General features: G+C 46.9%; 47 protein-coding genes and 4 pseudogenes (1 of these 51 cut by a window edge). 13 read left to right on the top strand and 38 right to left on the bottom strand.

The annotated features are described in order from the left end of the window. From xdhB to Q337_RS0102090, 3 genes and pseudogenes are all read right to left on the bottom strand, one after another. Positions 1-984 carry the 5' end (the start) of a xanthine dehydrogenase molybdopterin binding subunit gene (xdhB, locus tag Q337_RS16440; RefSeq protein ID WP_084494676.1) on the bottom strand. Its footprint begins 1530 nt before the window's first position, so 984 of the gene's 2514 nt are visible here — the first part of the coding sequence; the start codon lies at positions 982-984; the stop codon falls past the left edge of the window. 119 nt (positions 985-1103) lie between these two features. Then, a pseudogene (gene xdhA / locus Q337_RS16435) lies at positions 1104-2639 on the bottom strand (xanthine dehydrogenase small subunit); the annotation flags it as partial. Between the two features lie 156 nt (positions 2640-2795). Continuing rightward, positions 2796-3317 carry a nucleoside deaminase gene (locus Q337_RS0102090; RefSeq protein WP_051526489.1) on the bottom strand — a complete coding sequence of 174 codons (522 nt, stop codon included), beginning with the start codon at positions 3315-3317 and terminating at the stop codon, positions 2796-2798. A 298-nt stretch (positions 3318-3615) separates the two neighbouring features. Between Q337_RS0102090 and Q337_RS0102085 the strand changes: the two genes are divergently transcribed. Both Q337_RS0102085 and Q337_RS0102080 read left to right on the top strand, forming a co-directional pair. Beyond that, positions 3616-4746, top strand: coding sequence for a BMP family ABC transporter substrate-binding protein (locus tag Q337_RS0102085; protein WP_051526698.1), 1131 nt, complete (start codon positions 3616-3618; stop codon positions 4744-4746). Between the two features lie 146 nt (positions 4747-4892). Then, a complete protein-coding gene (locus Q337_RS0102080) occupies positions 4893-6284 on the top strand; it encodes an 8-oxoguanine deaminase (protein ID WP_026470172.1) in 1392 nt (463 codons plus the stop codon). A 162-nt stretch (positions 6285-6446) separates the two neighbouring features. On the opposite strand, the gene Q337_RS0102075 is transcribed toward Q337_RS0102080, so the two are convergent. From Q337_RS0102075 to Q337_RS0102025, 10 genes are all read right to left on the bottom strand, one after another. Then, positions 6447-7331: an outer envelope protein gene (locus tag Q337_RS0102075; RefSeq protein ID WP_026470171.1), complete on the bottom strand. Its 885-nt coding sequence runs from the start codon at positions 7329-7331 to the stop codon at positions 6447-6449. Between the two features lie 379 nt (positions 7332-7710). Then, positions 7711-8634, bottom strand: a complete 924-nt coding sequence (locus tag Q337_RS0102070) for a LysR substrate-binding domain-containing protein (RefSeq protein WP_026470170.1) — start codon at positions 8632-8634, stop codon at positions 7711-7713. A 332-nt stretch (positions 8635-8966) separates the two neighbouring features. Then, positions 8967-9302, bottom strand: coding sequence for a hydroxyisourate hydrolase (gene uraH, locus Q337_RS0102065; protein ID WP_026470169.1), 336 nt, complete (start codon positions 9300-9302; stop codon positions 8967-8969). Continuing rightward, positions 9299-9802, bottom strand: coding sequence for a 2-oxo-4-hydroxy-4-carboxy-5-ureidoimidazoline decarboxylase (gene uraD, locus Q337_RS0102060; protein ID WP_026470168.1), 504 nt, complete (start codon positions 9800-9802; stop codon positions 9299-9301). The genes uraH and uraD overlap by 4 nt, the downstream gene beginning before the upstream one ends. Positions 9803-10065: 263 nt before the next feature. Next, positions 10066-11403, bottom strand: coding sequence for a guanine deaminase (gene guaD / locus Q337_RS0102050; protein ID WP_051526488.1), 1338 nt, complete (start codon positions 11401-11403; stop codon positions 10066-10068). Positions 11404-11646: 243 nt separating this feature from the next. Continuing rightward, entirely contained in the window at positions 11647-12549 is a 903-nt protein-coding gene (gene puuE / locus Q337_RS0102045; protein ID WP_051526696.1) for an allantoinase PuuE, read from the bottom strand. 259 nt (positions 12550-12808) lie between these two features. Next, positions 12809-14239 (bottom strand): amidohydrolase family protein, encoded by a 1431-nt coding sequence (locus Q337_RS0102040; RefSeq protein WP_034279320.1) that lies wholly within the window; start codon positions 14237-14239, stop codon positions 12809-12811. A 21-nt stretch (positions 14240-14260) separates the two neighbouring features. Next, positions 14261-15055, bottom strand: coding sequence for an ABC transporter permease (locus tag Q337_RS0102035; protein WP_026470164.1), 795 nt, complete (start codon positions 15053-15055; stop codon positions 14261-14263). Further along, positions 15048-15869 carry an ABC transporter ATP-binding protein gene (locus Q337_RS0102030; protein WP_026470163.1) on the bottom strand — a complete coding sequence of 274 codons (822 nt, stop codon included), beginning with the start codon at positions 15867-15869 and terminating at the stop codon, positions 15048-15050. The genes Q337_RS0102035 and Q337_RS0102030 overlap by 8 nt, the downstream gene beginning before the upstream one ends. A gap of 54 nt (positions 15870-15923) precedes the next feature. After that, positions 15924-16892, bottom strand: coding sequence for an ABC transporter substrate-binding protein (locus tag Q337_RS0102025; RefSeq protein WP_228133102.1), 969 nt, complete (start codon positions 16890-16892; stop codon positions 15924-15926). Between the two features lie 758 nt (positions 16893-17650). Here Q337_RS0102025 and Q337_RS0102010 point away from each other — a divergent pair. Further along, the gene (locus Q337_RS0102010) at positions 17651-18667 is read left to right on the top strand and encodes an isopenicillin N synthase family dioxygenase (RefSeq protein ID WP_026470161.1); all 1017 of its coding nucleotides are present in this window, start codon (positions 17651-17653) and stop codon (positions 18665-18667) included. 80 nt (positions 18668-18747) lie between these two features. Here the strand turns inward: Q337_RS0102010 and Q337_RS0102005 are convergent, their stop codons facing one another. Together Q337_RS0102005 and alc are read right to left on the bottom strand one after the other, a co-directional pair. Further along, on the bottom strand, positions 18748-19272 hold the full coding sequence (locus tag Q337_RS0102005; RefSeq protein WP_026470160.1) for an ureidoglycolate lyase: 525 nt from the start codon (positions 19270-19272) through the stop codon (positions 18748-18750). Positions 19273-19372: 100 nt separating this feature from the next. After that, entirely contained in the window at positions 19373-20398 is a 1026-nt protein-coding gene (gene alc, locus Q337_RS0102000) for an allantoicase (RefSeq protein WP_026470159.1), read from the bottom strand. Positions 20399-20623: 225 nt separating this feature from the next. Here alc and Q337_RS0101995 point away from each other — a divergent pair, with 225 nt between their 5' ends. Both Q337_RS0101995 and hpxO read left to right on the top strand, forming a co-directional pair. After that, positions 20624-21334: a FadR/GntR family transcriptional regulator gene (locus Q337_RS0101995; protein WP_026470158.1), complete on the top strand. Its 711-nt coding sequence runs from the start codon at positions 20624-20626 to the stop codon at positions 21332-21334. Between the two features lie 347 nt (positions 21335-21681). Continuing rightward, entirely contained in the window at positions 21682-22839 is a 1158-nt protein-coding gene (gene hpxO / locus Q337_RS0101990; protein ID WP_026470157.1) for an FAD-dependent urate hydroxylase HpxO, read from the top strand. Positions 22840-23070: 231 nt separating this feature from the next. On the opposite strand, the gene Q337_RS0101985 is transcribed toward hpxO, so the two are convergent. Together Q337_RS0101985 and Q337_RS0101980 are read right to left on the bottom strand one after the other, a co-directional pair. Further along, entirely contained in the window at positions 23071-24459 is a 1389-nt protein-coding gene (locus Q337_RS0101985; protein ID WP_026470156.1) for a nucleobase:cation symporter-2 family protein, read from the bottom strand. Positions 24460-24925: 466 nt separating this feature from the next. Further along, positions 24926-25156, bottom strand: a complete 231-nt coding sequence (locus Q337_RS0101980) for a hypothetical protein (protein ID WP_026470155.1) — start codon at positions 25154-25156, stop codon at positions 24926-24928. Positions 25157-25600: 444 nt separating this feature from the next. On the opposite strand from Q337_RS0101980, the gene mutS reads away from it, so the two are divergent. The 4 genes and pseudogenes from mutS (at position 25601) to Q337_RS0101955 (ending at position 30497) form a co-directional block, all read left to right on the top strand. Further along, positions 25601-28237 carry a DNA mismatch repair protein MutS gene (mutS, locus tag Q337_RS0101975; protein WP_026470154.1) on the top strand — a complete coding sequence of 879 codons (2637 nt, stop codon included), beginning with the start codon at positions 25601-25603 and terminating at the stop codon, positions 28235-28237. Positions 28238-28405: 168 nt separating this feature from the next. Continuing rightward, positions 28406-28729 carry a ferredoxin FdxA gene (gene fdxA / locus Q337_RS0101970; RefSeq protein ID WP_026470153.1) on the top strand — a complete coding sequence of 108 codons (324 nt, stop codon included), beginning with the start codon at positions 28406-28408 and terminating at the stop codon, positions 28727-28729. Between the two features lie 78 nt (positions 28730-28807). Next, a pseudogene (locus Q337_RS18535) lies at positions 28808-29556 on the top strand (IS5 family transposase). Between the two features lie 185 nt (positions 29557-29741). Beyond that, on the top strand, positions 29742-30497 hold the full coding sequence (locus tag Q337_RS0101955; protein WP_034279155.1) for a D-Ala-D-Ala carboxypeptidase family metallohydrolase: 756 nt from the start codon (positions 29742-29744) through the stop codon (positions 30495-30497). Positions 30498-30645: 148 nt separating this feature from the next. Here the strand turns inward: Q337_RS0101955 and Q337_RS0101950 are convergent, their stop codons facing one another. Beyond that, a complete protein-coding gene (locus tag Q337_RS0101950) occupies positions 30646-31251 on the bottom strand; it encodes an IMPACT family protein (RefSeq protein ID WP_026470149.1) in 606 nt (201 codons plus the stop codon). 441 nt (positions 31252-31692) lie between these two features. Here Q337_RS0101950 and trmB point away from each other — a divergent pair, with 441 nt between their 5' ends. Next, positions 31693-32487, top strand: coding sequence for a tRNA (guanosine(46)-N7)-methyltransferase TrmB (gene trmB, locus Q337_RS16430; RefSeq protein ID WP_084494673.1), 795 nt, complete (start codon positions 31693-31695; stop codon positions 32485-32487). Between the two features lie 60 nt (positions 32488-32547). On the opposite strand, the gene Q337_RS0101935 is transcribed toward trmB, so the two are convergent. Then, positions 32548-33330: a Rossmann-like and DUF2520 domain-containing protein gene (locus tag Q337_RS0101935; protein WP_026470147.1), complete on the bottom strand. Its 783-nt coding sequence runs from the start codon at positions 33328-33330 to the stop codon at positions 32548-32550. Positions 33331-33559: 229 nt separating this feature from the next. After that, a complete protein-coding gene (locus Q337_RS0101930; protein ID WP_026470146.1) occupies positions 33560-34015 on the bottom strand; it encodes a hypothetical protein in 456 nt (151 codons plus the stop codon). An 88-nt stretch (positions 34016-34103) separates the two neighbouring features. Here Q337_RS0101930 and Q337_RS0101925 point away from each other — a divergent pair, with 88 nt between their 5' ends. Further along, on the top strand, positions 34104-34601 hold the full coding sequence (locus Q337_RS0101925; protein WP_051526486.1) for an SRPBCC family protein: 498 nt from the start codon (positions 34104-34106) through the stop codon (positions 34599-34601). A gap of 50 nt (positions 34602-34651) precedes the next feature. On the opposite strand, the gene Q337_RS0101920 is transcribed toward Q337_RS0101925, so the two are convergent. The 3 genes from Q337_RS0101920 to Q337_RS0101910 all read right to left on the bottom strand — a co-directional run bounded on the left by Q337_RS0101920 (position 34652) and on the right by Q337_RS0101910 (position 38112). Then, entirely contained in the window at positions 34652-35845 is a 1194-nt protein-coding gene (locus tag Q337_RS0101920; RefSeq protein ID WP_051526694.1) for a dihydroorotase, read from the bottom strand. Positions 35846-35893: 48 nt separating this feature from the next. After that, positions 35894-36946, bottom strand: a complete 1053-nt coding sequence (locus tag Q337_RS16425; protein WP_051526485.1) for an aspartate carbamoyltransferase catalytic subunit — start codon at positions 36944-36946, stop codon at positions 35894-35896. 155 nt (positions 36947-37101) lie between these two features. Beyond that, positions 37102-38112 (bottom strand): hypothetical protein, encoded by a 1011-nt coding sequence (locus Q337_RS0101910; protein WP_026470143.1) that lies wholly within the window; start codon positions 38110-38112, stop codon positions 37102-37104. Between the two features lie 148 nt (positions 38113-38260). Here Q337_RS0101910 and rlmKL point away from each other — a divergent pair, with 148 nt between their 5' ends. Next, the gene (gene rlmKL / locus Q337_RS0101905; RefSeq protein WP_026470142.1) at positions 38261-40468 is read left to right on the top strand and encodes a bifunctional 23S rRNA (guanine(2069)-N(7))-methyltransferase RlmK/23S rRNA (guanine(2445)-N(2))-methyltransferase RlmL; all 2208 of its coding nucleotides are present in this window, start codon (positions 38261-38263) and stop codon (positions 40466-40468) included. Positions 40469-40589: 121 nt separating this feature from the next. On the opposite strand, the gene Q337_RS0101900 is transcribed toward rlmKL, so the two are convergent. The 13 genes and pseudogenes from Q337_RS0101900 to Q337_RS0101835 all read right to left on the bottom strand — a co-directional run. Continuing rightward, positions 40590-41237 (bottom strand): hypothetical protein, encoded by a 648-nt coding sequence (locus Q337_RS0101900; protein ID WP_026470141.1) that lies wholly within the window; start codon positions 41235-41237, stop codon positions 40590-40592. A 97-nt stretch (positions 41238-41334) separates the two neighbouring features. Continuing rightward, complete coding sequence (locus tag Q337_RS0101895) at positions 41335-42513, bottom strand: hypothetical protein (protein WP_034279154.1); 1179 nt, start codon at positions 42511-42513, stop codon at positions 41335-41337. Positions 42514-42542: 29 nt separating this feature from the next. Further along, entirely contained in the window at positions 42543-44138 is a 1596-nt protein-coding gene (locus tag Q337_RS0101890) for a GH3 family domain-containing protein (RefSeq protein WP_026470139.1), read from the bottom strand. A 3-nt stretch (positions 44139-44141) separates the two neighbouring features. Next, a complete protein-coding gene (locus tag Q337_RS16420; protein WP_051526484.1) occupies positions 44142-44930 on the bottom strand; it encodes a hypothetical protein in 789 nt (262 codons plus the stop codon). Between the two features lie 441 nt (positions 44931-45371). Then, positions 45372-47951, bottom strand: a complete 2580-nt coding sequence (clpB, locus tag Q337_RS0101880; protein WP_026470138.1) for an ATP-dependent chaperone ClpB — start codon at positions 47949-47951, stop codon at positions 45372-45374. Between the two features lie 294 nt (positions 47952-48245). Next, complete coding sequence (locus tag Q337_RS0101875; protein ID WP_026470137.1) at positions 48246-48896, bottom strand: MOSC domain-containing protein; 651 nt, start codon at positions 48894-48896, stop codon at positions 48246-48248. A 127-nt stretch (positions 48897-49023) separates the two neighbouring features. Continuing rightward, positions 49024-50277 (bottom strand): serine hydroxymethyltransferase, encoded by a 1254-nt coding sequence (glyA, locus tag Q337_RS0101870; RefSeq protein WP_026470136.1) that lies wholly within the window; start codon positions 50275-50277, stop codon positions 49024-49026. A 156-nt stretch (positions 50278-50433) separates the two neighbouring features. Beyond that, the gene (locus tag Q337_RS0101865; RefSeq protein WP_026470135.1) at positions 50434-51681 is read right to left on the bottom strand and encodes an alpha/beta hydrolase family protein; all 1248 of its coding nucleotides are present in this window, start codon (positions 51679-51681) and stop codon (positions 50434-50436) included. Positions 51682-51928: 247 nt separating this feature from the next. Continuing rightward, entirely contained in the window at positions 51929-52360 is a 432-nt protein-coding gene (locus Q337_RS0101860) for a hypothetical protein (RefSeq protein WP_026470134.1), read from the bottom strand. A 225-nt stretch (positions 52361-52585) separates the two neighbouring features. Beyond that, the gene (ubiA, locus tag Q337_RS0101855; protein ID WP_051526483.1) at positions 52586-53485 is read right to left on the bottom strand and encodes a 4-hydroxybenzoate octaprenyltransferase; all 900 of its coding nucleotides are present in this window, start codon (positions 53483-53485) and stop codon (positions 52586-52588) included. An 85-nt stretch (positions 53486-53570) separates the two neighbouring features. After that, entirely contained in the window at positions 53571-54107 is a 537-nt protein-coding gene (locus Q337_RS0101850) for a chorismate--pyruvate lyase family protein (protein WP_026470132.1), read from the bottom strand. 81 nt (positions 54108-54188) lie between these two features. Then, a complete protein-coding gene (locus tag Q337_RS0101845) occupies positions 54189-54749 on the bottom strand; it encodes a DUF4124 domain-containing protein (protein ID WP_026470131.1) in 561 nt (186 codons plus the stop codon). A 393-nt stretch (positions 54750-55142) separates the two neighbouring features. Next, positions 55143-55574, bottom strand: a pseudogene (locus Q337_RS0101835) (chromate transporter); the annotation flags it as partial. Between the two features lie 352 nt (positions 55575-55926). Here Q337_RS0101835 and Q337_RS18530 point away from each other — a divergent pair. Then, positions 55927-56192: pseudogene (locus Q337_RS18530) on the top strand (transposase); the annotation flags it as partial. 36 nt (positions 56193-56228) lie between these two features. Here the strand turns inward: Q337_RS18530 and Q337_RS0101830 are convergent. Beyond that, positions 56229-57029 carry a sulfite exporter TauE/SafE family protein gene (locus tag Q337_RS0101830; protein ID WP_026470129.1) on the bottom strand — a complete coding sequence of 267 codons (801 nt, stop codon included), beginning with the start codon at positions 57027-57029 and terminating at the stop codon, positions 56229-56231. 42 nt (positions 57030-57071) lie between these two features. Continuing rightward, positions 57072-57614 carry a flavin reductase family protein gene (locus Q337_RS16415; RefSeq protein ID WP_051526482.1) on the bottom strand — a complete coding sequence of 181 codons (543 nt, stop codon included), beginning with the start codon at positions 57612-57614 and terminating at the stop codon, positions 57072-57074. Between the last annotated feature and the right edge of the window lie 57 nt (positions 57615-57671).

The raw sequence follows: 57671 nt of genomic DNA, 5'->3' as shown, positions 1-57671 counted from the left end.
TGCCGAAAACCCGCAGTTGGAGGCCAACTGGATATACAATCCCACAATACGCCCGTCAGCATCAAAGCCAACGTCCCATTCATAATCAAACCCGTGACGCTTGCCGGTTGCCACCATGTCGTCATCACGATCCAGCCGCAACTTGACCGGCTTGCCGGTTTTTACCGCCAGCAACGCTGCAATACAGGCCCACTGTGCTGACTGGGACTCCTTGCCACCAAAGCCACCACCCATCCGGCGGGTTTCGATGCTGACCTGATGCGCCCGGTAACCCAGCGCGTGACCAATCAGGTACTGCATTTCGGTTGGATGCTGGGTAGAACACAATACATGCAGCGTGTGGTCTTCTCTGGGCCAGGCATAGGAGATCTGACCTTCCAGATAAAAATGCTCCTGTCCGCCCACGCTGGCACTGCCCTGCAAGCGATAGGGTGCCTGTGCCAGTTTGTCCTGTGCCTTATTGTGGGACAGCTCAACCGGAGGCAACACCCATGATTCTGCCTGGATCGCCTGTTGAATGCTCAATAGGGGTTCCAGTACCTCATATTCCACCACAGCCAGCCGTACCGCAGCACGCGCCTGCTGATAGGTATCCGCTGCCACCACAAAAATGACCTGTCCATAAAAGCTGACCAGCTCATCGGCAATAATCGGATCATCGGCAATCATTGGCCCACAGTTATTATGTGGAATATCCTGTGCCAGCAATACATCACGCACACCAGCCGCCGCCCATACCCTGGATAAATCAAGTGACTTGATCCGGCCATGCGCACAGGTGGATAAACCCACAGCAGCATGCAAGGTGCCCGTCAGCTCTACGCTGTCATCAATATAGGTTGCCTTGCCACTGACATGCAGATGCGCGCTTTCATGCGGAATGGACTTGCCGATAAAGGAATGTTTTGCAGGATTATCAGTTAAATGTTCCACGCCTAAGGTATCACGCTGTAGGTTGATACCCTCTGGAATAATTTGATTCATGGTGCCACTCCCGGTTCAGCGCTAATATCAACGGTGGCAATCAGGTTACTCAATCGTCTGGGAGGCCGGGTTGCTGCCACATCCGGATCAGGGTTGTTTACAGGCAGGCTTTGTATATCCAGACTTTGCACATCCAGACTTTCCAGATAAAAACGCTGCAACAGATTGGCAGCAATCCACTGGCGATATTCGCGGCTGGCACGTCCATCACTTAGAGGCGAAAAATCACTGCATAATGCCTGTTGAGCCAATTGAATGACTTGTGTATTCCACAATTGCCCAAGCATGGCCTGCTCGGCCTGTAGTGCCCGCTTTGGAATGGCCGCCATGCCCCCATAGGCCATCCGGATTTGCTGCACCCTGTTTTGTTTATCCAGATAAACTGAAAACGCTGCACATACCGCAGAAATGTCCTGCTCATTGCGTTTGGCAATTTTATAAGTACTAAAATGGTGCGTATCCTGTGAAGTAGACGGATAAGGAATTTTGACCGAACGCACAAACTCGCTACTGGCCAGCGCGGTTTTCTGGTAATCCAGATAGAATTCATCCAGTGGTAATTCCCGCAGCGCCTCATCCTGCTGTAATACCACCCGGGCATTTAAGGCAATCAAGGCAGGCATGGAATCGCCAATGGGTGAACCATTTGCCACATTACCACCCAGGGTACCTGCATTCTGAATCGGCCTGGAGGCAAAACGCCGTGCCAGCTCTGTCCATCCGTAATGCAGGCTGGTGAGTGCAGCAAAGGCATCGGTCAGTGAAGCCATGGCGCCAATTTCCAGATATTCCCCGGTTTGCCGGATGGTTTTTAACTCCGCGACGCCTCCCAGATAAATCATATCGCCTAGCGCCCGCCCCTGTTTGGTCACCCAAAGGCCAATATCAGTACTGCCAGCCAGCAAGCGTGCCTGCGGATACTGCATACGCAACTGCGCCAGTTCTTCAATAGTTTTAGGCGCAAAAAAGTGTTGCCCATGTGCGCTATAGCCAAGGCTGTGCTGCTGTTGCAGGCTATTTAAGGCATCAATAATTTTTCGGGTTTCCAGCGTTTGGCGTGGCAATAAATAAGCCGCTTTGGCTGCATCCAGAATGGGACGATACCCCGTACAGCGGCACAGGTTGCCCGACAAATATTCGGTAATTTGTTCAGTGGATGGACACTCGGTATGCTGTTCATACATCGCCCATAGCGACATCACAAAGCCCGGCGTACAAAACCCGCACTGCGAGGCGTGCTGCTCCACCATGGCCTGCTGCACCGGATGCAATAGCGATACTGTATCTACAGAAAAATGCTGAGGTTGATGCTCCGCTTTAGCTTCATCGGCCTGTACAGCAAGCTGTGCCACGTCTTCCACACTAAACAGCGCCTTGCCATCCAGCGTGGGTAAAAACTGGATACAGGAATTAATGGCACGCAGTTGCAGGTGTTGCTCACCATCCGCAGATGGTTTTAGCTCGCCAACCACCACCGTACAGGCACCACAGTCGCCTTCGGCACAGCCTTCCTTGGTTCCAGTTGCACGGCAGTCCTCACGCAAAAACTGTAATACAGTGCGGGTTGGCTCAGGGTTGTCAACCTGCTGCACCTTACCCTGAAAATAAAATTGTATTGGGCGTTCTGTACCACTGTCCCGTAAAGCTTTAGACATTTTTCTTTCCAGCCATTAAATCAGCACATGGATGACAGTAATCATCCTCATAACCAATAAATGCAACATCCATTCCATAGCGCATCGTCCCTTAACGCTATGTCCACTTTAGTATTAGGTTTATATGCCGTTGCCCATGATGTCAGGTTTAAGCGTTCAGTGTTGCCAGAAGCCGTCATGCACTGCGGCGGCTTCCTGCTCCAGGCAGGGGCCGATCACCTGAATGCTGCGCTGCCCGCTGGCAAACACCTGCCGGCACGGCAGCGACATGGTCGGATTTTCCGGATGATCACCAGTAATTTGCAGCAACTGGGTTTCAGAAATACCGTAAACCACTTTGCCAATGCCGGACCAGTAAATAGCTCCGGCACACATCGCGCACGGTTCTGCGTTGGTATACAGCGTGCATTGTTTCATTTGTGCCAGCGTCAGTATTTTGGCAGCCATCCCTGCGGCTACAATTTCAGCATGGCGGGTTGGATCACCCGCTGGTGGCAGAGAGTTGTTGCCCGCCTGTGCCACTACCTCTCCCTGCTCGTTCACCACAATTGCTGCAAAAGGGTGCATACCCTGCTGGCGTGTCTGTGCAGCCAGCGCAAAGGATTGTCTTAAAAATCCTGCATCCTGCGCTGATAGCATCTGGTCTGATAACACCTGATCACTACTGTGCTGGCTCATTATCCTTTCCCCATACACTCATTATTCATGCCGTGACTGATACACCTCACCAGCCGTTGTTATTTTCAGTGTACAGGGAAAAAACTGCTGCAAAATTCGGTTTTACGCATAGTCATCATGCCTCAAATGCCATGACTAATGGAATATTAATTGCTTTGATAACCCTGACGTATGACACACCGGGCCAGTTCGCTGTAATCCCCAAGATCTGCACTGGCCTGGTGTGTACCTGATAACAAACTGCTTTGACGTTCTTTTCAATTCATCTGAATGGTCAATGCTGCTGGGAGACTCACTCATGTTTCAACACCCTTATAAAACCAAACCTGCCACCGTTTTTGCGTTTAATCAGTTCAAAAAAGGCGCTATTGCACTGTTAACGGGCAGTTTGTTAAGCCTTGGCTTAATGACACCTGCCTCAGCAGCCGACCCGATCAAGGCTGCATTTATTTATATTGGGCCAACAGGCGACCACGGCTGGACATACTCCCATAATCAGGGCCGCCTTGCTGTGGAAAGCAAACTTAAAGGAGCTGTGAAAACAAGCTATATCGAGAATGTACCAGAAACTGCAGATGCCGAACGGGTGATGCGCAACCTGGCACAACAGGGCAATAAAGTCGTGTTTGCCACCTCATTTGGCTATATGAACCAGATGGCCAAGGTGGCCAAGATTTATCCCAATACCATTTTTATGCACGCCACGGGCTATAAGACTGGCAAAAACATGGGAACCTATGATGTACATACCTATGAAGGCGCCTACATGCTGGGCGTAATTGCCGGCAAAACCACCAAAACCAATAAAATCGGTGTGGTTGCTTCCTTCCCGATTCCGGAAGTAGTGCGCAATATCAATGCCTACACACTGGGTGCGCGTAGTGTCAATCCCAAGGTGACTACACAGGTGATCTGGGTCAACTCATGGTTTGATCCGGGCAAGGAACGCGACGCAGCACTGGCGCTGATTTCACAAGGTAGCGATACCCTGATGCAAAATACCGATTCGCCTGCAGTGGTACAAGCCGCTGAACAAAAGGGTGTGCATGCCTTTGGCTGGGATTCCAACATGAATAAATTTGGGCCAAAAGCACAACTGGCGGCCTCGGTGATTCACTGGGAAACCATTTATACTAAAGTGTTGAGTGATGTGCTCAATAAAACCTGGAAGCCCGGTCAAATCTGGTGGGGTGTCAGCCATGGTGCCATTGATATTGAAAACTTTGGCCCGGATATCACCCCAGAGGCTAAAAGTGCCGTGCTGGCAGTGCGTGAAAATATCCGTACCGGCAAATTCCATCCGTTTTCCGGCCCGATTGCTGACCAGAGCGGCAAAGTCATTGTGGCCAAAGGCAAAGTATTTTCTGATGCAGAACTCAGCAAAATGAACTTTTATGTACAGGGCGTTACTGGCTCACTGCCTAAATAAACCTTTTTAATTTTCAGGCCTAAACCAGAGGATTTTTCCTCAACATCCCAAAAATGTCGAAGCGTGGTCATCCGCCCGCTTCGATATTTTTTTGGTGCTTAAACCTTTCACCTTCCCCATTTTGTCACCACACAGCAGGACTCAATGTGAGCACGATTTTTTTACAGCATGCCGATGTACTGGTCACCATGGATAGTAGCCGTCGCGAAATCAGCGATGGCGCCTTATTGATTTGTGATGGTGTGATTGCCGCCGTTGGCACCACGGATGAAGTGCAGCAGTTGGTGAATAGCCAGCAGATTCATCCTGACCAAATCATCAACATGCAGCATCGGGTGTTGCTGCCAGGTCTGGTCAATACCCATCACCATATGTACCAAAGCCTGACCAGGGCCATTCCGGGTGCACAGGATGCCGAACTGTTTGGCTGGCTGCAACGCCTATATCCCATCTGGGCGGGCCTGACCCCTGAAATGATTCAGGTGTCTACCTTAACGGCCATGGCAGAACTGATTTTATCTGGGTGCACCACCTCCAGTGATCACCTTTATATTTATCCCAATGGTTGTCGTCTGGATGATTCCATTGAAGCAGCGCAACAGATTGGCATGCGCTTTCATGCCTGTCGTGGCAGCATGAGCGTGGGGGAAAGTCAGGGTGGTCTGCCACCGGATGCCTTGGTGGAACAGGAACAGGCGATTTTAAACGACAGCATGCGCCTGATTGAGCAATGGCATGATCCACAGCCGCATGCCATGTTGCGCATTGCGGTTGCGCCCTGCTCACCGTTTTCAGTCAGCCGTGATTTAATGCGCGAATCAGCGTTGCTGGCGCGCAGTTATGGGGTTGGCCTGCATACCCATCTGGCCGAGAACGACAATGATATTAGCTATAGCCTGCAAAAATTTGGCATGACCCCCGCGCAATATGCTGAATCGCTAGGCTGGGTCGGTGCTGATGTCTGGCATGCCCATTGTGTCAAGCTGGATCATCAGGGCATTGATTTATTTGCACGTACAGGGACTGGCATTGCCCATTGTCCCTGCTCCAACATGCGGCTGGCTTCCGGTATTGCACCGATTCCAGCCATGCTCAAGGCCGGTATAAATATTGGGCTGGGTGTGGACGGCTCCGCTTCCAACGATGGCGCACACCTGCTGGGTGAAGCCAGGCAAGCCATGTTACTGGCACGGGTGGGACATGGCCCGGCCGCACTGAATGCGCGGCAGGCACTGGAAATGGCAACCTTGGGTGGTGCAAAGGTATTGGGTCGTCACGATATTGGTGCACTGGCGGTTGGCATGAGTGCAGACGTGATTGCTTTTAGAACCGATACCCTGGCTATGGCAGGCGCCGCTATTCATGATCCGGTGGCAGCACTGCTGTTTTGTGCGCCGCAACAGGTGGACTATTCCATTATTAATGGCAACGTAGTTGTACAAGAGGGCCAGCTCAATACCATTGATCTGCCTGTGGTGATAGAACAACATAACCGGTTGGCAAAAATACTGTATTCCAGTGCATCAGCTTTTCATTAATATCAGATTGCCTCTCTAAACAACGAGAAGCAACACCCTATCTATAAAACAAAATCAGATCAGTTGAGCTATAAAAAACCCCTAAACGTATTAGGGGTTTTTTAGCTTTATGCCATCTTGTGGCTCATAGGCAAGCGCAGTGCTGCGCCTTACACACCTGCATTAAAAATGATATTCCGCGCGGATCATGGGTGTGCTGGCTGTCGCGCCCTCATTGCCATTATCGGTATTGCCAAATTTGTTATGCCAGTACTCGTATTCAGCACCTATCTTAAAAGAATTTTTACCCAGGCCAATATTCGTACCAAGGTCATACATCAGTTTGGTATCCAGATGAAACTCTGGCGATGTTTTACCACCAAATTCATTTTTCCCCTTATCGCCAATCCATAGCGCATAGCCCTCAAAAGACAATGGCAGCTTACTGACTGGAATACCCCAGGTAAGCTGGGCCGCAGGATGAAAATCATAGGTGTAACGCTTGTCAATGCTGTTTGGGCTATTGCTTTCATACAGGCCCAATACGCTAAAATTGGCAAAACCCGGCACATCCAGCATCAGGGTTGGGCCAAGCACCAGCATCCGTTTTTTGGAAGCGTAATAATCGTTTTTGGTATTTAAATCAAAACCACCCGTTAGTCCAAAGCTTTTAATAGGCCCCAAAGACAAATCTTTTTTGGACACCAGACCAAAATCAATGGTATTACGGTATACCACATAAACTTCCTGCGCACCGGGTTTACCCGCTGTACCGCCCGCTGGATCATTGGAGTCAGATAGCAGGATATCCGCATTAAAAAAGTTGCTGCCATACTGATAACCACTGGCATGTGTCAGCCCAATGATATTTTTGCTGATATCCTTACGGCTGCCATCTGCATCATTGGCAAAAGGCTCGGCAAAGGTCGTGCCGTAGCGCCAGCTTAATGCCGTGTCGCTCCAGGTTGCTGCACTGGCATACGATGCAGACAGCCCACCCATAATTGCCAGTAAACCACACCATGCTGCTTTATACTTGAATGCTTTTGCCACTCGTAAATTTGCCATCATATTCGCCCTTCAAAACTGTAAAAAACCAAGACTTAAGGTCTATCATTCACCTGTTCAGCAGGATCTAAAACCTGACACAGTACGGCTTTATTGCACTGCTGCTGACCATTAAATAAATGGCAAGTTTCTTACCAACTTTTTAAATATAAGATGTTGTGCATTAATCCTATAAAGAAAAACATATAACTTGCGCATCAGCCTGTTGGCACACCGGTTGACGCTATAATAGAAAATGAGCTATCAAACCTGATGGCGGCCTCTCAACAAAAATCAGAACAAAAACCATTTATATCAATGAGATAATAATTTATCTTTATGGAATTTTAAGACCTGATTCACCCATCCCTCTTATGGCCACCATGAATTAAGCCTGCTCCTAATGATGGCGAAACACCGAAACCAGTAACTCGCGAAACCAGCGATATTCCTCGGAATGGTGCGAGCGCTCATGCCACAGCACATAAAAGGGAATTTTGGGAAAATCAATTGGAATTTCAGAAATGGTTAATGGCATCAGTGAGCAATAATGCTTGGCAAAAGAACGCGGTAGCGAAAACACGGCATTCATTTGCAGCAGCATATACGGCACCATACTAAAATAGGGCACGTATGCCACAATATTGCGCTTTAGGCGTTCCTTAGCCAGATGCAGGTCAATCACGCCACGCTGGCCCACTGTGTAAGGGGTAGGTGCCAGATGCTCGGCAGACAAATAATCATCCAGTGTCAGTGGCTTATTGGCCAGTGGATGACTTTTGCGCATCAGGCAGACCACCTCATCATCAAATAAGGGCGCCAGACGCAAATGCTCTGGTGGCTGTGGCCAGTTGGCAATCACCGCATCCAGCATGCCGCTTTCCAGCGCCTGGGCATAATCAAAATCATGCCCCAGCGAATGAATCATGATGGTGGTATGTGGGGCTTCTACCCGAATACGGCGAATCACCTCGCCCAGATCAATGGCACTTAAATAGTCAGGCGTTGCCAGATTAAACACCTGACGGGACTGTGCAGGATCAAAATGCACCTGTTGCACGCCAATTTTTTCAATCTGGTTTAACACATGGGTCACAGGTTCCAGCAACGCCAGCCCGCGCTCTGTAGGTGTCATGCCATTACGGCTGCGTACCAGCAACTGATCACCGGTAATTTCACGCAATTTACGCAGTGAGGTACTCACCGCAGGTTGTGACTGGTTTAAACGGCGGGCAGCATTGGAAACACTTTTTTCAATGAGCAAGGCATGTAGCACCTGTAATAAAGGAACATCCAAAGATTCCCACTTACTGGATGGACGCATTTTGTGTTCTGACCTTATATGCAAAAACAGATAATCAGGTTCAAGCAAAGCATATGCCAAGCCCGTATATTGCTCTCCTGCTTCAGGCCTAAGTAACATACGGACTTCTATTAATTCATATCTAATTGATTTATATTATTTTTATTAAATTTTAACTAAAGTGGTTTTATTTTCCGGCAATTTCAGTGCAAACAGGAGTATCACAAAATAGATATAACCTATGCCGCTATTGCCCAAAAATGTACACCCCTCAAGACGTTCAAAGCCGGTTAATGCAAGCTGGAATACTCAGGCTAAACCATGCAAAGTCAAACCACATATAACTGGCTATTTTAACTGCCCCGATAGGTCGAATAGGAAAATGGGCTAATCAGTAAAGGGACATGATAGTGCCTGTCCAGCGCTGTGACCATAAACTCAATGCTAACCCGTGGATAAAAGCATTGCTGTTGTTGTGCTGCAAAATACGGCAATGTCTCAAACTGAATTTGATAAGTCCCTGCAATACAGATGGGCAAATCAAAATTTTTCACACGCCCATCCTGGTCAGTTGTTTTTTGATCCAGCAAAATATAGTGTTCATCCTGCAATATGAACAGCCGTACCAGAACATCACTGGCCGGTTTCCCTAAAGTTGCATCCAGAATATGTGTGGTAATGATACTCATGCAATTACTCCCTGCTGTAAACGCAGCACTGCAATCTCTGCCAGCTGTTGTATGACCTCCTGCTGCTCCTGTATGACGGTATTGTTCAGGCGACGCTGCAACTCACTTAAAATATCTTCTCCGGTACGTCCTGCTGCCCGGATCAAAAAGATGTGGCCAAATTGCTGCTCATAGTCCTGGTTAGCCTGTAGTAGTGCCTGCTCCATGTGTTGACTGGTTTGTACATCACGCTGTTCATTGGCAGAAAACTGCTGCTCTTCCTCACTCAGCACTGCAGCGGCCTGTTTCTGGCCAATCCGGGGGTGTTGCGCCAAAGCCTGCTCTACCTCTATCCATTGCCAGTCACCAGCCTGCTGTTTTGCCTGTTCATAAAGTTGTTCAACCGTTGTATACGGTCTTTGCTGAACCAGTGCCCTGATCCATGAGGGCATATGCGCGCAGGACTGCAACACTTTTGTTGCCGCCTCATCAGTACACTGATTAAATTCCATGAGTTTCAAGAAAATTCTCCAATTGATCGCCAAAGTCATCGCCCCAATAATCCAGCCGGGTCAGGCCAAACACACCCATCATTTTTTTAGTGCTCTATCAATGCCCAGCAAAGCCAGTACCAGAAACTATTTTTGTTCCGGATTTTGCATTTTGCAAATAAAGTCTATGTATTAATAGCAATAAACATCAAACCCGTGCCTCACTAAGCAGACAATTTGGGATACGTCACTTAAACCTGGTGTCACCGACCTAAAGACCAACCTTTGTGCGATTACCGGGTATCGCGTTGATGGACCAATACGCCATTGACGTAGGTACAATAAATATTACGGTCATCCCCCAGCATGATCAGGGCAAACAGTTTCTCATCAACAGTTCCCGAATGCTGTTGCCTGAGGCGTTGCAATGGCGTTGCCTCAAGATCCAGCACCACAAAATCAGCCTCTTTACCAATGGCAAAATTCCCCAGTTTATCGTCCAGTTTTAGCGCATGGGCGGCCCCTAAGGTGGCAAGGTATAAAGCTTCACAGGCCGACAGGCTATAACCCTGTAATTGCATCACCTTATAGGCTTCATTTAAGGTTTGCAGTATGTTAAATGACGTGCCACCACCAACATCCGTTCCCATGCCTACGCTGACCTGATGCTTCCATGCCTCAGTCAACTTAAACAGACCACTGCCGATAAACAGGTTGGAGGTTGGACAAAACGCGATGGAGGATTGGGTTTCACTCAAACACTGCCATTCGTCCTCACACAAGTGAATACCATGGGCAAATACACTGCGCTCACCGGTTAAACCATAGTGATGATACACATCCAGATAGTTCTTCCGCTCAGGAAATAATTGTTTTACCCATTCAATTTCTGCCTGATTTTCACTTAAATGGGTTTGTACATACACGTCAGGAAATTCTTCCCGCAAGCGCTGGGCAGCCTGTAATTGCTCAGGCGTAGAGGTTGGGGCAAAGCGCGGTGTAATTGCATACAGCAATCGGCCTTTGCCATGCCATTTTTCAATTAATCGTTTGCTATCGGTATAGGACGATTCCACCGTGTCACATAACTCAGCAGGGGCATGCCGATCCATCATCACCTTGCCGGCAATTAAGCGCATGTTCACTTCTTCAGCCACCTCAAACAGGGCATCGACTGACTGCGGATGTGCTGAACCAAATACCAGGGCCGTGGTGGTGCCATTACTGAAAAGTTGCTGAATAAAGAATCTGGAAATCTCGCTGGCATACTGTTTATCGGCAAACTGCATTTCTACCGGAAACGTGTATTTCTCCAGCCAGCTCAGTAACTGCTCACCGTAAGCTGCAATCATTTCCGTTTGCGGATAATGAATATGGGTATCAATAAAACCCGGCACAATCCATTGATCAGGATAATGGGTAACAGCTAAATCGGGATATAAATGCTGACCTTGCTGCCACTCACCAAACCAGAGAATCCTGCCTTGCTGAATAACCAGCAAGCCATCCTGAATAAAACGGAACTGTGAAACAATATCACTGGCCTGACCGACTACCTGTTTGAAATCCAGAAAGCTGGCGCGTATGGCACAAAGTGACGGCGTATCTATTGTTTCAAACTGGGCAGACATATCAATTCCTGAGCTAACAGCAGACCGGCCTGCATGACTCACTGATGTATCACGCGGGCTTTACTATAAATTCTGGCAGGTGTCATACTGAAATAGACCCCTATCATTCCAAGGAGCAGCAGGGTTTATGCCAGTACCAGCCGAACTGTACCGTTATATGGATTGAGCAATAGTCAGCATGCAGGCATAGTCATACCTGAGCCTGCCAGACTCATTTTTCTGCTGTCCATCGTTTATGATGAATTACTTTTCTTTATAGGGATGCTGGGCATACCAGTGCATGGCTATATCATGCCGGCGGCAAATCCAGACCTGATCGTGGCCCTGTATATAATCCAGAAAACGCTGTAATGCCCGAAAACGTGCAGGGCGCCCCAGAATGCGGCAGTGCATCCCGATGGATAGCATTTTGGGTGAAGTCTCACCTTCAGCATACAGCACATCGAACGCATCTTTTAGATACTGATAAAACGGCTCGGCATGATCAAAGCCTGCTGGTGCAGCAAACTTCATGTCATTGGTGTCCAAGGTATAAGGCACAATGAGATGCGGTCTGGTGTTTCCTTGCGCATTGGTCAGTGTGGTCCAGAATGGCAAATCATCGCCATAATAATCGCTGTCATACTGAATATGATCGAACTCTGCCAGCAGCTGCCGTGTGCGCGGGCTATCACGGCCGGTATACCAGCCAATGGGTGCCTTGCCAAACAGGTGCTGTAATACCGCCAATGCTTGCGCCATATGCAACCGTTCAGTTTCAACCGGCACATTCTGGTAATGTAACCAGCGCATGCCATGCGATACCACATCATACTGCTGCTGCCTGATGGCTTCGACCACATCAGGATTACGTGCCAGTGCCATGGCAACCCCAAATATGGTCAGCGGTAAACCACGGCGGGCAAACTCCTGATGAATGCGCCAGAACCCTGCCCTTGAACCGTATTCATAAATCGAATCCATCGACAAATGCCGATCTGGATAACTGGCAGCGCCACTAATTTCTGACAGGAATTGCTCTGAACCGGCATCACCATGGGCAACATGACTCTCGCCGCCCTCTTCATAATTCAGCACAAACTGCACAGCCACCCTCGCCTGATTAGGCCAGTTTGCCTGTGGTGGATGGGCACCATAACCCACCATATCACGCGGATAAGCGCCAGCCTGGATTTCCTGTACCAGTGCGGCACCATCAACATCAAGTCTATTCACGGCTCTACCTTTGAGTTTTTACAAATGCTTTAACAATCCGGTCTAAAGCTTAATCGGTTCCAAACAGGCCTTGCATTACTTACAGGACGTTGCGGATCATGGTGATCCGTAGTATCCCTAAATGTGCATTGAAACTGATGCACAATACAAGTCAGGCTCCTCACTATAGGGATACTGTAAACCGGATCAATTAGGCAACAGCAATCCGGCTAGCGCGCTGTTGTAACTGTCTGACCGCCTGCTGGGCCTGAAAAGCCAGTTCCGGCATACTGATACCGGGTATCTGGTCATGCTCCATCACGACTTTCCCATTAATCAGCATGATTTTAATGTGCGCCCGCCCACCACTCGCCACGGGTCCAATTGCCATGTCATGCAGGCCGAAATAGCGCGGATCATCAAGCTGGTACACCACCAGATCAGCTGCCTTGCCAATCTCAAGCGTGCCGATATTATCCAGGCCCAATACCTGTGCGCCGCCAGCAGTGCCCCAGCGAATCACATCTTCAATACTCGCCGCATCCGCACCGCCTTCAAACAGGCCACCCTCATAGCGGGGCTGTGCCAGCATGCCTTTACGGGCCCGTTGCAAGAGCCATGCAGCATGGGTTTCTGACAGCATATCCGCCGCCTCGTTGGATGCTGCCCCATCAACCCCGATAGACACCTTTACACCAGCATGTTCAAGCGCAACCAGATCAGCAATACCACTGCCCAAACGTGCATTGCTTTGCGGACAATGGGCAATTCCGGTTCTGGTCTGGCCCAGCAGTGCAATTTCTTCCGGCAATAATTTGACCAGATGGGCAAACCAGACATCTTCACCAATCCAGTCATGTTCGGCACAAAACTGGATGGGGGTCATGCCAAACTTGGCTTTGGCGGCATCCAGATAATCTACGGTTTCGGATAAATGGCTATGCATCCGAATATTAAGTTGCCGGGCCAATCGGGCTGTTTCACGCAGCTCAGGTGCCGTGGTGGAGTGCAGCGTGGTGGTAGGTGCCATGACAACCCGGCGCATGGCATTGGCGGATGGGTCATGATATGTGGCCACCAGCCGCTCGACATCCTGCATGAATGCATCAAATTTTTCCGGTCGCATGGCCTGTGGCAGGTCGGCTTCCAGCCCGCGGGTTTGCGTCGCACCGCCACGGCACAACACAAAGCGCATGCCCAGTTGCGTGGCTTCTTCAAACAAAATAGCCGCGCCATCAAATGGCATGCCCGGCCAGTATAAATAATGATGATCAGCCACGGTCGCGCAGCCGGAACGTAACAGTTCAATCAGGCCGATGCGTGCCGCCAGCCTGAAGGTTTCTTCATCAAATGATCCCCGGAAGCGATAAGGTGTTGCGGCCAGCCACGGTGTTAAACTCTGGTTTAAGCCCTGTGGTTCGCCTTTAAGTAAAGACTGGAACAGGTGATGATGGGTGTTGACCCAGGCCGGATAAATCACACAGTCCCGGGCATCAATCACCTGTTCATCAGGCTGTGCGGTAAGACTGCCCATATCCTGAATGATGCCATTAACAATGCGGATATCTGTTGCGGTATGTCTGGCCTGATGCCCTGCCTGTCCAGTAAGGATGGCATAGGCGTTTTTAATCAAGATATTCATTTGACTCATTCTCAAAATGCCCTAGCCCAATTCACTGTCATGCCATTTGCGTAAAAAGAACTGGCTTATCATGGACATGATGATAAACAGGGTTAAGCCGGTACAGGTAATCAACACTAAGGCAGCAAACATGAGTGGCAAATCCAGCTGAAAGCCTGCCTGCAAAATCTGGTAGGCCAGGCCAGCACTGGTTCCGCCAGTACCAGCCACAAACTCGGCAACCACAGCACCAATCAGGGCCAGACCGCAGGAAATACGCAAACCACTAAAAAAATACGGCAAGGCATTGGGGACACGCAAACGCATCAGTACCTGCCAGCGACTGGCTTTATTGATGCGAAACAGATTGAGCAGCCCGGCATTGACACTGCGCAGACCCAGTGTGGTGTTGGTGAGTACCGGAAATACGGCAACCAGCATCGCACATACGACCAGTGCCATTGTGGTGTTTTGAATCCAGATAATGACTAATGGTGCAATGGCAACCACCGGCGTGACCTGAAACAAAATGGCATAGGGCATCACGCAGGCTTCAATCACCCGGCTTTGCACAAAAATAAAGGCAACCACTACCCCAATGACTACCGCCAGTAAAAATGCCAGCAGGGTAATCTTAAGCGTAACCAGTAAGCTGCCAAATAATAACGGCGCCTGTATGACCATGGTATGCGCGATATCACTGGGCTTGGGCACGATATAAACAGGAACATTCATCTGCTGAAAGCTGATTTGCCAGCTCAGGATCAGCACAATCCCCACAATGAGCGGCGCTACAATCCGCTGGATCGCGGGATAACTCATTAGCGGTTTAGCCATGATGCGTCCCTCCACTGGCTTGCTCAAGAATTGAGGACAATTGCGCACACTGCTTGATAAATGATTCCGAGGTGCGGAATTGGTCATCACGAATGGCAGCGCCTTCAATCGCCACATCAGCCACCACGCGGCCCGGCCGTGCGCCCATGACAATCACGCGCGATGATAAATACACCGCCTCATAAATACTGTGGGTGACAAACACCACGGTTAGATCCTGTTCCGCCCATAATGACCGGATGTCACTGTCCAGTTTTTGCCGGGTAAACTCATCCAGCGCGCCAAAGGGTTCATCCATCAGCAGCAAGTCCGGTTCGGTCACCAGCGCGCGCGCCAGCGAAGCACGCATTTGCATGCCACCGGACAGCTCACGCGGAAACGCCCTGGTAAACTTGCCCAGGCCTACTGCTTCCAGGGCTGCATGGACTTTAGCCGTACTGGTATTTTTGGAAATACCCTGTAAATCCAGTGGCAGGCGAACATTGTCTTCAATCGTGGCCCACGGCATTAACGTCGCTTCCTGAAATACCATGGCCATGTTGCACTGCGACTGGATATCGCCTTTGCCATTCCAGCGAATCTGGCCTGCTGAGGGCTGCTCCAGATCAGCAAACATCTTTAGCAAGGTACTTTTGCCACAGCCTGAGGGGCCGAGCAGGGATACGATTTCACCACGGGCAATGTGTAAGTTCAGACGCTCCAGCGCATGTGTGCCGTTAGGATAGATTTTCTCAACGCCGTTTGCCATCAGCATGGGAATATCCTGTGGCCTGGGCGTTGCGACCATTGAATCAAGTGATAATGCAGTATTCATTTTAGGTTCCCCCATTGTTGCGTATTGCGACTCTTTACTCACCTAAAAATGAAATTACTTTGCCGGCTTTTTGCTGGCAGGTGCAAAAAACTGGGTGGTGTAGGCACTGGACCAGTTGGTTTTGGCATCAAGTAACTTGGTTTCTACCATAAAATCCCGTGTGGCTTTCCAGCGTGCATCGGTCATCACGCCATAACCTTTGGTTGCCGCATCGCCACCATCAATCAAATGCAGTTTTTTCATTTGCGACACCCCAAACGCCAGCACGTCGTCAGTCATGTTCGGGTTTTCTTTTTTAATCAGGGCATTACCCAGTGCCGGGTTGGCCAGATAGCTTTTCCAGCCCTCCATGGAAGCCTTGACAAAGCGCTGCAGGACATCCGGCTTGCTTTGCAGAACATCGTTGCGGGTAACCAGGATACCGCCATAGGACGGATAGCCCTCATTGGCAAACAGGAAGAAATTACTGCCCGGATCTGCTTTTTTGGCCTGTAAGACTTCTGAGGTGGCATAGGCTTGTTGTGCAACATTCTTGCCGGCCAGAAATGGCTGCATGTTGAAGGTGTATGGACGGGCCTGACTTTCTTCCAGATGATATTTGGCTTTTAACCATGGCCACCAGCTGGCTTGCCCACTGGCAGAAACCAGGATGGTTTTGCCTTTAAGGCCGGCCAGGTTTTTGACATCACCATGCGTCAGCATGCCTTGCGGATCAAACTGGAATGGTGCTGCAATTGCCTTGATGGGAAAACCTTGCTCAATACCTTTGAGCACTTGCAGGTCATAATTAATAATAACGTCTGCACGCTTGGCCAGCAGTAAGGTCATATTATTGACCTGCGGGCCGCCTGCCTTTACCGTCACGTCCAGTCCGTATTTTTTATAAATGCCTTGCGCAACAGCCTGATAATAACCGCCCTGCTCTGCCTGGGCATACCATGTGGTTTGTAAAACCAGTTTATCATTGGCTTGAGTAAATGTGCTGCACAAGACAGCCGCAGTGAGCAGTGCGAAACGTGGCATATGGATAGAATGATTCTTTTTCATGGCTATACCTCTAGAATAGATAATGTCGATACATACTTGCTATTCAATAGAGGGTGGACTTGTCGTATAGGCCAACTCTCGGGAACTGCTGGCAGAACCCGCCCTCTATTGAGGAGCAGCTTTCGCTGCAGAGCAATGTCCCATGCGTTGTTGATACGCACTAACCGCTTATACTCAGAATACAAACTTGCAAAGGCTATGCCATATTGTATTTCTTGTAATTAAGCTAATGATTTATAAATCAAAAACCAAAAATCATTTAAACAGGAAGCAGCCCTGCAAAAAAGTGGCTTACTGGTCAGACCAGTATTATCTGCGCCATCGTGGTTCACGATGGTGATAAGCCGGCAAATTGCTCAATCATGGTGCAGACCTAAATAAAGACAGGAAAATACAGGAAAAGCGACTGTGCTGTTGTCTATTTTACCTGGAACATGTATTACCTTAATTCATTGAATATAAAACAATAAAATTCAGTAAAAAAATTTTAAGCCAGAATGGTACAGCAATTGCTTACTGACTACACCAGAGTAGAAGCGTTCAACATACAGTCATTTTGCCAGAATTTAAAATGATGCGTATGTGGGTCATTGCTCGGAAAATAGCTGACACCTGATAGATCCTATTCCAGGAATATCGCAGGGTCAGTGTTTTTCATGAGACGTGACCCGATGGCAGTACCATGCATATATTGGGCCACACCTTGATTTTTCAGTAAATGCAGGAACACTAACATGAACGGCTCCAATACCATTGATCCTACCCTGTCCACGCCCTATTCCCTCGATGAACTCAAAAAAGAAGCCCGCATGGGTGCCATGGGACAGGAAACCTTTGCCCGAGAAATCCGTATTATTGACTTGTCTGACTTTGAACAGCGCAAGTTTGAGATTGCTGACCAGCTCTGGAATGCTGCGGTGGACATTGGATTTTTTCAGGTTGCCAACCATGGCATTCCCTTAAGCCAGATTCAGCAGGCTTTTGCCAGCACCGAACAGTTTTTTGCACTACCCGCTGAGGTAAAGGCACAGTATCCACTCAAGCGGAATGCAGGCTGGGAAAGCAAGGCACAGATCAGGCCATCAACCAATACACCAGACCAGAAAGAATCCTATCAAATTACCCGCCCCCGCATGGATGGTTTATGGCCCAGCGTGCAGGAATTGCCTGACTTTCAGGAAACCATGCTGAACTTTGAACAGGCCTGCTGGCAGACTGGCATGAAAATCCTGTCCTGCTTTGCCTATAAGCTGGGCTTTAGTGATGATTTTTTCACACAGGCGCATGATCCCTCCAAGCAAAGCTACCAAAGTACGCTGCGCATGCTGCATTACTATGCCATTGACCCAGCCCTAAAAGACCAGTTGGGCCTGTGGCGTGCTGGTGCCCATACCGATTTTGACTGCCTGACTTTACTGTTCCAGCGCAATGGACAGGGCGGCTTGCAGGTATGCCCGGGCAAGGATATGGAAGACCAGGAATGGACCAGTATCCAGCCTCACGATGAGGTGATTACCTGTAATATTGGCGATATGCTCACGCGCTGGAGTGATGACCAGTTGCCTTCCAATTTTCACCGGGTCAAAAATCCGGCTGCGCATGAGTATCAGGGTGCCCGCTATAGTCTGGCATTTTTCTGCCAGGCCAATGAAGATGTCATCATTGAAGGGCCGAACAAAAAATATCCGGCCATTACCGCCCGGGATTACTTGCAACAACGCATTAGTGCCAACTTTGAGGGCAAATATTAATTACTCCAGTTAATAAAAAAGCTGCTTTTGATCAATGCAAAAGCAGCTTTTTTTGTTCACTATCAATTGTGACCTGTTGACTAATTAGCCACTGGCACTGCAGTTTCTACCCTAATCAGACAAGGCTGGCTCAACTGATGAATGTCACAGTTATGGCCTGTGCCAATACGGTCCACCACCAGAAAATTACTGGGTGCTTCCAGCGTAATCAGCGGATGGTGCCACACGCCTCTGGCATAGGTTATCCCTTGCTGGCCGTTACTTAAAAAAGCACAAACCTGCGCTTCATCCGGTTGCCGGTCGTCTAACGGCAGTGCCACCACAATGACAAAGGCCTGTCCATCCATGGGAATAAACGACTGGCTCCCCTGTGGATGGCGCTCCAGCATGTCGATCTGTAACGGCAGCGTACTGGCCTGTAAATTTCTGAAAATACTCAGGCCAATGCTTGCGGCCTCACCAGCAACCTGTGGCAAGGACAAAGCATGGTAACGTTCTGTTTGGCCCTGATTAATGGATAAGGGCTGGCCAGCACATTCAATCACGTCACCAAAAGCGGCAAAGCATGCCGCAGTCAGTGGTTGTAACGCGACAGTCAGGGTCATTATAGTTATCCTAAAAATTCCAAATAAATACCTTCAACTTAAAACCTCGAAGTTAAAATCGGACTAGAACTAACACCCGGTTTTAGACTAAAGTGGTTAATCAAACGCCATCTTCAAGCGCTATCTTGCCCCATAACCGGATACGGCTGATGCCGCCATCAGGGATCATATTCAGGCGGATATGGCTAATTTTTTGCTCGTGCAGAATTTCAGAAATATAGGTATGGATGTGATCCATGCTTAATGGCTGGTCATTTAACAAAAACGGCCAGAACATACTTTGCGGGATGAGCTGTGCATCCGTGGCATTTTCCACATAGACGGCCTGAATAGAGCAAAAAGCCGGATAGTTGCCCTTAAAATGCGCAGTATCCACCTCAATCCGCTCAACCTGACCCGGCTGGCCCAGCGCAATAATGCACCAGTCGTGTCCGGGTGCCCGGCGACGCTTGGTTTCCCAGCCATCACCCATGTTAATGCCACGGCCCGGATTTAATAAATTGTTGGGATGACCAAAATGCGCATCACTAAACGCCACTATCCTGCCCCCATTTTTCAGGGCCACCAGATCAAGCGGGTCTGTAGCAGCCTGTGACTGCAAGACCACCTGGCCATAGACCCGCAAGCGTGCAATGCCGCCATCCGGAAAGATATTCAGGCGGATATGGGTAAATGGCTGCCCCTGCTGGCTGGCTTCAATCAGATGATGATGATCCGGCGACAGGATATGGTTGGCAACCAGCTCCACCCATGTTGTCTGCTCATCCAGCTGGTCATCCGGTGCATAACAGGCTTCTATGGATGCAGAAGCCGGGTAGTTGCCGGTAAAAAAGGACGTATCCACATCAAAGCCGGTAATCTGCCCGGCAACACCCAGGCGAACAATACACCAGTCATAGCCAGCCTCACGCTTGCGCCGGGTTTCCCAGCCATCCATCCATTTGCCATGATCATCAAACTTGTCAGCGATAAACATGGCAGGCGCTGTTTGTAACATGCGTTCGGCCTTGGCAAAAAACTCATCGGAGCACGCCACGATAGTGGTGCCAATCCGTGCATCGGCCAGATTGACCAAACGTTTGAAATGTTCCGGTAGATCAGCCGGCTTGGCATAACTAATGCTCATAAAATAACACCCTAAATCCTGATAGTCTGGAGACTGTGAATATCATGCAAAAACCAATCCAACTGGTCAGACCAGTTAGCATGAATTAATCATCAGCGTGAATAGTGGTCATTCGGCCAGATTTTTCTAAAAGCGGTTGCTGGTTATTTTTTTATAAATCCAGTAAAACATACACGGTATTTAATTAAATGTGGCAAACAGGCCACTGTAGTGAACCCGATCAATATGAAGCCTCAATCAATTATAACCAGACAGCCCTCACAAGTGACTGAACAAGCCGTCATTACCATTTACGACTGGATTCAGCAGGGAGTTTATCCGGTTGGTGCTGCCCTGCCTTCACAGCGCGAACTGGCGCTACAGCTTGGGATTAGCCGCGCTTCATTACGCGAAGCCCTGACCCGGCTGGCAGCGCTTGGCCAACTTAAGATTCTGGCTGGCAAAGGGGTTTATGTGACTGCACTGGACAGCCAGCCGGTGGAACAATGGAACCAGACCCATAGTGGGTCATTAAAAGATTTTTACCAGTTACGCTATGTGCTGGAAAGCTTTTGCGCCATGCTGGCGTGTCATTATCTTAATGAAAAAGATCAGCAGTTGTTTAAAAGTCATTTTGAGCAGCTTAAAACCGCCATTGAACAGCAGAACTGGCAGGAAGCCGCCCTGCATGATCATCAGTTTCATCAGCGCATTCTTGAATTAAGCCATAATCCTTCAGTGGTCCAGATTTTAAAAAACCAGACAGAAGCGTTAAAGCAAAGTCAGGTACTACCCTTTATCCAGCCCAGTCTGGCCCATCAAACCATTCTGGAGCACCAGCATATTCTTGACGCACTATGCGCCAGGGATAGCCTGGCCGCTGAACAGGCCATGAAAAAACATGTAATTTGCGCAGCCCAGCGTGCCGGTGTTTACTTTTTAAGCCATCAGTCCTAAGTCCAATTTTTTTGCAAAAAGCCATAAAATAACAAGTGCACCATTAGGTGCCGCTTATGCCATATTCTCGTGCAGAGTTGCCCCATATTTATTCCATTGGTGGTCTCGCCTGTACTTTTAAGGCTTGCTGCAACTAATGGTGGGCCAGATACTGGTCAGACCAGTAATAACAATCTTATCGGCTTTTGCAAAACGGGTTTTTCATGTTTTGCTATAATCTAAATTTTTAGTTAAGTAACTTATTTATAACAATAAAAATTTTTTATAGCAGTCCTTTCCGTAGCTTGGCATAGTTCTCGCTTTTTAAGGGAGATTTATGACTTGCGGTTTACAGATAAGGTTTTGCAATGAATATTATGATTATTGGTGCTGGTATGGGCGGTCTGACCGCTGGTATAGCACTTCAAAAGTTCGGCCATCAGGTCACCATTTATGAACAGGCTGCTGAAATTCTTCCTGTGGGCGCTGCCATCTCACTGTGGTCCAATGGAGTCAAGTGCCTAAACTATCTGGGCCTGACAGAACAAATCGCCCAGCTTGGCGGCCGGATGGACGATCTGGCTTATATCGATGGCCTTTCCAATACTACCATGACCCAGTTTAGCCTGATGCCTTTATATCAGGAGGTGGGGCAACGCGCCTATCCGGTATCACGCGCTGCGCTGCAAGCCATGCTGATGGAGGAATTCGGGCACCAGAATATCCGGCTTGGCATGCGTATGGAAAAAATTGAAGACCACGGCAGTTGTGTCCGTGCGCAGTTTAGCGACGGCAGCATCGTCAGCGCAGACCTGCTGATTGGTGCCGATGGTACGCACTCGCTCACCCGCACCCATGTGCTGGGCGAACAGGTCGCGCGGCGCTACGCCGGTTATGTGAACTGGAATGGACTGGTTGAGATCAGTGATGATCTGGCGCCTGCCAACCAGTGGACTACATTTGTTGGAGAGGGAAAACGGGTGTCCATGATGCCAGTGGCCAACAACCAGTTTTACTTCTTTTTTGATGTACCCCTGCCGGCCGGCCTAGATAACCAGAAAGCACAGTACCAGCAGGATTTAAAAACGCATTTTGCTGGCTGGTGCGCACCGGTACAAGCCCTGATTGACTGCCTGAATCCGCAAACCACCAACCGGGTTGAAATTCATGACATCGAACCGTTTATGCAATTTTATAAGGGTCGTGTCGTGATTCTGGGTGATGCAGCGCACAGTACCACGCCTGATATCGGTCAGGGTGGCTGTCAGGCCATGGAAGATGCTATTTATCTGGCACGCGCCCTCCAGATCAATACCTTTGGCCTGGAAGATGCACTGGAACGCTACCAGAACAAACGCAATGAACGTACCCGGGAAATGGTACTCCGTGCCCGCAAGCGCTGTGACATTACCCATATGAAAGATGAAACGGCCACCCGGCAATGGTATGCAGATTTATATCAGGAGCAGGGTTCACACATTATGCAGGGCATTATCAGCAATATTGTGGGGAATCCTCTGGATTAAGCTGATGTAACTTAGTAAAAGTAACCCGGTAAAACCAGCCCGGTAAAAGTAGTCCGTTAAAAAAGGAAGCGCAGGCTTCCTTTTCTTATGCCCGAATAAACAGCTTAAAATAAAAAACGGCCCAAGGGGTTGTTCCCATAGGCCGTTGCGCTATTGAAGCAATATTACCGGCACCCTCATCTTAAATACTGTTAAGCAGTAGCCGGGTAATATACTGTCCTGATTGCGTTTTCATGAACCCTGCAGCTTGTTTAAATCTACCATGCCTGGTGCTGCCTGCTTGCCAAAGCCGCGCAATTTTACATGGTTAAACAGCAGGTTTAATAAAATGGCCATAATACAGGTTGAACTAATGCCGGAATGAAACAGGGTTTTTACCCAGGTTGGAAACTGCGCATAAAACTCGTCATTGACAATGGGAATCAGGCCAACTGCAATAGAAGTTGCGACGATAATCAGGTTGCTTTGAATATTGTAGTCGACCTTGCCCAGCGTGCGGATACCACTGGCAGCCACTGTGCCAAACAGTACCAGTCCTGCACCGCCCAAAACCGGCATGGGAATGGAAGCCACCAGACGCCCCATCACTGGCAGCAGCCCCAGAATAACCAGAATAACTCCGCCAGTTGCCACCACAAAACGGCTTTTGATCCCGGTAATGGCCACCAGTCCCACGTTCTGGGCAAACGCACTTTGCATGAAAGAACCAAAAACGGGTGCAACCGCACTGGATAACATGTCTGCTCTTAAGCCATTACCAATACGTCTGGAGTCAACGCTGGTGCCCACAATTTCACCCACTGCGATAATGTCGGCGGTGGTTTCCGTCATAATCACCAGCGTTACAATCAGCATGGAAATAATGGCAGCCACATCAAAGGCCGGCATGCCAAAGGCAAACACATGCGGCACAGCCACCCAGCTGCCCTGTGCTACCTTGGAAAAATCCGTATAGCCCAGCAACGATGCCACCACGGTGCCACAAACAATAGACAACAGAATGGCCAGACGGCGCACGGCAGGACTTTTGGACATGCTAAACAGCATGACAATGACCAGCGTAATCACTGCCAGACCAACATTGGCAGTAGATCCCCAGCTTTCCGCTTTGGGATTGCCACCCATCACCCAGCGTATTGCAACGGGTGTCAGGGACAGGCCAATCATGGTAATAACACTACCGGTGACCACAGGCGGAAAAAACCGGATAATCTGGGAGAAAAAAGGGGCCAGCAACAGACCAGCCAATGAGGCCACAATCACTGCCCCATATACTGCGGGCAAGCCGCCTCCCGTGGTGACAATTGCCACCATGGTTGCAACTCCGGCAAAGGATACTCCCTGCACCAGTGGTAAACGTGCCCCAAAATATTTAACGCCCAGCGTTTGTAACAGGGTAGCCAAACCGCCCACAAATAGTGCTGCTGCAATCAGCATACCCAGTTGTGGCCCGGCAAGGCCTGCTGCACTACCCACAATGAGCGGTGGTGCAATGATACCACCATACATGGTCAGTACATGCTGTAAACCATAAGCCACATTTTTGGCTGTACCCAGATTTTCATGTTCTGGCGCTGTAGCCTTAATCTTGGCTTGCTCACTTGTATCAATATTGCTCATGATATTTATCCCAAAACTGATTTTTTACTGCAATGCTTTAACAACTGCATCACTGCCGCGATAGGTTGAATGGGAAATGAACTGATTCACAAAGGCTCATGGTAATGCTGTCAAAGTTCCATCAACTTAAAAGCCGTGTAAGCCCATGGATATAAACAGAACCAGCTGGTGGTCTGAAAATAGGGCTGTATCTCATGGGCTAGTGATAAAAAAATTATCCTTTCATTCAATCTGACAGGTCAGACCAGTTGGCTTATTGTCTTAAGCAAAACAAATGCCAGAATCTTTATAAATTTTTAATTTAAGAAATAATTTAATCTAATCAATTGCTTATTCTTATTTATAGCTGGATTAGGTAAGGATTCTATCTCTGTCAAAGATAATGAAAATGCCTTGTAAGTTTTCGCCTTTCCCCATGCTGCCCCAATTAAGCGCAAACTCTCTATATCTAATATTTGTTCTGGTCTTACAGCATTGCCAACCTACGTGAGTCAATAACAATGCGGTCTTCAATGACATTGGTCAAATATAAATCAACCACATCTTTTGTAGTAAGCTCATCCTTTGCTTGGGTTGATAGCTCTTTTCTTTTTTTGTCCAGCTCTTTTTCCTGCTTTAACTGGGTAGCCGGGCAAACACCATTTGCACGTAAGAGATTTAAACGCATTAACTCTACACGTGCTTCTGCAAGAAACATGACAGGAAATGTCCCAAACGATAGATAAAGCTTTTTGCCCCAGCCTTGCTACAAATTAACCTTAAACCAATGACTCATCACGATTACTTTTATCTAGATCGCCTGCCTTCCTTTGTTCAATAGCGCGAGCCGCTCAGGCTACCTGACGTTTATCTCTTGCATGACTTATTCCTTTTTATGAATACGCCTAAATTTGTTAAAATACAGTGTTCATGCAATCCAGCGTGATTTATAGGCATTGATCATTGTATCTTACCCTGGAAAAAATATATTTTTTCAGGCTCAGGTTGATTACTGTTGAACACTTGTGGAAAGCTAACGCATGTATCATTTGCCCGTATGTTTATTTTTCAGAATTGTTGCTTTCAAAATTGTTGTTTCAATAATTGCCGTTAAACGAATTATTATTTACAGAACTGTTGTTTCCAGAGGATTTTATACCCAGTGAATGTCGCTAATCCCATGCTTGACCTGAGTTCACACACACCCATGATGCAGCAATACCTGACTGTCAAACAGCAATATGCGCATGCACTGGTGTTTTATCGCATGGGTGACTTTTATGAGCTATTTTTTGAGGATGCGCACCGGGCCGTCAAGCTGTTGGGCATTACCCTGACACATCGCGGCAAAAGCAATGGTGAGCCAATTCCCATGGCTGGAGTGCCCTATCATGCAGCAGAAGGCTATCTGGCGCGACTGGTCAAAGCTGGTGAAACAGTCGCCATTTGTGAACAGGTGGGTGAGATTACCGGCAAAGGCCCGGTTGAACGCAAAGTAGTGCGGATTTTAACGCCCGGCACCCTAACTGACGACGCACTATTGCCCAGCCATCAAAGTGCCAGTCTAGCCGCGTTGAGCTTTGATAAGGATAAAGTGGGCATTGCCATTCTTGAACTCAGCTCTGGCCAGTTTCTGGTGCAGGAAATGCCGCTGGATTATTTGCGACTGAATATTGAACTGGCGCGTCTGGCACCGGCTGAAATTTTAATCAGTGAAGATGTGGAAGATAGCCCTATTGTTAAACAATTGCGACAGGAGATTGAAACGCCATTAACCCGACGCCCCAATGTGGATTTTCATCCGGGCAATGCTGCCGATGTGCTGTGCCGACAATTCAAGGTCAGCACACTGGCTGGGTTTGGCGTTGAGCATTTAAAACTGGCACAGGCAGCAGCGGCCGCATTGCTGCATTATGCCAGCGAAACCCAGAAAACCAGCCTGCCGCACATCCAGCGCATTCGTGTAGAAAGCATGGATGCCTTTATTGCGCTTGATCCGGTCACTAGGCGTAATCTGGAAATTACCGAGCCCTTGTTTGAGCATGGTACATCCCTGCTCAAGCTGGTAGACCGCTGCCAGACCGTGATGGGTTCACGCTTGCTGGCGCGCCATCTCATGCAGCCTTTACGTGACACTAAACTGCTGGAGCAACGTCAGGACGCCATTGCTGACATTTTAAATGGCTACCATGAAGAAGCCATTCGCGTAGCGCTGTCCAGCATTGGCGATGTTGAGCGGGTACTGGGCCGCGTTGCCCTTAATACTGCACGCCCACGTGACCTGGTGATGCTGCGGCAAGCCTGTGCGCAGTTGCCCTTTGTGCATCACGCCCTGCACTCTGCGCTGCATCAAAAAAGTCTGGTGCTCCAGCAGCTTTCGCAGCAGCTTGGCAGTTTTAATCATGTATTTGAGTTTCTCAAACAGGCCGTGGTTGAAACCCCACCGGTGCTGTTGCGTGACGGTGGCGTGATTGCAGCGGGTTTTGATCGCGAACTGGATGAACTGCGCCAGATTCGCGACCATGCCAACCAGTTTTTGCTGGATATGGAACAGCGTGAACGGGAAAACACCGGGATTGCCACCCTGAAAATTGGCTACAACCGGGTGAGTGGCTACTACATTGAATTAACCCGTGCGCAAAGTGAATCAGCGCCTGCACATTTTATTCGGCGGCAAACCCTGAAAAATGTTGAGCGCTATATCACACCAGAGCTTAAAACCTTTGAAGACAAGGTGCTGTCCAGTGAATCGCGTGCCTTAAACCGCGAAAAGCAGTTATTTGATCATCTGCTAGACAAACTGCGTCAGGAACTGGCTGCGCTACAGGGCATGAGTGCTGCGATTGCCGAGCTGGACGTCTTATCCAACTGGGCGGCACAGGCCCGCAACCGCCAGTGGGTACGCCCCAGTTTTCAGCCGGAATGCGGCATTGATATTCAGGCTGGACGCCATCCGGTTGTAGAGTCCTTAATTAAAGCGTCTTTTACGCCCAATGATGTCAATTTAAATGAAAAACACCGGCTTGCCTTAATCACTGGACCCAATATGGGCGGTAAATCCACCTATATGCGGCAAACAGCCCTGATTTGCATTCTGGCTTATTGCGGCAGTTTTGTGCCTGCCAAGCAAGCCCGGCTTGGCCCGATTGACCGGATTTTTACCCGGATTGGTTCTGCTGATGATCTGTCTAGCGGCAAATCAACTTTTATGGTCGAAATGACTGAAACTGCACAAATCCTGCACCATGCGACCAGCCACTCCCTGGTGTTGATGGATGAAGTAGGTCGTGGCACCAGCACTTACGATGGTTTGTCGCTGGCTTGGGCCTGTGTGCTGGATCTGGCCAAGCGCATTCAATGTTTGTGCCTGTTTGCCACGCATTATTTTGAGCTGACTGAGCTGGGCCAGCAGTCCGGTATTGATAATTATCACGTGGCTGCCAAGGAAATTAATGGTGACCTGATTTTATTGCATCAGGTACGCAACGGTGCGGCCAACCAAAGTCATGGCATACAGGTGGCCAAGCTGGCCGGTATTCCAACATCTGTACTCAAGGAAGCCCAGCAGCGCCTGAAAATTCTGGAGCGCCAGCAAAGCAAGTATATTGGTACAGCACATCAAAATGATTTATTTGACTTTGATACTGCGCCAAAACACATTGTGGTAGAACCCCAAGTGCAGATTATAGAAGTGGAAAAACCTTCCCCTGTGCTGGAGCAACTGCAACAAACAGATGTGGATAACCTGACGCCCCGGCAGGCGCTTGAACTTTTGTATGCGTTAAAGCAGCAGATTTAAGGGTGACAACACCAGAAAATAAGCCACTTAAGCCTTGATTTTTATTTAATTGAAGTCTTAAGCGGCGTTATCTATAAATAATATCACTAAAAGGAATTGTTACTAGCAGGCAAAAGCGCCTAAAATAGCCTCTAATTGCTAACATCATGTTGTAGGGTAGCTGTCGCCATGACCTTTGTTGTCACCGAAAACTGTATTAAATGTAAATATCAGGACTGCGTAGAAGTTTGCCCAGTCGATTGTTTCTATGAAGGCCCTAATTTTCTGGTGATCAATCCGGATGAGTGCATTGACTGCGCGCTGTGTGAACCAGAGTGCCCGGCCAACGCTATTTTCTCAGAAGATGAGCTGCCGGCAGGTCAGGAAGTTTTTATTGAGATCAACGCTGACCTGTCACAAAAATGGCCCAACATTACCCAGATCGGTGATCAGCCTGCTGACCGTGAAGAATGGAACGGCAAGCCAGACAAGCTGCAATATCTGGAAAAATAAACTGGCTGGATTACGGATTTTTCTAGGGCGTGTCATCAATTAGGTTGAGAAAATACAAGTTGCCTTCATTATAGGGTTATGACTAGACGTTATGCCTTACGTGATGACCAGTGGGATCGCATCAAAGACCTACTGCCCGGACGCACCAACACTGTTGGGGTCACTGCCAAAGATAACCGCCTGTTCGTTGAAGCTGTCTTGTACCGCTACAGGGCAGGTATCCCGTGGCGGGATCTGCCTGAACGATTTGGTGATTTTCGGGTGGTGCATACCCGCTTTAGTCGCTGGTCAAGATCAGGAATATGGCAACGCGTATTTGAAGCTTTATCCCAAGACATTGACAATGAATATGCGATGATTGACTCAACCATAGTGCGTGCCCATCAGCACAGTGCAGGAAAAAGGGGGATCAAGCCATTAGACGCAGCAAAGGGGGATTGAGTACTAAAATCCATACCCGGACTGATGCTTTAGGCAATCCCACTGGCTTTTACTTAACTAAAGGACAGGATCATGATCTAAAGGGTGCGGATGTATTGCTTGATCTTAGCTTAAGCTCAACATGGCTTATGGACAAAGCTTATAATTCCAAAGACAGGGTGATTGAACCGATCCAGAACAAAAATGGCAAAGTAGTGATGCCGAGTAAAAGTAACTGTAAAGCACCACGCGGCTATGACCGGCACTTATACAAGGCACGCCATTTAATTGAAAACTTCTTTGCCAAGCTCAAGCAGTACAGGGGCATTGCCACACGCTATGATAAGCTGGCTCTACACTTCCTGTCAGCCATCTATCTGGCCTCTTCCATCATCTGGCTCAATTGATGACACGCTCTAGCTTAAAAGCTCGCCACAAGCGGGCTTTTTTGTTTAGGTGCACTCAATAAACCTACACACTGTGAATTGTTTTTTACAAAATTCCGGTCAAGCACAGGCTTGTAAAACTGGCTGATTGTTACAATATAACACCGGACTGGCTTAAAAATTATTTCATGAAAAAAGGAGCACGAATGCTACAGCAAACCAAGGCGGATCATACACAGCTTCGTTGGTTGTTCCTGTTATGCCTGATGCCATTGCTGGGAAGCTGTATCAATCCACCAGCCAAAAAACCGGTTATTCATACCCAGGTGATTCGTCCTGCTCAACCTTTAAAACTGAACAAATTGCCACCAGAGCTAATGATTGAACAAAACACCCATTGGCACCGTGCGCCACCGTCCAGCTATAAGCAGTGGCTGAGTGAAGGTTTACACGAGCAACAGGTGAACCGCTATCACAATTACCTGATTCGCCACGATGTCAGCCGGGCAGCACCCATGTTTGAATTGCTTAAAAGCGCACGTGACTGGGAACGCTGTGGCCGTGAACCGTACGCTGTGCCGTCAAGTGAGTTATGGGACAATCTGCTGCCTACCCTCAAAGTGTTACAGCAGTTGCAGGATCAAAAAATTCTGGATGATATTGAAGTCACTTCGGTCTATCGTGATGCTGAGCTTAACCAGTGCGCCAATGGTAGCCCAGGCAGCAAGCATGTGCATAATTCTGCACTGGATTTTCGGATTGGCAGTGAAAACCCGGATATTGGTGAGCTTGAAAAAATTGCCCGCGCTAAACATCAGTTGTGTGAATACTGGCAAAACAATGGCCAGCGCCTGAATATGGGCCTGGGTGTTTATGCCAGTGGCCAGATTCATATTGATACCCAGGGTTTTAGAACATGGGGGCCAGACCATACGCATAACACTTCAATCTGCCCAAGCTAAGTAGAATTCTGGTTAAAACCTAATGACATTGTCATTACATCTTATTATTTTTTTAGAAAGTGAACAGCGCAGTGACTAAGACAGTTTTTAGGATGCTGCGCTTTTTTATATGGCTCTTAACATAGCTATCAACATTGATTTATCCGCTTTAATTTGATGCACCTTCAGGCTTTTTAATTGTTAAATTTTCCCGTCCAGCAGTGATGCCCTGCAACCAGCCATTAAACTCATTCTTAAACGCTTCTGCAATGTTCACCTCAAGCTGAATCCCCTGTGCGTCATAATGCTGCTGCACAATCTGCACTGGATGGGTCTGAAGGTAATGTTCTACCCGCGCCCATTCTGCAAAACTCACAAAGAAACTGGCCTGCAAGGTTTTGATCAGTTCAACCTTGTGAGCAGCCTGTAAGCATAGCTGCGCGGTTCCGCCATAGGCGCGTACCAATCCTCCTGTCCCCAGCTTGACGCCACCATACCAGCGATTGACCAGTACAATGATATTGTCCAGTTGCTGGCCTTCAATCACTGCCAGAATGGGTCTACCTGCTGTTCCACCGGGTTCACCATCATCATTCACCCGGCTTTGCCCATTGATTTTCCATGCCCAGCACTGATGTGTGGCGCTGGCATCATGCTGCTGCGCCAGAAACTGCTGTGCCTGTTCAATGGAACCCACAGGTGCCGCAATGGCTATAAAACGGCTTTTTTTAATATCATGCTGAGCAGTAGTAATGTCGAAAATGGTAAAGGTCATGAGTAGAGGCTAATATGGTAAAGGGGATAAGAATTTTTTATATTTCATCTTAGCCCAGACGTTTACCCTTGATAAAACAGATCACTATCAAAATTATGGTAATGATAAAAACATAAAGCAAATAATAAGCAATACTTTCATAGAGTAGCCAAATGGTGCCGCCCAGCAAAAGTATAAAATAACTTACTAGCACCACCCAGCCTTGCCATACTATCGGTAAGCCCCAACCCAAGCCATAGCGTTTGGCAGGAAACCAGATTTTTTTATCGACTGGATATCTTGATGGCATTGATTCTGTTTTCCTGTTTATGGGCAATTTGAACACGTCTTATTTTATAATGGCATGAGTCAGCCAGACTAGAATGATATCTTCTAGAAGTAAACCAGCTAAAAATCCAGTACAATGCGTCCATCTTTTTGCCAGTAGCCAACCGTTTTTCCATGACGCAGCCTTCGATCCAATCCGAACAACAGCATTCACAGGAACCTATTCAGCTTGCCGATCAGCCTGACCGTCCAGATGGAGATGATCAAGCTCAAAATGCGCAGACTGGTACTGCTGAAAATGGCAGGGCACACCGTTCGGTGCTGACTTTCATGCGTCGTTCATCACCCTTAAATACGTCTCAAGCCAAGGCGCTGGAAGATTACCAGCATCTGATTGTTGAAGCCCCTATTCATGATGCCCGCCAGTTGTTTGAACACCCGGAGCATCCACTAACTGTAGAAATTGGCTTTGGCATGGGCCGTTCACTGGTGTTGATGGCACAGGCTGCTCCAGAACGTAATTTTTTAGGCATTGAAGTGCATGTACCAGGTATTGCCCAGTGTGTCTATGAGGCAGGCATGGCAGGCCTCACCAACCTGCGAGTTATGGATGCCGATGCGCTGGAAGTGCTTAATGGCTTGCCAGATGGCTCAATTGATCGCCTGCAATTGTATTTTCCCGATCCATGGCAAAAGAAAAAGCATTTTAAACGCCGCTTTGTGTCACATGAACGTATGCCGCTGGTTGAACAAAAACTGGCAACAGGTGGCTGGTTTCATGCAGCAACAGATTGGGAACATTATGCTGAATGGATGCTTGATGTCTTAGATAATCGACCTGCCCTAAAAAATGTTTATGGCAAAGGCAATGCGGCACCACGGCCAGACTGGCGGCCAGAAACCAAATTTGAACGTCGTGGCCATGAAGCCGGCCATGGTGTCTGGGACTTTATTTTTGAGAAAACCTAAGTAGCCGCTTAGTCTTAAGCTATGACGATTAAGCCAGCTCTGTACTGGCTTTTTTTATGGCTAATTTTCATTGCCGTTCATGTGCAACTGCATAATGCCCTGACTTAACAGCTCATACACCTGCTTTAAGTGTGGCTGGCCTTCCAACATCTGCTGGTGCATATCCAGAATGCCCTGATCCTGCCGAACCGCCGGGCCAGTTTGCATCTTTATAGGTGCATGATTTTGAATCTTGCTGGCTGTTTCCAAAATCAGGGGCTTTAGCAAACCAAAATCAACACCCTGCTTGGTTAAGTAATCATCAGCCACACTATATAAATAATTGGAAAAATTACAGGCGATGACCGCGGCAAGATGCAAGCTACGTCGTTGCTGCGTGCTGTAATGATAAACCTGTGTACTCAACTGCCGCGCCAATGTATCCAGCTGCTGGATTACTTTTGCACTGCTCCCCTCAAGCAATAATGGCACCTGAGTAAAGTCCACCGCTTTGGCTTTGGAAAAAGTTTGCAGTGGATAAAACACGCCATAATGCTGACTACTCTGTTGAATAACATCAAGCGCTGTACTACCAGACGTATGGGCAACAATACCCTGAATATTCAAAGGGGCAAGCTGAGCTGCTATTTCAGCAATTGCACTATCTTTAACTGCAATTAAATACAAATCAGCAGGTTGCAATTCCTGCAACTGATAAATTGGCTGTGCTTGCACCAGTGACGCCAGTTGCTGGGCATTTTGCAAATTTGGGCTATAAACTTGCACAATTTGATGCTTTAAATCATATAAGGCATGCGCCAAGTGCGTTGCCACATTACCACTACCGATTAAGCTGATGTTCATTGGCAATACTTCGCTGGAATAGTTTATCTTTTACACTAGGATATTTTTTCAGTTTTTTAAGTGAAGATTGGTCAAGATCGTTATGCCATATTAAATCACTAGAATAATTAACTACATTTTAACATTATCCGACATGCAGGGCTTTTATGTAAATCCTATCAGTTTGCTGCATATTACATTTTAAAAAAGCAGGTTAAGCATGAGACACAACTTTTAGGCCAAAGTCTGCTTAAATTAAATATTCGTATATCTTTGATTTATTTAGTTCATAAACAAGGCCGCTACCTATTCCTATCATTGTAAATATACCAATGAATTTTGAGGCATTTATTATTGATGGATCATAAACATATAGATAAATACCATCAGTATAATTTTTCTCACTAATTATTGCCCAGATATTTCCAATTGAAAAACTGATTAATTCATCTAAGATTTTTTTAGATGCACTCGATTCAATTGGTAACTCTAAACTAATATCAAAACAAATCTCATCATAATCAGGATTACAGCTAAATATCCAGAATTCATCGTTTATCTTAAAGATAATTTTAGAATAGTGTTCATTATCCAAGTCATTAATTAAGATTACATTTTTGATTATTCTTGGTTCATCGCCTTGAGTATCAGTTATAGGACTAAAAATATTACTGCTTATCATCATTTTAAATTTACTACTTACCATGCTCTTCGCTATAAATTAAACTTTTTATACAATTAAAATAGCTCATCCGATATGCTAATCTGGTTTAAAACAAACAAGGAATGATCTCATGCCCAATAATCTGAACAATTTACACAACAATAGCCCAGTCAATAAAGACCTTGATTTAACATTAGATTTGGTAATTGCAGCCCCCCGCGAAAAAGTCTGGCAAGCCCTAACCCAGCCGGAACTCATCAAGCAATGGTTTGCCCCGCATCCTTATACCACACCGGATTGCCGGGTTGACCTGCGCTGTGGCGGCGAGTTTTTTACCCTGATGCAATCGCCTGATGGCGCACAATATCCCAATTCTGGCTGTTTTACCCAAGTGTGTGAACCTGAAATATTAGGCTGGACTGATGCCTTATCTACTGATTTTCGGCCAGCAGAACAGTCATTTATGAGCGTGCAGATTCGCCTGAGTAACCATGAGAACGTAACAGGTTATCATGTGCATGTGATGCATAAAAACAGTGAAGACAAACAACGCCATGAAAGCATGGGCTTTGTGGAAGGCTGGACGCAATGTGCCAAACAACTGGAAGCTGTGGCAAATACCCTATAATTTATTTTATAAAGTATCTGCCATGCCTCTCGTATTTTTTGATGACAGCTTTAAACAAATAGTTGCTGGGTTTTCCCTTTCACTTTAGCACCCAGAAATGGGGTATTTTTACCCTGTGACTGGAACTGGTCATTACTAACAGTCCACTCTAGTTCTGGATCAACCAGCACCCAGCCGCCAATATCCTGCCACTGGCGTTCAATTCCAGCAATTTGCGCCGGATTCTGACTAATACGGGTGGCGAGTTGCAATGGCGTGAGTAAGTCTTGATGAACCAGCGCTGCAGCCAGTGCCATAAACGTATCTACACTGGAAATACCGGCTTCGGTCTCTGCAAATGGGGCCAGCTTGGCCGATGCCGATAAAGGCTCATGGTGCGAACAAATCGCATCAATCACACCATTGGCAACACCCTGACGTAATAATTGACAGTCTGCTTCACTGCGTAGCGGCGGACGCACATGCGCCAGTGAATTAAAGCCATCAATGGTTTCATCGGTTAAATGTAGCTGGTGCATGGCCACATCAGCTGTCACTGGCAAACCTTTGGCTTTGGCAGCCTTGATCAACTCAACCGAAGCACCACAGGACAGCAGACTAAAATGCGCTTGTACGCCTGTGGCCTCAACCATCAGCAATTGCTTGGCCAGTGCCACGGTTTCCGCAATGGCGGGAATACCGGTTAAGCCCTGACGTGATGCGGTAAAGCCATCATGCACATAACCATCTTTGGCCAGTGAATGTTCTTCGGGATAGAAAAATACCTTTAAACCCAGACTGGCTGCATATTCCAGCGTGCGCAACAGCACATCATCATCGGCAAAGGCCGCACGCACATTACTCACCGCAATACAGCCACCCTGCTTGAGACTGGCCATATTGGCCGGTTGATTGCCTTCCAGACCCTTGGTTTGTGCCCCAATAATATGCAGATAAATTCCACCATCATTAAAGGCTTTTTCACGCAAGCCTCGAAGCAGCGCACCGCTATCCTGCACAGGCTTGGTATCTGGTGGCAATATCACATGCAAAAAACCGGCAGCACGTGCCGCTTGTCCTTCCGTTTTTAAAGTGCCATGCTGCTGCTGACCCGGTTCACGCAGACGCGCGCATAAGTCCACCAGGGCAGGCATGAGCCACTTACCTTGCCCATCAATACGCTGGCCAATTTCCTGACCAGCAGCATCTGCCAGCAGCTTACCATTTTGCACATAAACCGTTTTAACGCTGTCAGTCTGGTTCATCACATCCAGTACGCGCACATTGCTGATTTCGATCACTGTACCAGACTCCTAAACCAAACCATTAAACAGGTTACTATTGATTAAATCATTCGCCAATAGATCATTGGCCAGCAGACCTTTGGCCTCAAGCTGTCCCTGCATGCTTAACGCCAGCACTGCCATACGTACGGCAATACCATAGTTGACCTGTTTTAAAATCAGGGACTGCGGGCCATCCGCCACGTTGGAGGCAATTTCCACGCCACGGTTCATGGGACCCGGATGCATAACCAAAGCATTGGGCGCAGCACGTTGCACCCTTGCTTCTGACAATCCGTATAACTTATAAAACTCTTCGCTGGACGCCAGCAACGGCGAGCCAATCCGTTCATTTTGAATACGCAGGGCAATCAGCACATCACAGCCTTCTACACCCTTGTCCATATCCTCAAATACAGTCACGCCAAACTCTTCAATGCCTGTCGGCAGCAAGGTTTTGGGTGCAATCACACGTATTTCCCTGGCACCTAGCGTCTGCAAGGCTTCAATATCAGAACGGGCCACCCGTGAATGCTTGATATCACCAATAATGGCAACTGTCAGTTCAGAAAATGGCTTGCCGGCATGACGGCGAATGGTCAGCATATCCAGCATGCCTTGGGTCGGATGCGAGTGACGGCCATCGCCCCCATTAATGATCGCCACATCCGGGCACACACTTTGCGCCATAAAATGCGCTGCACCTGAAGCCCAGTGCCGGATCACGAACATGTCGGCGGCCATGGCTTCCAGATTCCACAGCGTATCACGCAGGGTTTCGCCCTTTTTGGTACTGGATTGCTGCATGTCAATGTTTAACACATTGGCAGACAATCGTTTAGCGGCCACTTCAAACGTCGTGCGCGTGCGGGTAGATGGCTCAAAAAACAGGTTCATCACCGTTCGGCCTTCCAGCAATGGACGGTTGATAATCTGGCCATTTTCACCCAGAAAGGTTTCAGCGGTTTCCAGAATATTGATGAGATGTTGTTGTGATAAGCCTTCAATACTCAGGAAATGGCGCAGGTTGCCATACTGGTTTAACTGGATCTGGCTCAAGGTGTGCAAGGCAGCAAGATGCATAAAACAAGGCCTGTATAAACGGTGGGTGCAAACACGGCGCTAGTTTACTCTAAAAATAATTAATTTTTGGCGAATTGTTTTATAAAAAGCTGCCAGTGCTATTACATAGCGTATGACACTGGCAACTCAAAATTATTACATCAAGATCAACACTATTATTGATAATTATAAATTAAACGCTTTTGCACTACGTCTTCAGCAGCACAACTTACTGATGCATACTCATCAATTTGCTTGATTTTTTTATCCTCATAAATATTAATTGAGAAGCTCTCTACCAAACCCTCACTATTTTTCGTACAGATATTGACCTGATTTTTTTCATATTCATAGGTAAGGCTACCCAGCTTTTCCAGCGCCCCAACATTTTCCATAGCTTTCTCCGGAGTCGCGCCATACTGATAAATATTAACCGTCTTTAGTTGGCCATCCTGCTGAGTATATTCATAAAGTTTTTTATCTTTTATATCGGCAAGATAATTTTCATCTAAATACTGGTATTGATTTCTACCATTTTGAAAACCCAGGAATGCTTGATCACATACACTACTTGAGCAATCTTCATTATCAATTATATTTTGCTTTGATACTGGGCCATAGGTAATATTCTGAGTTTTAACAATCTGTCCTTGAATCTGATCAGCTTGCCATTCACGAATAAAAAATGGTTTATCTGCATTATCCAATTTGGGAATAAATTCCTGCTCCTTAAAACTAATATCCGCGTTATAACCTAATGAACATAAGCTTCGTCCATAAGGTTTAATTCCCAAGCTAGTTATTAAAATACTTCCAGTAACACTGCTTTGCATAGGATTAGGCATATAAAACTCCAAAGCCGGATCGCGCAAAGGCTGATTCAGGTGACCAGAAAACTCACAAGTAATATAACTATATAGATTATCGTCACTAGTGCCCCATGTATTATCAGTCCCACTGGAATCAAATACATTAATCCGGTTTAGCCTGCCATTAGTATAACTCAATTGATACTCGGCAGTTTGCTCCAAGCGATTGCCATCACTCGTATTAAATTGCTGGACTGTTGTTAACTTTTTGCCAGCAGGCAAATATTGATCTGAACCATCTGATCCGCCACCACAAGCAGACAATAAAGCTAACGTATTTATTAAAGATAATTGCACTAATTTTTTAAAAACATTCATTCATTTGACCATCATTTTTATAGAACCACTATCCTAGCAAAAAACACTCTCGCCTCCCTAGCTGTCTTATTTAAAAAACACTCACTTCGCTGGTTAATCAGGTAAACTATTGCCCAATTAATGCTTGTGCTGTTTTTCGGATAATTTCATGACTCAATCTTCCCGCCTTAATACTTACTGGGTAACCTGTGCCGATGGTCTGGAAAACCTGCTGGTTGAGGAGTTACAGGAGCTTATTCAAAACCAGGGTGCCAGTATTACAGAAAAAAAAGCAGGCCGGATTATTATTCAGGGTACGCTGGAAACAGCCTATCGTATTTGCCTGTGGTCACGGCTGGCCTCACGTGTGTTGTTGCCCATCCATCACTATGAACTTGAAAAAACCCATGATGCGCGGGATGTTGCCGAAGAAATTTATGAAGGTGCGTCAAGCTTTGACTGGTCACTGATCTTCTCGCCCAGCAGTACTTTTGCCATTCGCTTGCAAACCGAGCGTGAAATCAAGGTCAATCCACAATTTGCTACCTTACGCGCCAAAGATGGCGTGGTGGACAGCTTTATGGAAGCGCAGGGCCGCCGCCCTAGCATTGATACCAAACAACCTGAAATTACCCTGTTTGTGCTGGCTGGCAAGTTTGCCCACACATTCTGTCTGGACTTATCAGGGGACAGCCTGCACCGTCGCGGTTATCGCCGCTACATGACCGACGCCCCTATCAAGGAAAATCTGGCCGCTGCCATTTTACGACTGGCTGGCTGGAACAAAAATTCTTTTGATGTGTTTATTGATCCGATGTGCGGTTCTGGAACCTTTATCATTGAAGCCCTGATGATAAAAACAGCTCGTGCGGCCGGTATCCAGCGGCACTTTGGTTTTATGGGCTGGCATGGCCATGACAATACCCTATGGCAGCAGCTTAAAGCTGAAGCCGAGCAGCGCCATGAAACTGCTTTGCAACAACCACTACCCCAATTTTATGCTTATGATGCCGACTGGGATGCAGTAAAAGCCACCCGGCAAAACATTATTGCAGCAGGCTTTGAAAACTTGCTGCCCCATATCAAGATTGAAGAACGGGTACTGGCTGACTGGCCTGACTTTCAGCTGGAAAATAGAAAATCCTTTATTGTTACTAATCCACCCTATGGCGAACGTCTGGGCGATAAAGCCAGCAACCGTGCGTTATATCAGGGCTTAAGCTTTCAACTGCAAAAGTTTTTGCCGCACCAGCAGGCTGCTATTTTAGCGTCGCATGTCGAACAGGCTGACGTATTGCCATTTGAAAATACCCAAACCTTGCGCCTGATGAATGGTAATTTGCCGATTTATGTACGCACAGGTGTTGTCATTAACAAGCTGGACAAACCACCCTTTTTAGCCAATTGGCAAGCCACACCCGTCGAAATTGAAGGGGCACAGGATTTTGCCAATCGCTTGCAAAAAAATATCAGCAACCTGAAAAAACAGGCCTTACGCGACAATGTCAGCTGTCTGCGTCTGTATGATGCAGACCTGCCCGACTTTAATCTGGTGGTGGATTTATACGATGACAATTTGCACGTTCAGGAATACGCGCCACCCAAAAGCATCGACCCGGAAAAAGCCAAAAAGCGTTTTAACTTGGCATTAGCAGCTATTCGCCAGGTACTTGGCTTACCGCGTGAAAAAGTCTTTATTAAAACCCGCGCCAGACAAAAAGGTATTACCCAGTACGAAAAGCAAAGTGAAGTTAGCAAGCGCTTTATCGTGCAGGAAGGCAACATCCGGGTTTATGTGAATCTCACCGATTATCTGGATACAGGCTTGTTTCTGGATCATCGTCCCATGCGCTTGCGTATTGCAGCCGAGGCCAAAGGCAAGCATTTTTTAAACCTGTATAGCTACACCTCAACAGCCAGCGTGCATGCGGCAGTTGGTGGCGCGGCCAGTACCACCAGCGTGGATTTGTCCAATACCTACCTGAACTGGTCAAAGCAGAACTTTGCTTTAAATGGTTTAACGGTTGACCATGCCGACCAGCAGCACCAGTTTTTTGAAGCCGATGTGTTTGAGTGGCTTAAGGAAGGCCATGAAACTTATGACCTGATTTTTATTGATCCGCCAACGTTTTCCAATTCCAAGAAGTTTCACGGCACTTTTGATGTGCAGCGCGACCATGCCTCACTCATCAAGCGTGCCATGAATCGTCTGAGTAATGGTGGAACGTTATATTTTTCCAACAACTTCCAAAAGTTTGAGTTGGATGAAGAGTTAACTGCCCGTTTTGAGGTGCAGGAAATTACCGATAAAACCATTGGCTTTGATTTCAAGCGGAACCATAAAATCCATCGTGCATGGCGTCTTCGTCATTTGTAATGAAGAATTTGTGGTTAAAAGTTTTATTTAGCCACTTATATTTAAAATCTTGAAAAAACAAAAGCCCAGTATTCTGTGATCTGGGCTTTTATTTTTAGGCTTTTATAAAGACATTGATTAACTAGAAAACATGGTAATCACGGCGGAATTTTCTGGATTCTTCATTACCTTGATAGGTCGAAGCCTCAATCTCAACAATGCCCTGAATATTATTCAACTCATAACTACCAGTTGAATGATCGAAATAAATGCTATTGATCTGGCTTAAATCAAATATCTGATTAAAATTTCCAGTCCAGCGCCAGCTAAATGGTTCTGAACCAAAATCATTTACGGCAATTTCATTTAAAATATCAAGCCCAAACAAGGGATTATTGGTTGTATAGTTGATTTCACGGTCTTTCTTGTTCAGGGAAACCTGAATATTTGAAATGCCCGTAGCCCGTACCAGATCGGCAAATACGTTATTGATGCGATCATTCTGGTCAATGGCCTGAAGCTGCTGCTCGGTTTGCTCAGGCGTAGGGCCAGCACTCTGCAATTGATCCAGCGCCAGCTGTGAAACAGGAATGTTATTTTGCAGGAAGTTATTGGTCAGCTCTATATCGTTCAGCGGTGTTGCAGCATAGCTAGCCGTGCTGATTAGCAAAGCAATGCCCGCACCTGCAATACCCAAGCCTGTAACACTTAAGTTAAAAGTGCTATTTTTGAAGAAAAGTTTCTTGCTATCATCAGCTTGAGAAACAGGGGATACAAGCAGCCTTAGCATTTAGTCTGACTTCCCATTTTTTGTAATTAATTTCACTGTAGCAACTTGTTGCACAAACTTCAATCACATTACGATGAGTGTCATTCTGCCTTAACCTTTAGATGCGACCACACTCCAGATAACTGATTCGCTTGGCATCAAACTGCTTTAATGGATTATCCTTAAAACAGTGAAACGCATGTATTGCCTGTACTTTTTGGCTAATAATGGCTTTGCTGCAATCACGTCGTGGATCATTCTCGGCCAGTGTAAAGCACAGCGCATAGCATTTTCGCTCGCATGTTTTCTGGTGCGCTATTCTCAAAATATTTTCAAATAAATCATTATCATAAGGATTACATAATAAAGAATGCAGCATCATGTAATTTAGCGTATCGCCCTTTTGAGGCAAACGTAACTGATGGCTCAGTTTTGCCCAGTAATTGTAAACCGGACGCACAAACGCAATGAGTTTGCTATAATCGGCAATCCGGGTTTGCTTAAACGGCTTTTGATTCCATAAGCCAAACAGCCCGACAATCTGTCCACCGCGTTTTACAATATAAAAATCATTAGTGCTTAGGCCAGTCCAGTAAGGGTCTTGTGCCACCAGTCCCTTAAAGTCATAGGCTGGTAAAAAGTTATAGTAATCAGCCATATGATGGATAAAGCGGTTTACCGCACTGATGTCACCGCGCGTCATATTGGCGACAGACAAATTACGGTTGAGTTCCTTTTTAACCTTGAATCCGGTAAGGGTATGGGTTTCTACCTGATCCGCCACATAATGTGCCGGAACACCTGGACGGTTTTCATGCAATACCTTACGGGCAACCACATTGTCATTCAAAATGACGGTTTGATACACCTCATCCAGTGGCAAGCAATTTTTAACATAGCTCATCAACAGGTTAATCAGACCCTTGCCCCGCGTGGTTTTGCCAATCCGCAAGTCGCCCACATAGCGCAATGGTTTAACAATGCCGTTAATAAAGCAGTTACGGGTTCCCAGGTTAAACATTGCCAGAATTTTTTCAGGCTGCTCATCAGCAACCATCACCAGAACACGCGGCTGCTCGTATTGGGTCTGCGTGGCTTTAAAATAGCTGGGATAGCGTTCAAACGACAGCAACACGCCGTTGGACGGCATGGATTCGGCAATTAGCCTGACCAGTTGATGGTCATCCCCAGGATGTGCAGGCCGAATATGTAAGCCTTCAACTGCTTTGGTTCTGTAGATTTCGATTTCGGGCTGGGTTATGGATTCGGCCAGCGTCTCAGCAGTCGCATCAATCATGATTTATATCCTTTTACCATTCAGCAGGTTTATAGTTCAGCCGGTATGCTGGTATTTTTTAGTGCACTGATATGTATTTTCTTGAGTGGTTCAGGCTTGATATTGCCTTCAATCATGCCGCTCTGCATGGCTAGCTGTTTATAGTAATGCCAGCCGTCATCCACACAAATTGCCTGTGCTGGCGCGAGCTGGCCCAGATTACGTGCCAGCTCATAATGGAAATTTTGCTTGAGGTGATTGTCCACAAAGGCAGCACAGGGCTGATTTTGTTGAGTACCTTCAAACACTGCCAGGTAGTAAGGCTTGGCCTGCCCTTCGGTATCAATCGCCAGCAGTGAAACGGGCTTGCAATGCTGGACGGTTTGCGCAGCGCTTTGTAAGGTATGCATGGCAGCGCTGGGATCAAGCTTCTCTCCCACCAGATCCACTCCAAAACGGCGGCCCTTGAAGGTAAAGCACGGCAAGCTGCCATAAAAGTCGCTTACTACCAGATGATCATCCATACAATAACGCATCAGGCCACTGCCAGTGGTTAATATGGGGCTGACTTCATCACCACGCTTTAGCGCCCAGCTTGGCACAATTTTACCGGTGGTCAGATTTTCAAATTCATAAAAATGGCTTTGATACGCCAGTGGATAATAGCCATCATAAGGAATGGTCACCACGCCCTCGGTGGCCCATAGTCCCTTGCCCTCAAAGCCAGAAAATGGCAAGCGTGTTTGCAGTTGCTGTGCCCATGCCTTCGCGCCTGCAGTATCCCAGCAGGACACCAGACACAGGTTGGGCCATAAGGCCTGCCAGTCCATAAGCGGTTTGGTTAACAGACGTTCTAGTATCTGGGCACGGCGCCGTGATTTAGGCACTTTAACCTGCGCCAGCGAGTTCTGCCGCTGACCCCAGCTACCCGTTCTTAACACCTGTACAATGTCTGCACCCCATAACGGCATATTGTCCAGTAATTGCAGGGCAAAGGTAGGGCTCCAGACTGACAGCATACTCAGGTGGGCATCAGCCACCAGATAACATAAGGTTGCAAACAGTGCATCATCAGCATTACCTGCAAAGGCCACGTCTGACGGCACGGCTTGCGTATACTGGCTTAGAATGCGTTTGCCCCAGTCCAGTAAGACGCTATCATCATTAAGGTTAGCATCAGTGAGCAGATGGCGCTGGCTTTCCGGCAGCCATGAAATCGACCAGTAATGCGAACCTTGCTTGAGCTTGGGATGCAGGCGATACATGCTGCTTAACCATGGACCAATTGCAGCGTCCAGCTCGTCTAAAAAATCCTGATAATAGGGAATAAACTTGATACTTTCACTGGAGCCACTGGTCGGCTGATAACGAACCAGCTTACTGCGGCTCAGGCCCTGACTACCCTGCCGCATCTGTTCAATCTGGGGTTTCCAGTCACTGTAACGGGTTAATGGTAACTGTGCAGCAAAGCTTTCATAGTTTTTGATGCGCTGTGGTGTTTTGGGCAGATGAAGCTGCTTGAGGATTTTAGCCAGCTTTTTGCGCTGTACCTGCTCCAGTTTTTGTCGCTGACTGCTAAAGCGCTGGTCAGCCTTGCGGCAAACCAGCGCCAGTGCCTGATGGCTTACTTGCGCAAACAGATTCATGGCTTATACCGACTGGGTTTTATTTGCCAATAAGGCATCCAGCTTGCCCTGGCTAATCGGCTTGGTAATAAACCGTTGTGCATACTTGGCAATTTCCTGCCAGGTAATTTCGCCGACACACGGCAGCTCTGTACCTTGCACCCAGTTTGGATTGCGCTCTTCAAAGAATTTTATTTTGGGGTTGGTGCTACGCATGATCTCAGTAATCGGCGCAACACTTTCCTTTAATGGCTGATAATCATTGCCAAAGTTAAGAATTTTGCTGGCAGGATCATAATAATCGCTAAAATACTGGCGGCAGTAGCTGTCGACAATGCCAGACAGGCGCTGGTTTTTACCCTTGAAGTGCGGATAGTAGGTAAAGAAGTTATTGGCCAGTAGTAAATAGGTTTTAAAGCCTTTGGAAATCAGCATCCAGTACACAGGCTCAGTCGGATGCTTTACTTTTTCCGTGATCAGGTAAATGTACATGGCACGCTGCAAGGCCCGAGTGCCCCAGAATTCCTTTTCAATGACTGTATCGCCGCTAAATAGCGCATGATAGGTTTTGTCACCGGCTTTAATATCACATTTCATGAGTGTGGAAAAACCCACAATGCGGTTTGTATCAGGGTGGCGGATAATAAAAGCACCGGTTTTTTTATGGAAATCATGCTGGAAAATATCAAAGCTGGTGTTTTCATAATATTTTTCATAGATGCTGTACATGATTCTAAGGTCTTGTACTGAAAACTGTTCCACTTTTTGGAATTTGGCTTTTAATTCAGGTTTAGGCAGTTTAAAAAATTTCATATTGACCGATCCTACAATGGTTCTACTTGGAACACAGGTTTTTTAAAATCGGATATTTAACGAAGGATAAGCATATTATTTATATTGGCTAATTGCGCCCTTAAGGAATATGCCTTTAATCTCTATCAATGTTTCAATAGTTTTGACATGACGTTAATTATCCTCGAACATGCTTTCGTCCACCTGAATTTCCCTCAACCCTAAATTTTTATGCGGAAATAGAGATGTCAGCGAAGCGAGGACTGGAAGTTTTCCACACTCTGCATTCACGCACAATGAGAAATAGCTTACAAGCCAGTAAGCCATAACGTCATATTTTTATTTTTTTAAGCAAAAAATGACAAAAAATGCCAATAAATTCACCAATTTTGGTCAATAAATAAGCCCCTGTCACATAGCTAACAGAGGCTATTTTTTTAAGTTAATAACCCAGAAAGTGAATTAATGGAACTTCACTTTCTCAAAAGCCAGACCATTTCCTTCACGCTTGACTTCAATCTGGTCACCGGCCTGAAACTCACCGGACAAAATGCGCTGCGCTAACGGATTTTCAATTTCAGACTGGATGGCGCGTTTCAAAGGACGGGCGCCAAACACCGGATCATAGCCCACCTGTACCAGCTCATCAAAGGCTGAATCATCCAGTTGCAGGCCAATTTCCCGCTCATGTAAACGTGCACGCAGGCGATCCAGCTGAATATCGGCAATGCCCCGAATCTGCGATTTACCCAGGCTATGGAACACTACCACTTCATCAATCCGGTTGATAAATTCCGGGCGGAAATGCTCACCGACTGCTGCCATGACCGCTGCTTTGACTTCATCCGCAGGCGCTTCATTACCCAGCTCACGAATTGCCTGTGAACCCAGGTTGGACGTCATCACAATCACCGTATTTTTAAAGTCCACCACCCGACCCTGTGAGTCGGTTAAGCGGCCATCATCCAGCACTTGCAGCAGAATGTTAAACACATCGGGATGAGCTTTTTCCACCTCATCCAGCAGCACCACACTATACGGCTTGCGACGAACAGCCTCTGTTAAAGTACCGCCTTCTTCATAACCCACATAGCCCGGAGGTGCACCCACCAAACGGCTAACAGAATGCTTTTCCATAAACTCGCTCATGTCAATGCGGATCATGGCGTCATCATTATCAAACAGGAAGTTGGCTAGTGCCTTGGTCAACTCGGTTTTACCTACACCAGTTGGCCCCAAGAATAAAAATGAACCACTGGGACGGTTTGGGTCAGACAAGCCCGCACGTGAGCGGCGTACAGCATTTGATACGGCCACTACCGCTTCATCCTGTCCTACGACCCGCTTATGCAGGAATGTTTCCATATTGAGCAGCTTTTCCCGTTCGCCCTGCATCATTTTGGATACGGGAATGCCGGTTGCGGCACTAACTACTTCAGCAATTTCATTGTCAGTCACCTTGGTTCGCAGCAGCTTAAACTTGCCCTGTTCCTGATCTTCAGCCTGTTCGGCACTGGCAATTTTCTTTTCCAGCTCCGGAATCACGCTATATTTCAGGCGTGACATTTCGGCAATATCACTGTCCCGTTCGGCCTTGGCATAGGCAATCTTGGCATTGTCCAGTTCTTCACGGAAACCCTGTGCACCTTGGACGATGGCTTTTTCAGCCTGCCAGACTTCCAGCATATCGGCTTTTTCTTTTTCCAGTTGCTCAATCTGGGCAGTCAGCTGTTTTTGCTGGGCCGTTGCATGCTCATCATGCTTGATCACTTCATATTCCATCTTGAGCTGAACCAGACGGCGTTCTACCTTATCAATGGCTTCTGGCTTGGAATCCATTTCCATACGCAAGCGGCTGGCAGCTTCATCAATTAAATCAATGGCTTTATCCGGCAGTTTGCGATCCGTAATGTAGCGATGCGACATGCGGGCGGCGGCAATAATTGCAGAGTCTTCAATTTCCACATTGTGATGCAATTGATAGCGCTCTTTTAACCCACGCAAAATGGCAATGGTATCGGCCACACTGGGCTCATCCACCAGTACTTTCTGGAAACGACGTTCCAGTGCCGCGTCTTTTTCAATATACTGGCGATATTCATCCAGCGTGGTTGCGCCCACACAATGCAGCTCACCACGTGCCAGTGCAGGCTTGAGCATATTACCGGCATCCATGGCACCATCGGCTTTACCTGCGCCAACCATGGTGTGCAATTCATCAATAAACAGAATGACCTGCCCTTCCTGTTTGGATAGGTCTTTGAGCACTGCTTTTAGGCGTTCTTCAAATTCGCCACGGAATTTGGCGCCTGCAATCAACGCGCCCAAATCCAGTGACAGCACTTTCTTGTTTTTCAGGCCTTCTGGGACTTCGCCATTGACAATACGCTGGGCCAAACCTTCCACGATGGCGGTTTTACCCACACCCGGCTCGCCAATGAGCACCGGATTGTTTTTGGTACGGCGTGCCAGCACCTGAATGGTACGGCGGATTTCATCATCACGGCCAATCACAGGATCGAGTTTGCCACTCAAGGCACGTTCAGTCAGGTCGATGGTATATTTACTGAGCGCTTCACGCTGGTCTTCATGGTTATTGCTGGTCACTTTTTCATTACCTCGAATTTGTTCAATCACGCCACGCAGTTTTTTGCTGTCTGCACCGGCTGCTTCTATAATTTTCTTGCTGGAACCTTGCTCACTTAAGGCCTGTAATACCCATTCGCTGGAAATATAGTCATCGCCTGCTTTTTGGGCGTAGCTATCCGCCAGATTTAAAATTCGCACTGCTTCAGGCGTCAGGTTGACATCACCGGTTGGCGTAGCCAGCTTGGGGGCATCATTTAAGGCCTGTTCAAGTTTGCTTTGCACAGTGCTGACATTGGCACCGGCCTGTTGCAATAAACTGAGATTGCTGGGTTCTTCCAGCAGGGTTGCCAGAATATGAAACGCCTCAATCCCCGTATGATCCCGACCCGCTGCCAAAGACTGGGCATTGGATAATGCCTGTTGTAGTCGATCGGTAAATTTTTCAAAACGCATTATTGTTGTCCTCCGCTGCCGGGAATCCCCGGCAAACTCTGAAATACATTGTGTAAAACCATGTCTCTAAGATGCGTTGTTTTTTTGCTTTTTCAAGAGCAGAAAAATAGTTTTTTTATTTTGTCAAGAATTTTATGATTTGGCTTAACCTTAAAATATGGAGATGCACTGCACTGTTTTCAATGAGTTTTTAAAATATAAGCTAAATATTTTCTCAATAATTTTGATTAAGCATCAATTCGCCTGTCCTGGTGATTCTGTTCTAGTTATCTTTTACTAGTAATCGTATTTTAGTTATCCCGCTTTAGCCAGATGCTTGATCCGGCTTTCAATCCGCTTGATCCAGTCGGTATTTAAGCCTGCACATTCGCGTGCCGCTTCCAGCGCCAGTAAGGCAGGCTGCTGCTGGTTTAACAAATGTAGCAAGCCTGAATTGGAAATAAGATGGTTAGGCCGTTCCAGCAAAACCATCTGATCACCTATCCTAACCTCGCCTTCTTGCAGCACACGGTAATACCAGCCGGAAATGGCATGCTCGGCAATAAAGTTAGATAGCAGCTCGACATTGTAGCGATAGTTAATTTTCCAGCACGGGTTGCGCGGTTGTGCCACCTGAATGACTGCCGTGCCAAACTGGTAAATATCACCAATAAACACATTGTCATCTGTCATGCCAGCGCAACTAAAGTTTTCACCAATGGTGCCTTTAACCGCAATGCCGCTCAGCTCCGGGTAGCCTTCTACAATTTTGTCATAGCTGGACTGGGCAAACTGATGCAATGCCTTTTCCGGCCCGCCATGAAAACGCCGGTCTGCCTGAACATCACCCACAAGCCCCTCTTTACTCACATAAGCAGCGTCAACAGGTTGCTTAAAAATACCGGTATTCTGGTTTTTGGCTTCCCAGTGAGTGAGTTTGCCCAGGTAAAGCTGTTCAATTTGCATTGCTTGTTTTCCGCAGGTTTTTTACACAGTCCAATAAAAAAGCGCCTTCATCAGAAAGCGCTTTTTATCATAGCAATTTATGAGTGGGTCTGCTGATGATTATTTAACAAGCAGAACCCAAAACTTTTTACTGGGCATAGACCGGGAATTTGGCACAAACAGCAGCCACTTTCTGAGCAACTTCAGTAATGACTGTTTCATCACCCTTGCTGTCCAGAATGTCAGCAATCCAGCCCGCCAAAGCAGTCACTTCAGCTTCACCAAAACCACGTGTAGTGACAGCTGGCGTACCAATACGGATGCCGGAAGTCACAAATGGAGAGCGTGGATCATTTGGTACAGCGTTTTTATTCACCGTAATGTGTGCTTGGCCCAGCCACGCATCCGCTTCCTTACCGGTAATGTCCTGCTTGATCAGGGACAGCAGGAACAAATGGTTATCGGTGCCACTGGATACGATGTCATAACCGCGTTCAACCAGCACTTTGGCCATAGCCTGAGCATTTTTAACCACTTGTTGCTGGTAGGTTTTGAACTCAGGGCTCATGGCTTCTTTAAAGCATACTGCCTTGGCGGCAATCGCATGCATCAGCGGGCCACCCTGATTGCCCGGGAATACTGCAGATTGCAGCTTTTTCTCAATTTCTTCGTTGGCTTTGGCCAGAATCAAACCGGAACGTGGGCCACGCAGGGTTTTATGAGTGGTGGTAGTCGTCACATCGGCAATTTGAACCGGACTTGGATAGACCCCAGCCGCCACAAGACCTGCCACATGCGCCATGTCTACCATCAGGTATGCGCCAACCTTGTCGGCAATATCACGGAAACGCTGCCAGTCCACCACACGGCTGTAGGCAGAAAACCCGGCAATAATCATTCTTGGCTTGTGTTCCAGTGCCAGACGCTCAACTTCTTCATAGTCGATTTCGCCAGTGTCACAATTTAAGCCATATTGCACAGCATTGTAGCTTTTGCCAGAAAAGTTAACCTTGGCACCATGCGTCAGGTGACCACCATGCGCAAGACTCATGCCCAGTACAGTGTCACCAGCATTCAGCAGTGCCAGAAATACGGCACTGTTGGCCTGCGAACCGGCATGCGGCTGTACGTTGGCATAATCAGCACCAAACAGTTGCTTGGCACGGTCAATCGCCAGTTGTTCAATCACATCAACATGCTCACAACCGCCATAGTAGCGCTTGCCCGGATAGCCTTCTGCATATTTATTGGTAAGCTTGGTCCCTTGAGCTTCCATGACGGCAGGTGAACAATAATTTTCAGAAGCAATCAGCTCAATGTGGTTTTCCTGACGTTGATCTTCGGCGCTGATGGCCTGGGCCAGTTCTGGATCAAACTCAGCAATGGAAATATTGGCAAACATGGCAAACTCTACCTATCAATAAAGGGCTTTTTGGGCAAAGGCAAATAAAACGCGCTACAGTTTAACACGAAGTTTAATTTTTATCAGACTGATATTTCTTCATTATAGGTTGAAACTGCTGCACGCCTGCATTGGGCAAACGTACAGCACACCTGCTTATTGCGCTGGCATGTACTTTTTAATAAAGGCAACCAGTTCAGGCCGTTTTTCAACAATCGCCTGTGTATGAGATGCACCTACCACTGGCTGGAAGTCAATAGTTGAACCCAATTTTACCTGACCTTCTACGAGGGACTGCGTCACCGCGAATGGTACAGCCATGTCCAGTGTACCCTGAATAATCAGGGTAGGTGTATTCAGTTTTTTGGTAGCAGGCTGGGTATTCGCCAGGAATTTTTGCAGTGTCTGGTTATTGGCAAATTCTGTAGTGTCCAATCCAGGATAATTCAGCACCGTCTGGTTAGGGTTAGTGCTCAGGTAACTACGGATATCTGCCGCAAATTGATTATGCAGGTCAGTCAGACAAATTCCATTTTCGCCCGTCGTTCCTTCTGCATTGACAGCAACTTTGGCAGCACGTTCAGAAAATAGCGCCTGATAATCAAAGTCCGGCTGATAAGCTTTAATTCCCACAGCGGTATACGCTGCATAGGCTAGTAGCTCGGCATAGGCTTCAATAGCTACTTCCGGTTGGCCGTTATTCACCAGATTCTGTAATGCCGTCGGTGCAACCTGAGTAATGATATACCCTAAACTGGAAGCAGGTGCTCCAGCCACTGTACCCTTATAGCTGGCATCATTGGCTGCATACTGGGAAATACCCAGTACCGCATGGCCACCTTGCGACTGCCCTACCGACATCCAGTTGCCCTGAATATCAGTCTTATAATGCTCTTTTACTGCATTGACTGCATAAATAGCAGATTTGGCTTCACTTTGCAGATTCAGGTAGGGATGAATACCCGGCGTACCCAGACCTTCATAATCAGGAGCAACAATCATGTAGCCTTCAGCCAGCAACTGATCTGCCATGGCTGAAAAGCGGTTATTGGTAAATTCATTATTGCTGGGTGCACAACTATCACCCACACCTACTGTCCCATGCGCCCATACCACCACACGCCAGCCATCCTTCGGTTTTTCGCCTTTGGGTGTCATCACCATGGCCGTTGCTTTTACATCTTTGCCTGCTACACCCGGCATGTTATAGCTCATCACCTTAATGCTATTGGCATTGGTAATTTTATAATCACCCTGATTGTGGCTATAGGTGGTTTCACTCAAATAAATTCTGCTGTTTTGATAGCTATCTGACGAATCATTGTCGCTACCACAGGCAGTTAGTCCAAGCGCACTGGTAAAAATGGCGGCCGCCAGCAAATGGCGGGAGAAAAGTGCTTTCATGCGTTTTCATCCATAAACGTATTTTAAATATTGCTCTCTTTAACTATGAGTTAATTAAGGAGAACTTATAAAATACCCGAACAAATGATCGTGCATCATAAAAATAATGACTATTAAGTCATGCTGAAATTTGACATAAAAAAAACACCATAAATTTTTGGGGATTTATGGTGTGGGGTTAACTGGTTGTTTTTGTTATTATTATGAATTCTTAAACTATAAATTAATATATTCTAAACAGCTTAAATCAATCAGGCGATGCAGGCGTGGGTATGTCTACTGTACCTCTTTCATCCTGCTCCAGCACATTATCCTTTAGTTTATCTTCATTGAGATGCTCAACTGCATTGCGGATTTTCTGGTTACCTGCGCTGCCATTATTCTGTTCAGTTTTGGCCTGGTTAGCTGCACCTTGCTCGTTTAAGGCATTTTCCGGGCTTTTATCAAAATCTTCAGCGTTCTTTGCCATTTGCTCGCTCAACTCATCAGTATCTGTTAAACCTTCTACCTGACGTGAACTCACCTGATCATTTCCAAATACAGCATTGGCAGTGCGGTCTTGGCTGGCTGATGCCTGATTAGCATCAGCTTGAGGATTGGTTAAACTCTGCTTAACATTAGCATCCTGATTTAATTGATTATTTGTTAAATTAGATTTTGTATTATTCGTCGTAGTCATCACTTACCTCATCTCAAATTTGTATTGCGTCTTGATGAGATTAAGCATAGCAAAACCAAATGTTAATGCTGATGTACTCCTGTATAAGACATATCCTCCAACTGTAGCCAACGTAGACAACAGGTAAACAAGCGTAGTAAAGCGTAAACAAGGCAGCGCCAAAGGCTACTTAATATAGATAAGCTTTTTAACAATTCACTTTAAGGCATCGATAGAAATTTCATGCTATAGCAAGTAACTGGTAACAATGCCCAGCCAGATTACCAATCCAACCCAGCGATTGTGCCGAAATGCCCAGAAAGTATGTGCAGGTTGCCGATCCAGTGTCTTTACCAGTTGAAAAATAAACAGTCCAAGCACAATGGCAAGGGTAGCCCATCCAGTAAATCCATTGAATAGATGATGTAAATCAAATACCCATGCCAGCAGGCCAAGGCTCGCCAATTGCAACAGGGCAATAATAGTGAGGTCATATTTGCCAAACAGAATGGCAGTGGACTTTACGCCAATCTTAAGATCATCTGGGCGATCGGTCATGGCATATTGCGTGTCATAAGCCACCGTCCATAACAGATTGGCACTATATAATAACCAGCACGACAAATCCGGTGTCTGGCCCTGTGCCACATAAGCCATTGGTATCGCCCATGAAAACGCTGCACCCAGTACAAACTGTGGCAGGTAGGTATAGCGTTTCATAAAGGGATAAATTGCGGCCAGCCCCAATGCGCCAAATGACCAGTAGAATGCTTGAATTGGCAAAAACAGTAATAGACTGGCACTAGCCAGCACCAATACTGCAAATACCCCTAGGGCTTCTTTGGCAGAAATGAGGCCACTGGGCAATGGCCGATGTTTGGTACGTTCAACCCGGCCATCCACCTTGCGGTCGGCAAAGTCATTAATGGCACAGCCAGCAGCGCGCATGAATATCACGCCTAAAAACAGAATTAGCACAATTTTAAAACTGGGATGACCTTCTGCTGCAATCCATACCGCCCAAAAAGTCGGCCATAATAACAGCTCTGTGCCGATAGGCTTGTCAAAACGGGTCAATTGAATATAGGCCTTTAGGCGCTGTTGCCAATTGAGAGGAGACAAACTGGGCGGCGTATCAAGCTGCATGGCAACCTCTTGTCATGATTTTTATAGTCAGAATTTTTATGGTCGCGATTGTTGGGATCGTAAGTTTTGTCATGGCTTTGGCAAGTTAAAGCTGGGAATGATTGAGCAAATAATGCTGAAAGCCCGGTAAAAAAGTTTCCTGAACGATCAGTGGACGCTGATGCCAGATATACAGGCTACGGCGTGTCCAACCTTCGGGTAACAAGGCAATCTGGCGAATACACTGCGGTGCAGTACGGGCAAACAGCAGAGAACCCAAAGACCGGTTTTTTAGGTAACGCAGACGCAAGCCCTGCCCTTTTAATGACTGTACCGGAATAATACTGCGCGCTTTTACCCAGGGCTGCGCTTCACAGCCATACAGATACACTTCACGCACCCAGGCCTGCTGGTCAACTGCAGTTTGCATCAGTTGGCTTTCATGCAGGTAAATACGCTCAAAACCCTGCCGGAATGGCTCCACCCGAAACTGACCACCCGCAAGCTGGGTTAACTGGCGGGTTAAGGAACCATTTGCCACTAACCACGGCCTGATTTCAGCCGGAATATGGGATAATGACGGATTAAATCGTCGTCTGGAAGTATGCCAGCGCACCAAATGATGAGATAAATTAGCAGGCATACAACTCAGGCATGTGGAATTTACCTTAGTGTTTTACACGCTTAACACCAGCTTGACAATTAGTGCTGTTTATAAAAACGGCTATCGTTTGGCTGGCGCTGGTCTGTTTGCCTGACTTGCAGGCGAATTGACACTATTTTGCTGCACATAAACGGTGGTGCTGACTTCACTAACGACCTTACCTGCCGAATTGGTTACCCGTGCGGCCAGGCTATGTGCTCCCCGATCCATTTGTTCAGTAGAAATCGTAACACCATTACCATTGGCAACCACGATGCCATCCAGCAAAATTGACATATTATCGCCATTGGCCAATGCAGGCTGGATATTAACTGTCACACCAATTGGATCAGGCTTGCGTACGGTTTGTTCAGCAGCAGGTTGTGCAAACTTGAGCTGGTAACGAATGGCAGCAGGCTGTGCAGCGGCTTGATTAGTGGCATTTGCCTGTGCAATTTGCTCGGCACTTAAACTCGGTACAATGGATAGCGGCGGCAAATCAACAGTTTTAGCTTCCCTGGATGGTGAGTCGGTGTACACCACATTGCCTTTGGCATCGGTTGTCTTATAAATGGCAGCCTGCGCCACGCCACTCATGACCAGTGTAAGCGCTAAGGCTAAAAATTTGCTTTCCCTGAACATGCTGTATTCCTCGTTTAGACTGTTATGACTTTACACACTTATATTGACGCTGTTAAATGTAACGCTGGCAATGCGCCGTTGCTATATCCCGTTTGATGATAACACTTACTTTTAAATGATAAATGAATAAATTATGGTCAATACCCTTTCAGTCATTATCTGCTATCAGGCTGTATTTTCCCCTGCTGGCGCCCTTCAGTATAAAACCAAACACCAGCATCATTGGAACCAAATGGACAAACTGGATATTTTTTAAGATATAAAGCGCTCGAGAATATGACTGCAAAATTTGGCTATAGCTCAAATAACTATAACTCCAGTAGCAGAGATTTTTCGAATCACTGGCTTTATGAGCAAGTGACCATAAAGCGTTCTCTCATCCATTAAATCTGATTATGGTAGCTGGATATAACTCAAGACTAGTCCGATCAGGGCACAAGCAATAATCACCTGAATCACATTTTGCTCGTAATGGAACAACGTTATTGCCGCACCCAAAGCAATCAAAGCCGATATCCAGTCAAAGCTCCCTGCAAATCCTTTTGGCCAAAACACGTGATAACCAAACAATAGCGCCAGATTTAAAATGACGCCAACCACAGCAGCCGTAATGGCAGTCAGTAGTGCAGTAAATTTAATATCATTATGCGTAGATTCAATCAGTGGCCCACCAGCCAGAATAAACAGGAAAGAAGGCAAAAACGTAAACCAGGTGACAATGACTGCAGCCAGCGCGCCACCCACAAACAGCAGTTCCGGGCCAAATAGTGCATGGGTATAGGCGCCAATAAAACCTACAAAAGTTGCTACCATAATTAATGGCCCGGCCATCAAATACATCACCTGCTAACCCGGGAAGTTGATCATCACAACAGTTAAGCAGATCAACATCATACCTTTAAAAAATGCTATTTATTTAACCTGATTCACTTCAGAATGAGCCAGTCCTTAAAAGCCCCAAAACGCGGCAAACTGGCTGATTCAGGCCGATACACGACATAATAGGCCAATGGTGATTTAAAATTGGGTCTTAGGAAGTTAAGCATATTAAAAAGTATGGTAACTTCCTTATATGAAAGCAAAAAATAGATAATATTCTCGTTCAAGAATTACAGAAGCAAAATTCAGGCAGATTGTTCGCTTTTTTACAATGGATTTTACTGCGTAAGATAGCAAAACTGATGGCTGGAGAGGCTATGATGGTCTGGTCGACATTGGCTTTGACAAGCATCATAGAGATAATGAGTTTGCCAATGGGGAGCGTCATATTAACGGGTTAGAATCATTCTGGGACTATGCTAAAAAGAGACTCATTAAGTTTAATGGAATTGACAAAAAGATGTTTTATTTGCATCTTAAAGAAACAGAGTATCGCTTCAATCCTCGGAATGGTACTTTATACCTCGATTTGCTTAAATTATACTCCGTAATAGCCCCCTCTAACTTCCTAAGACCCATAGAAAATGAACTGACTCTATCTCAATGTAATCCCTTAAAGATGAAAAAACAGCCGACGATCAATAACAATACAGCAAAGCATTTTTTAAGTACGGCTGGTGATAATGCATGAGCTGTTTTTGCACCGAGTTTTGCGGTAAAAAAACTCATGATGCTAATCCCTAAGAATGCATAAATATGTACAAAGCCAATCGTATTTGGCACATTAATCTGGTCTTTCATACCAAAAAACATAAAGCCCAAAGCACCTGCAATCGCGATCGGTAAACCACATGCGGCTGATGTGCCAACGGCCTTTTGCATGACCACACCATAATGATTGAGATAAGGTACAGTTAAGCTCCCGCCGCCAATCCCAAAAATTGCTGATGCAACACCGATTCCCGTCCCTGCAACGACTTGTTTAGGGGTTGATGGCAGTACTTTGTTCTGATCTATGACCTTTTTTGCACCAGCAAACATGGTGTAAGCCACCCAGATCACGAACACACCGATAATCAGTTGCAAATGTGCGCCAGACAGCAGCCCTGCAATACCTGCCCCTAAAAAAGATCCTAAAGCCATCCCTGGTGTCAGGTTTTTAAATACCGGCCAGATGACTGCACCATTTTTATGGTGTGCCATTAATGAACTTATCGATGTCACGATAATGGTCGCTAACGACGTTCCTAGCGCCATATGCATGATCACTTCAGGGTCATAGCCCATTTGGGTAAAGACCACATACAACAGGGGCACGATAATCGTTCCACCACCAACACCAAACAGTCCTGCGGCAAATCCCGCTAATGCACCAATTGCAAAGAAAATGATTAATTCCACGATATACTGACTTGAAAGTTTTAAATGAAATAACCAGTAGGCTTAAGCAGTTTCGGCCTGCCCCACCTGATGGCCAACTTGAGGCCCGACATGATGACCAATTTGATGATAGCCACGATTAAAATAAACCAGACCCTGATCCTGCTGGCCTTGCTCTTGTTGACCGTGTTGAATCGCAACAATACGACAGATAAAAATAGTATGGGTTCCGACTTCCTGAATCTGCTCAATCTCACAGTCAAAACTCACCAGAGCATCTGCCAAGACGGGGGCGCCCGTTTCCAGTTCTGTCCAAACGCCTTGTTTAAAGCGCTCTTCTGAACTCATACCGGATGAAAATGCATGGGAAAGATGCTGATGCTGCGCGCCTAAAACATTCACCGTTAAAATTTTATTGTCTATAAAATGCCCATGTGACCGGGAAGCTTTATTCATACAGACCAGTAAGCTTGCGGGTGTATCAGAGACACCACACACCGCAGATGCCGTGAATCCATAACGACCAGACAGCCCTGCTGTGGTAATGACATTGACCGCACTGCTTAACAACGCCATGGCATGTCTAAAGTCTGTTGCTTCAATCATCACATTGTTCCTCATGACATTGACCCGTTTAATCCTGAAATACAGTTAAACGGGAAC

This window comes from Alkanindiges illinoisensis DSM 15370, assembly GCF_000619845.1.
Classification (GTDB): domain Bacteria; phylum Pseudomonadota; class Gammaproteobacteria; order Pseudomonadales; family Moraxellaceae; genus Alkanindiges; species Alkanindiges illinoisensis.
The sequence above is the reverse complement of the archived record's forward strand: the minus strand, read 5'-3'. Positions and strand labels throughout refer to the sequence as shown.

Coding starts and splice junctions, on each gene's coding strand:
- Q337_RS0102010 (WP_026470161.1), top strand. CDS start 17,651: ATGAACGGCTCCAATACCATTGATCCTACCCTGTCCACGCCCTATTCC.
- puuE (WP_051526696.1), bottom strand. CDS start 12,549: ATGGTGGGTTATGGTGCCCATCCACCACAGGCAAACTGGCCTAATCAG.
- Q337_RS0101955 (WP_034279155.1), top strand. CDS start 29,742: ATGCTACAGCAAACCAAGGCGGATCATACACAGCTTCGTTGGTTGTTC.
- guaD (WP_051526488.1), bottom strand. CDS start 11,403: ATGTCTGCCCAGTTTGAAACAATAGATACGCCGTCACTTTGTGCCATA.
- Q337_RS0101935 (WP_026470147.1), bottom strand. CDS start 33,330: ATGAACATCAGCTTAATCGGTAGTGGTAATGTGGCAACGCACTTGGCG.
- Q337_RS0101845 (WP_026470131.1), bottom strand. CDS start 54,749: ATGTTCAGGGAAAGCAAATTTTTAGCCTTAGCGCTTACACTGGTCATG.
- fdxA (WP_026470153.1), top strand. CDS start 28,406: ATGACCTTTGTTGTCACCGAAAACTGTATTAAATGTAAATATCAGGAC.
- Q337_RS0101920 (WP_051526694.1), bottom strand. CDS start 35,845: ATGAACCAGACTGACAGCGTTAAAACGGTTTATGTGCAAAATGGTAAG.
- Q337_RS0101875 (WP_026470137.1), bottom strand. CDS start 48,896: ATGCAAATTGAACAGCTTTACCTGGGCAAACTCACTCACTGGGAAGCC.
- Q337_RS0102075 (WP_026470171.1), bottom strand. CDS start 7,331: ATGGCAAATTTACGAGTGGCAAAAGCATTCAAGTATAAAGCAGCATGG.
- Q337_RS0101900 (WP_026470141.1), bottom strand. CDS start 41,237: ATGCTAAGGCTGCTTGTATCCCCTGTTTCTCAAGCTGATGATAGCAAG.
- ubiA (WP_051526483.1), bottom strand. CDS start 53,485: ATGCAGCTTGATACGCCGCCCAGTTTGTCTCCTCTCAATTGGCAACAG.
- Q337_RS0101925 (WP_051526486.1), top strand. CDS start 34,104: ATGCCCAATAATCTGAACAATTTACACAACAATAGCCCAGTCAATAAA.
- Q337_RS0101865 (WP_026470135.1), bottom strand. CDS start 51,681: ATGAAAGCACTTTTCTCCCGCCATTTGCTGGCGGCCGCCATTTTTACC.
- rlmKL (WP_026470142.1), top strand. CDS start 38,261: ATGACTCAATCTTCCCGCCTTAATACTTACTGGGTAACCTGTGCCGAT.
- hpxO (WP_026470157.1), top strand. CDS start 21,682: ATGAATATTATGATTATTGGTGCTGGTATGGGCGGTCTGACCGCTGGT.
- Q337_RS0101910 (WP_026470143.1), bottom strand. CDS start 38,112: ATGAATGTTTTTAAAAAATTAGTGCAATTATCTTTAATAAATACGTTA.
- Q337_RS0101850 (WP_026470132.1), bottom strand. CDS start 54,107: ATGCCTGCTAATTTATCTCATCATTTGGTGCGCTGGCATACTTCCAGA.
- Q337_RS0102040 (WP_034279320.1), bottom strand. CDS start 14,239: ATGAATATCTTGATTAAAAACGCCTATGCCATCCTTACTGGACAGGCA.
- Q337_RS0102030 (WP_026470163.1), bottom strand. CDS start 15,869: ATGAATACTGCATTATCACTTGATTCAATGGTCGCAACGCCCAGGCCA.
- Q337_RS0101985 (WP_026470156.1), bottom strand. CDS start 24,459: ATGAGCAATATTGATACAAGTGAGCAAGCCAAGATTAAGGCTACAGCG.
- Q337_RS0101950 (WP_026470149.1), bottom strand. CDS start 31,251: ATGACCTTTACCATTTTCGACATTACTACTGCTCAGCATGATATTAAA.
- Q337_RS16420 (WP_051526484.1), bottom strand. CDS start 44,930: ATGAAATTTTTTAAACTGCCTAAACCTGAATTAAAAGCCAAATTCCAA.
- Q337_RS0102070 (WP_026470170.1), bottom strand. CDS start 8,634: ATGCGTCCATCCAGTAAGTGGGAATCTTTGGATGTTCCTTTATTACAG.
- Q337_RS0102090 (WP_051526489.1), bottom strand. CDS start 3,317: ATGAGCCAGCACAGTAGTGATCAGGTGTTATCAGACCAGATGCTATCA.
- Q337_RS0102035 (WP_026470164.1), bottom strand. CDS start 15,055: ATGGCTAAACCGCTAATGAGTTATCCCGCGATCCAGCGGATTGTAGCG.
- Q337_RS0102005 (WP_026470160.1), bottom strand. CDS start 19,272: ATGACCCTGACTGTCGCGTTACAACCACTGACTGCGGCATGCTTTGCC.
- Q337_RS0101930 (WP_026470146.1), bottom strand. CDS start 34,015: ATGGTAAGTAGTAAATTTAAAATGATGATAAGCAGTAATATTTTTAGT.
- Q337_RS0101995 (WP_026470158.1), top strand. CDS start 20,624: ATGAAGCCTCAATCAATTATAACCAGACAGCCCTCACAAGTGACTGAA.
- Q337_RS0101890 (WP_026470139.1), bottom strand. CDS start 44,138: ATGAATCTGTTTGCGCAAGTAAGCCATCAGGCACTGGCGCTGGTTTGC.
- Q337_RS0102025 (WP_228133102.1), bottom strand. CDS start 16,892: ATGCCACGTTTCGCACTGCTCACTGCGGCTGTCTTGTGCAGCACATTT.
- Q337_RS0101980 (WP_026470155.1), bottom strand. CDS start 25,156: ATGTTTCTTGCAGAAGCACGTGTAGAGTTAATGCGTTTAAATCTCTTA.
- glyA (WP_026470136.1), bottom strand. CDS start 50,277: ATGTTTGCCAATATTTCCATTGCTGAGTTTGATCCAGAACTGGCCCAG.
- Q337_RS16415 (WP_051526482.1), bottom strand. CDS start 57,614: ATGATTGAAGCAACAGACTTTAGACATGCCATGGCGTTGTTAAGCAGT.
- Q337_RS16425 (WP_051526485.1), bottom strand. CDS start 36,946: ATGCATCTTGCTGCCTTGCACACCTTGAGCCAGATCCAGTTAAACCAG.
- uraH (WP_026470169.1), bottom strand. CDS start 9,302: ATGAGTATCATTACCACACATATTCTGGATGCAACTTTAGGGAAACCG.
- clpB (WP_026470138.1), bottom strand. CDS start 47,951: ATGCGTTTTGAAAAATTTACCGATCGACTACAACAGGCATTATCCAAT.
- alc (WP_026470159.1), bottom strand. CDS start 20,398: ATGAGCATTAGTTATGCCAAGCCGGCTGATCTACCGGAACATTTCAAA.
- Q337_RS0101895 (WP_034279154.1), bottom strand. CDS start 42,513: ATGATTGATGCGACTGCTGAGACGCTGGCCGAATCCATAACCCAGCCC.
- Q337_RS0101860 (WP_026470134.1), bottom strand. CDS start 52,360: ATGACTACGACGAATAATACAAAATCTAATTTAACAAATAATCAATTA.
- Q337_RS0102085 (WP_051526698.1), top strand. CDS start 3,616: ATGTTTCAACACCCTTATAAAACCAAACCTGCCACCGTTTTTGCGTTT.
- trmB (WP_084494673.1), top strand. CDS start 31,693: ATGACGCAGCCTTCGATCCAATCCGAACAACAGCATTCACAGGAACCT.